The sequence below is a fragment of the Candidatus Nanopelagicales bacterium genome, from assembly GCA_041393815.1.
Lineage (GTDB): Bacteria > Actinomycetota > Actinomycetes > S36-B12 > JAWKJK01 > JAWKJK01.
In genome coordinates, this window is the sequence record JAWKJK010000008.1 from 57,672 (window position 1) to 114,782 (window position 57,111).

Here is a 57,111-nt window from a genome sequence, read left to right on the forward strand (position 1 = left end):
TGGCCCAGGCGATGGGCCTGTCCCGCCTGGACAACGTCCCGCGACTCGTCGAGGGCGTGACCGGTCCGGACGGTCGCGGGTCCCTGCACGCGATGATGCTGGACATGAAGCGCACCTTCGACGAGATCGTCGAGGCGCACGCGGATCCCGTTCGGGCTCAACAGATCCTGGCCAACCCCTTCTACCAGGCGCTGTCGACGTCGTTCGCCGGTACCCAGGAGTACATGGCGATGGAGAAGTTGGGGCAGCTGCGGGCGCAGGCCGACGCGGAGGGCACCTGGGACCTCATCGTCGTCGACACCCCTCCCTCACGGTCCGCCCTGGACTTCCTCGACGCGCCGGAGCGGATGGGGTCGTTCCTGGACGGCCGGTTCATCCGGATCCTCACCACGCCGGCGCGCGGGGCGGGCCGGGGGATCGGGCGCATCGTGGGCGTGGGCTTCGGCTTCTTCTCCGGCATCATGACGAAGATCCTCGGCGCCCAGGTGTTGGCGGACGTGGGCACGTTCGTGGCCGCCATCGACACCACGTTCGGCGGCTTCCGCGAGCGCGCGGAGGTGACGTACGCGCTGCTGCAGGACCAGGGGACGTCGTTCGTCGTGGTGGCCGCGCCCGAGCCGGACGCGCTGCGCGAGGCGTCGTACTTCGTGGAGCGGCTGGAGGAGGACTCGATGCCGCTGGCCGGCCTGGTGCTCAACCGGGTCCAGGAGGTGCGCGCCCCGGAGCTGTCCGCGGAGCAGGCGGTGGCGGGGGCGGAGCGGCTGGAGGAGGACGGGGAGCACCCGACGACGGCGGCGCTGCTGCGGCTGCACGCGGAGCGGATGCGCCGGGCGGAGCGGCAGCGGCACCTGGCGGAGCGGTTCACGTTCGCTCACCCGGGGGTGCCGGTGACGTCGGTGCCCGCGCTGGCGGAGGACGTGCACGACCTGGAGGGGCTGAGGGAGATCGGCGAACTCCTGGTCGCCCGGTAGGCACGGCGACCAGGACGAGCCCCATCGGCGCCGGCGAACTCCTGGTCGCCCGGTAGGCACGGCGACCAGGACGAGCCCCATCGGCGCCGGCGAACTCCTGGTCGCCCGGTAGGCACGGCGACCAGGACGAACCGCCCGGGGGGCGGGTCCCGCGGGGCGGGCTACGCGGTGCGGGCTACGCGGTGCGGGTCGCCCGGGTGCCGGTGGCCTGGCGCTCGTACTCCTCGCGCGCGGTCTCCAGCAGGCCTCGCCAGGAGGTGACCTGCGGGCGACGGCGCAGCAGCGCCCGGCGCTCGCGCTCGGTCATGCCGCCCCAGACCCCGAACTCGACCCGGTTGTCCAACGCGTCGGCCAGGCACTCCGTCCGGACCGGGCACCCCATGCAGATCGCCTTGGCGCGGTTCTGGGCCGCTCCCTGCACGAAGAGGGCGTCCGGGTCGCTGCCGCGACAGGCCCCGCGGGCCGTCCAGTCGGTGGTCCAGGCCATCGGTCGGCTCCTTCCCCACGTCAGGCGCGGGCGGGTCGGGGGTGACCTGCGCCACGCTGCGCTGCGGGTCCGGACGCTATTGCGCCCCCGACGCTCGGTACAGGTCAGATAGTACTAGAAAGACTAGTCATTTTGAACTATTCTCACCGCGTCGGGGGGAAACCACGCCGGGCCGATCGGACGCCGAGGGGACGCCGGTCGGAACCTCTCCCCGTACCCTGGACGTCCTATGGCCGTGCTGCCACCCCCCCAGGGACGACGACGCAACCCGGTGGGGGTCTTCGCACGCCTGCTGCTCTTCGTCCTCGTGGCGGGGCTCGCAGGCGTCCTCGTCGCGGCCGCATTCCTCCCGCTCGTCGGCGGTCTCGGCGTCACGGTCCGCTCGGCCGTCACCGGCTTCGAGGAGCTGCCCGACCAGCTGTCCACCCCGCCGCTGCCGCAGCGCTCGGTCATCCTGGCGGCGGACGGCTCGCTGCTGGCGACGCTGTACTACCAGAACCGGGTCGAGGTCCCCCTCACCTCGGTCGCCCCGATCATGCGCCAGGCCCTGGTGGCCATCGAGGACTCGCGCTTCCTGGAGCACCGCGGGATCGACCTGCGCGGGACCATGCGCGCGCTGGCCACCAACACGACGGCCGGCGGCGTCCAGCAGGGCGGCTCGACCCTGACCATGCAGTACGTCAAGAACGTGCTGGTCAACAACGCGGACAACGCCGAGGAGGTCGCGGCCGCCCGGGCCAGGACCCCCATCCGCAAGCTCCGCGAGATCCGCTACGCGCTCGCGCTCGAGCGGCGCTTCACCAAGGACCAGATCCTCGAGCGCTACATCAACATCGTGTACTTCGGCGCCGGGGCGTACGGCGTCGAGGCCGCGTCCCGTCGCTACTTCAGCAAGCCCGCGAGCAAGCTGACCCTGCCCGAGGCCGCGACGTTGGCCGGGATCGTGCAGCAGCCCACCGCGTACGACCCCACCCGCAACCCGCGGCTGTCCACGGTGCGACGCGACGTGGTCCTGCGCCGGATGGCCGAGGTCGGCTTCATCACCCAGGCGCAGGCCGCCCGCGCGGCCGCGGTCCCGATGAAGAAGATCCTCAAGCCCAAGCGGGTCCGCAACGGCTGCACCTCGTCGTACGCGCCGTTCTTCTGCGACTACGTCGTCCGGATCCTGCAGTCCGACCCGGCGTTCGGCGAGACCACGGCGGCCCGCGAGGCCCTGCTCAAGCGCGGCGGCCTGACGATCCGTACGACGCTGCAGCCGCAGACCCAGGACGCCGCCTACCAGGCCGCGATCACCCAGATCCCCATCAAGGACGACAGCCGCCGCGCGGCGGCGATCGCGATGGTCCAGCCCGGGACCGGCCAGATCCTGGCCATGGCGCAGAACCGGAAGTGGGGGACGTCCGGCCGCGGCCGCACGACGTACAACTACGTCGTCGACCAGGCCTACGGCGGCACGATCGGGATGCAGGCCGGGTCGACCTTCAAGGTGTTCACGCTCGCCGCGGCGCTCGAGGCCGGCGTGTCCCCGTTCGAACCGATCAGCTCGCCGAGCCCGAAGACCTTCGAGGACTTCGTCAACTGCGAGACCGGCGCCCCCTTCGGCCCCATCACGTTCCGCAACTCCACCGGCCAGGGCACCTTCGACATGCGCAAGGCGACGGCCTACTCCATCAACACCTACTTCGTGGCCCTGGAGGAACGCACCGGGCTGTGCCGGCCGGCCGAGATCGCGGAGAAGATGGGGGTCCGCCTGGCCACCGGCGGCGACCTGTACCGCGTCCCGTCGTTCACCCTCGGCACCATGGAGATCTCGCCGCTGTCCCTCGCCGGCGCCTACGCCGCGTTCGCGAACCACGGCGAGTACTGCCGCCCGATCGCGATCCTGCAGGTCTCCGACCGCACCGGGAAGCGGCTGCCGATCCCGTCGGCCAAGTGCAAGCAGGTCGTCGAGCCCGAGATCGCCGACACCGTCACCAGCCTGCTCACCGGCGTCATCGACGGGAACATCTCCGGCCGCACCGGCCAGGCGATGTCGCTCGGTCGGCCGGCCGCGGGCAAGACGGGGACGACGAACGACTCCGCCGCCGTCTGGTTCGCCGGGTACACCCCCGAGCTGGCCGCGGCCGTGTGGGTCGGCGACCCGCGCGGCGGCTACGCGTACCCGATGAAGAACGTCGTGATCAACGGCGTCTACTACGGCCAGGTCTTCGGCTCGACCATGCCCGGACCGATCTGGAAGAACGCCATGCTCGGGGCGCTGGCCGGGACGCCGGAGCAGGACTTCCAGCTGACCTCGACGTGGGGCCTGGGCGCCGCCACCGACGCGGAGAAGTACGGCAACCCGCTGGAGGCCTCCCCCGGGCCGTCGGAGTCCGGCGACCCCAGCGAGAGCGCGTCGGCCTCCCCCACGACGGCGGAGCCGACCCGCGACCCGACTCCGACCGCGGCACCACAGCCCAAGCCGACCTCGAGCTCCCCCAGGCCCACGACGAGCGCGCCGGCCCCGAAGCCGACGTCCAGCGCGCCGGCCCCGAAGCCGACGTCCAGCGCCCCCGCACCCAAGCCGACGTCCAGCGCGCCGGCCCCGCAGCCGACCTCGGCCGCCCCGGCGCCCAAGCCGACCTCGGCCGCGCCGCAGTCGCAGGCACCGCCCCCGCCCGCCAGCCCCGCCGGCTGAGCCCAGGCTTGGCGGGAGTCAGCCGAGGCCGAGCTGCTGCTTGACCAGCGCGGCCACCCGGCCGCCGTCGGCCCGGCCCGCCACCTGCGGCTGCACGATCTTCATCACCACGCCCATCGCCCGGGGTCCCTCGGCGCCGTCCGCGCGGGCCTGCACCACCGCGGCCGAGACGATCTCGGCCAGGGCATCGTCGTCGAGCTGCTCGGGCAGGTAGCGCTCGAGCACGCCCAACTCGGCCCGCTCCCGGTCGGCGAGGTCGGCGCGCCCGGCGTCGTCGTACGCGGCCGCGGACTCCTTGCGCTTCTTGGCCTCCTTGCCCAGGACCGCGACGACGTCGTCGTCGGACAGCTCCCGGGCCACCTTGCCCGAGACCTCCTCGTTGGTGATCGCAGCCAGGGCCATGCGTACGGTGGCGGCGGTCAGCTCGTCGCGGGACTTGATGGCGGCGGTGAGGTCGTCGTGCAGGCGGTCCTTCAGGGTGCTCATGGCCACATCCTCCCAGCAGCCCCTGGGGTCCGCCGACGTGACAGGATCGCCGGGTGCGCCCGACCACCCGTGCGTTCCTCGGCCTGGCCGCGGCCGGCGCCGCGGGGCTGGCCTACGCGCACTGGGAGACCACCTCGTTCCGGCTGCGCCACGCCACCGCACCGGTCCTGGACCCCGGTCAGGCTCCGCTGCGGGTGCTGCACGTCTCCGACCTGCACATGACCCCCAACCGGCACGAGGAGCGCTCCTGGGTGCGCGGGCTGCGCGCCCTGCACCCGGACCTCGTGGTGGTCACCGGCGACTTCCTGGCGCATCCGGACGCGGTCCCGGTGGTGCTCGACACCCTCGAGCCGCTGATGGACGTGCCCGGCGTGTTCGTCCTGGGCAGCAACGACTACTACGCCCCGCGGCCGCTGAACCCCGCGCGCTACCTGTTCGGCCCGTCGGACATCCGCGACGACCTGCCCACGCTGCCCTGGCCGGACCTGGTCGCCGGGCTCACCTCCGCCGGCTGGCACGACCTGTCCAACGCGCGCGCCGTCGTGGCGGCGGGCGGACTGCGCCTGGACGTCCGCGGCGTCGACGACCCGCACATCAGGCGCGACCGCTACGCCGAGGTCGCCGGGCCCTTCGACGACCGCGCCGACCTGGCGCTGGGGGTCGCGCACGCACCGTATCTGCGGGTCCTGGACGCCATGGCCGCCGACGGCGCGGACCTGGTCCTGGCCGGGCACACCCACGGCGGCCAGCTGTGCCTGCCCGGCTTCGGCGCACTGGTGACCAACTGCGACCTGGACCGGTCCCGGGCCAGCGGGCTGTCCACCCACACCAGCGCGCAGGACCCGGCGCGCACGTCCTGGCTGCACGTGTCCGCGGGCCTGGGAACCTCCCCGTACGCGCCGTTCCGCTTCGCCTGCCCCCCGGAGGCCACGCTGCTCACGCTCACCGCCCGGTCCGTTTTGGGGCCGGTCGAGGCGCTGGGCTAGACTCCGCTTCGCTTTCGCGGGGTGTGGCGCAGCTTGGCAGCGCGCTTCGTTCGGGACGAAGAGGCCGTGGGTTCAAATCCCGCCACCCCGACCATGCGGTGACTCGCTCGATGCGGGTCACCGCATCGTCATGTTCGGGCCGGCCTCGGGCACCGCAGCCGGCCCTGCGAAGTGGATCTTCCGCGGAAGATCCACTCCAGCACTGCGGAGGCGGGCGGCGCCCCGTTTGTGAGCCGAGTGGCTGCTACCCGGCACCGAACCGGCCCGGTGACGACCACTGGGCTCACTTCTGCGCCGGTGGACGCGCCCGGCCGCCGGCCGGACCGATGGGAGTGGATCTTCCGCGGAAGATCCACTGCGCGGTCAGGAGGCCGCGCTCCGCGGCGCAGGTTCGCCTCGGCTCCCCAGGCGTCGGCCGACCGGTGGTCGCGGCGGGAGTCTGCGCGTCTCTGGCGGGACGTCGTGCGTGCGCACGAGGACGACACCGGGGTGCGCGTTCGTGAGCCGACCGGTTGCTACCCGGCACCGATCCGGCCCGGTGACGACCACTGGGCTCACTTCTGCGCAGGTCGACGCGACCGGCCAGCGAGTTGATCTTCCGCGGAAGATCAACTCGGCGGTCCACCATGCTTGCGCTACGGGAGCACCGGCTGGGGCGGCGGGCCCGCGGCGGCTATCGTTTCCGCCGTCGGACGTCGGGGTATCGGGAGCGTGATGAAGAAGTACGTGCGCAGTGCCGCCGTCGCGATCCCGCCGGTCGGCCGACTGGTCGAGCAGCGCGACCGTCTGGCGCAGAAGCTGGAGGCGGAGCGGGAGACCAACCGTCGGCTGAAGTCGCAGGTCGAGGCGCTGTCCGCCGCGGCGGGCCGGGTCGGCGACGCGCCGGACCCGGCGTCGTACCGCTACCTGTTCGTCGTCACCTACGGCCGATCCGGCTCGACCCTGCTGCAGGGCATCCTCAACTCGATCCCGGGCTACACCATCCGCGGCGAGAACGGCGCGGCCATCTACCACCTGTACAAGTTCCACCAGACGATGGCGCAGAAGGCCAAGGAGTTCGCGGCGAGCAACAAGCAGCCGGTGGACCCCACGCACCCCTGGTACGGGATGCACGAGTACGAGGAGTACCTGTCCATCCACGAGCAGCGCAACCTGATCCTCGACACGGTCCTGCGACCCGAGGAGGACACCCGGGTCGTGGGGTTCAAGGAGGTGCGCTGGTACTGGAAGGACACCCCCAAGTACGTCGAGTACCTGCGCAAGGTGTTCCCCTACAGCAAGTTCCTGTTCAACACGCGCTCGCACGACAAGGTCGCCAACAGCAAGTGGTGGGCCGAGCGCCCGGAGGCCCGGGCCGAGCTCGAGCGGATCGAGAACCTGCAGCTCGGCATCCTCGCCGACCTGCGGCACCACGGCTACCACGTGCACTACGACGACTGGGTCGCCGATCCCTCGGTGCTGCAGGGCATGTACGACTGGCTCGGCGAGCCGTTCGACCTGGAGACCGTCAAGGCCGTGATGGCCCAGCGCCACTCGTACTGATCAACTCACACCGCTCAGACCGCACCGATCGGTTCCGGCGGGGCGGAGCGGCGAACGCGTCAGCCGCGGGCGGCGACCAGCTCGGCGATCTGGACGGCGTTGAGGGCCGCGCCCTTGCGCAGGTTGTCGTTGCTGACGAACAGCACCAGCCCGCGGTCGTCGGCGACGCCGGCGTCCTGGCGCAGCCGGCCGACGTACGACGGGTCGCGCCCGGCCGCGTGCAGCGGGGTGGGCACGTCGGCCAGCTCGACGCCGGGAGCATGTGCCAGCAGCTCAGCGGCCCGCGCCACCGGCAGCGGCCGGTCGAACTCGGCGTTGATGGACAGCGAGTGGCCGGTGAACACCGGGACCCGCACGCAGGTCCCGGACACGAGCAGGTCGGGGATGCCCAGGATCTTGCGGCTCTCGTTGCGGAGCTTCTGCTCCTCGTCGGTCTCCTGCGACCCGTCGTCCACGATGCTGCCCGCGAGTGCGACCACGTTGAACGCGATGGGGGCGACGTACTTCTTCGGCGCCGGCATCACCACGGCGTCGCCGTCGTGGACCAGTGCGGCGGTGTCCTGACCTACCGCGGAGCGGACCTGGGAGTCCAGCTCCTCGACACCGGCCAGGCCGCTGCCGGAGACCGCCTGGTAGGTGCTGACGACCAGCCGGCGAAGCCCGGCGGCCTCGTGCAGCGGGCGCAGCACCGGCATCGCCGCCATGGTCGTGCAGTTGGGGTTGGCGATGATGCTCTTGCGCATCTCCTCGATCGCCGCGGGGTTGACCTCGCTGACGATCAGCGGCACATCGGGGTCCATCCGCCAGGCGGAGGAGTTGTCGATCACGACCGCGCCCGCCTCGGCGAAACGCGGTGCGAGCGCCTTGGACGTGGCCCCGCCGGCGGAGAACAGCGCGATGTCGATCCCGCTCGGGTCCGCGGTCGCCGCGTCCTCCACCACGACGTCGCGCCCGCGCCACGGCAGCGTGGTGCCGGCGGACCGGGCCGAGGCGAAGAAGCGGATGTCGCCGACGGGGAAGTCGCGCTCGTCGAGCAGGCGGCGCATGACAGCGCCGACCTGGCCGGTGGCGCCGACGACGGCGACGGTGGGCGTGCGGTTCATGGGGCGGTGCCTCCTAGCGGCCGGTTCCTGCGTACACGACCGCCTCGCCGTCGGCATCGAGGCCGAACGCGGAGTGGATCGCGCGCACCGCAGTCTGGGCGTCGACGGTCCGGGTGACCACCGAGATACGGATCTCCGAGGTGGAGATCATCTCGACGTTGACGCCGGCGTCCGCCAGCGCGGCGAAGAACGTCGCCGAGACGCCGGGGTGCGAGCGCATCCCCGCGCCCACCAGCGACACCTTCGCGATCTGGTCGTCGAAGAGCAGGCTGTCGAAGCCGATGGTGTCGCGGGACCGGTCCAGCGCGGACAGCGCGGCCGACGCGGAGCCCTTGGGGCAGGTGAACGTCACGTCGGTGCGGCCGGTCGCGGCGGCGGACACGTTCTGCACGATCATGTCGACGTTGATCCCGGCGTCGGCCAGCGCGCGGAAGATCTTGGCGGCCTCACCGGGCTTGTCCGGCACCGCGGACACCGTGATCTTGGCGTCGTTGAGGTCGGCGGCGACGCCGCTGATGATGGGCTGCTCCATGTCGTCACCTTCGGTCTGGGCCAGGGCGGCGGCGATGCCGTCCTCGGACAGGACCCACGTGCCCTCTCGGTCGGAGAACGACGAGCGGACGTGGATGGGCAGGTCGTAGCGGCGGGCGTACTCCACGCAGCGCAGGTGCAGCACCTTGGCGCCGACAGCGGCCAGCTCGAGCATCTCCTCGTACGTGACATAGGAGAGCCGGCGGGCAGCGGGGACGCTGCGCGGGTCGGCGCTGAAGACGCCGTCGACGTCGGTGTAGATCTCGCAGCACTCGGCCCCGAGGGCCGCGGCCAGCGCGACGGCGGTGGTGTCCGACCCGCCCCGGCCGAGCGTGGTGACGTCCTTGGTGTCCTGCGCGACGCCCTGGAACCCCGCCACGATCGGGATCGCGCCCTCACCGATCGCCGTGGTGATCCGACCCGGCGTCACGTCGATGATGCGGGCCGCGCCGTGGGCGGAGTCGGTGATCAGGCCGGCCTGCGACCCCGTGTAGGAGCGGGCCTCGGCGCCGAGGTCGGAGATCGCCATCGCCAGCAGCGCCATCGAGATGCGCTCGCCCGCGGTCAGCAGCATGTCCAGCTCGCGGGCGGGGGGCAGCGGCGACACCTGCTCGGCGAGGTCCATCAGCTCGTCGGTGGAGTCGCCCATGGCGGACACCACGACGACGACGTCGTGACCGGACTTCTTGGTGTCGACGATGCGCCGCGCGACCCGCTTGATGCTGGCGGCGTCGGCGACGGAAGAGCCGCCGTACTTCTGCACCACCAGTCCCACGGTCGTCTCACGTCCTCACAGCGCCGGGTCCCGGCCGCGGTCACGGTCGGGCCGCACGCGAGCGCGGCCCCCCGAGGGGGACCGGCGTCGTCGGCGGAGCCGTCAGTCTATCCGCGGAGGGTGTGCGGAACGCTCCCGTCCGGATGGTGGGATCTGCGGCCGCGAGGGGGCGGTGCGGTCATTCCTCCCGCACGGACTGGAGCAGCAGGCGCTCCAGCGACTCCTCCTCCAGCTCCGCGAGATCCTCCACGTCGTGGTGCTCCACGATCGGGCTGCCCAGGCGTACGTGCGCGACCAGCGACTGCAGTGCCCGCAGCGTGGCGCTGGCGGCCGGCCCCCAGCTCGACACGTACGAGTACTGCCACCACCACAGCGCCTCGACCGGGCGGCCGGCGGTGTGGTGGGCGATCCCGTGCAGCAGGTCGGCGACCGTGGTCACCAGGTCGTCGGAGATCTGGGCGTGCACGACCTCGTGGCCGGCGTACGGGTCGAACACCTCGGCGTAGGTGTCCACCGGCTCCAGCAGCTGGTGCAGCGCGTCGCGCAGGGCGTCGACGTCGGGCTCGATGCCGGCGTCGGGCTCCCAGCTGCCGTCGGGCACGACGTCGGTGATCGCGCCCAGCCGCGCACCGGCGCCCAGAACGGCCGACACCTCCAGCAGCAGCAGGGACACCGCCTCGTCGGGGCGCTGCGCCGAGGCCAGCGCCTCGACCGCGGCCACGAACTCCCCGAACGCCAGCACCAGCTCGTCGGCCAGCACCACCAGGTCCGCGTCGGGCGCGGTCGGCACCGGCTCGTGCACCAGCGGGTCGGTCTCGGTCTCCCGCAGCGCGGCCGCCAGGTCGGCCGCGACCACCGCGGCCAGCGGGTCCGGTGCCGCGTCGTCGTGCGGGCGGTCAGACGTGGCGCGCTCAGACATCGAGGCGTCGCCTCCCTTCGAATGCCCGGCCGAGGGTCACCTCGTCGGCGTACTCCAAGTCTCCGCCCACCGGCAGTCCGGACGCCAGGCGCGTCACCGTCAGGCCGAGCGGACCGAGCATGCGGGCCAGGTAGGTGGCGGTGGCCTCCCCCTCGAGGTTGGGGTCGGTCGCCAGGATGATCTCGGTCACGGTCCCGTCGGCGAGCCGGGTCATCAGCTCGCGGATGCGCAGGTCGTCCGGGCCGATGCCCTCGATCGGGCTGATCGCCCCGCCGAGCACGTGGTAGCGGCCGCGGAACTCCCGGGTGCGCTCGATCGCGACGACGTCCTTGGGCTCCTCCACCACGCACAGCACGGCCGGGTCGCGTCGCGGGTCACGGCAGATCCGGCACTCGACGTCCTCGGCCACGTTGCCGCAGGTCGCGCAGAACCGGACCTTGTCCTTGACCTCCAGCAAGGCCTGGGCCAGCCGACGCACGTCCGCCGGGTCGGCCTGCAGCAGGTGGAACGCGATCCGCTGCGCGCCCTTCGGCCCGATGCCCGGCAGCCGGCCGAGCTCGTCGATGAGGTCCTGGACCACGCCCTCGTACATGGCCCGGTCAGCCGTTCTCGATCTCGCCGATGCGCGTCGCGCCGAGCTCGCGCATGACCAGGTCCTCGCCGGTCAGCCCCTCGGCGTCGAGGTCGTCGTCGTCCAGCCGGGGTACGTCGGGCTCGGCGTCGGGGTCCGGGTCGGCCGCGGCGGCGCGGGCGGCCGCACGGACCTCCGCCGCGCGGCTGCGGGTCGGGGCGTCACCGTCGCCCCCCTCGGAGCCGCGGGCGGGGCCGCCGGCCGCGCCCGGCGACGGGGCGGCCGCCGCGGACTCCGCATCCGGGTCGAGGACCACGTCGACGGCAGCATCGAGGCCGAGCACGTCCTGCAGGGCGAGTCGCAGCAGCTCGTCGTGGCCGCTGCGGCGGGCCCCGGCCACCGTGCCGGCCGCGGGCACGCCCACGGCGAGGACGCCCTCGGACAGCGACAGCGGCCGGGACTGCCCGAACACCATCCAGGCGACCCGCTTGCGCGACTTCAGCGCCTCCAGCACCTGCGGCCAGGCCACCCGGACGGCTCCCAGGTCGGGGCCGGCGGCGGATGCCTCGGCCGGGGCGCCCGGGGCCCCCGGGGCGCCGTGGGCGCCAAGGGCGCCCTGGCCCGCCGAGGCGCTCGGCCGGGCCGCGGTCTCCTGCTCGGCCGGGACCGAGGGTGCGGCGGACCCCGCGGAGTCGTCCGCGTGCCCCGCCGCGGCCGGGGGCGCCGGTGTCGACGCGGGTGCCGTGGACGGCGCCACCCGGGACAGCGGGGGCGGCGGCGGAGGGGCCGAGGCGGAGGGTCGGGCCGGCGGGGGCGAACCGGGGCCGGTCGGTGACGCCGCCCGGTCCGCGGCGGGGGCGGCCGACGGGCGCGCGGGCGGCGCCTGGTCGGTCGCCTGGTCGGGCGACTGGTCGGGCGACTGGCCGGTCGACTGGCCGGTCGACGGGGACGGGCCCGACGCACCGGACCCGCGGGGCGAGGCGCTGCGCACGGAGGCCGGAGACGGCTCGGCGGGGCTCCCCCCGCCCTCGGCCCGCTCCTCGACGCCGTGGGCCCCGAAGCGGCGCTCGAGCCGGTCCAGCCGGGCGGCCAGCCCGCGCGACGCGTCGTCGGCGGCCGGCAGCAGCAGCCGGGCGCAGAGCAGCTCCAGCTGCAACCGCGGCGCGGTGGCGCCACGCAGCTCCGACAGCCCCTGGCTGACCAGGTCCGCCGCCCGGGACAGCTCGGCCAGCCCGAAGCGCGTCGCCTGGTCGGCCATGGTGGCCAGCTGGTCGTCGGGGACGTCGAGCAGGCCGGACTCGGCCGCCCCGGGCACCGCGGTCAGTACGACCAGGTCGCGCAGCCGCTCCAGCAGGTCGGTGACGAACCGGCGCGGGTCGTGCCCGGAGGCCACGACCCGGTCGACCACGGCGAACAGCCCGGCGCCGTCGCCCGCGGCGAGGGCGTCGACCACGTCGTCGAGCAGCGCCGCGTCGGTGACGCCGAGCTGGCCGACGGCCTCGGCGTACGTGATGCCCTCGGGGCCGGCGCCCGCGGCGAGCTGTCCCAGGATCGACAGCGCGTCCCGGACGCTGCCGCCGCCCGCGCGAGCGATCAGCGCCAGCGCGGTCGGGTCGGCGGGGACGCCCTCGGCCTCGCACACCGACGCCAGGTGCTGCTGCAGCACCCGGCCGGGCACCAGCCGGAAGGCGTAGTGGTGCGTACGGGACCGGATCGTCCCGATGATCTTCTCGGGCTCGGTGGTCGCGAACACGAACCGCAGGTGCGGCGGCGGCTCCTCCACCAGCTTCAGCAGCGCGTTGGCGGCCTCGTTGGTGAGCTGGTGCGCCTCGTCGATGATGTAGACCTTGTAGCGGGACGCGGCCGGGGCGTACACCGCCTTCTCACGCAGCTCGCGGGCGTCGTCGATGCCGCGGTGGGTCGCGGCGTCCAGTTCGATGACGTCGATGGACCCGGGGCCGTTGGGCGCGAGGTCGAGGCAGGAGCGGCACTCCCCGCACGGCTCCGGCGTGGGCCCCTGCTCGCAGTTCAGCGACCGGGCCAGGATGCGCGCCGTCGAGGTCTTGCCGCAGCCGCGCGGACCGGAGAACAGGTAGGCGTGGTGCACCCGGTCGTGCGCCAGCGCCCGGCGCAGCGGCTCCACGACGTGCTCCTGGCCGACCACGTCGTCCAGCCGACCGGGGCGGTAGACGCGGTACAGGGCCAGGGACACGGCGCCACCCTAGCCGCGGGGCCCGACCCCCGGCCCCGGCGTTCGCGGGCCGGGGGACGCGGTGGAGGGCGGGTGCGGCCGAGCCGCCGGCCGCGGGGCGCGAAGGGACCCCCCGCGCACCCGACAGAGCCTGCCTACCCTTGCTGCCTTCCGGCCCTGGGGGGGTTCAGCGGGATGCCGCCGCACGGGGGGTCGGCCGCCGAGTCTACCGGCCCGCGGGGGCTGCGCCGATTTCCGGGCGAACGGCCACCGCTTGTACCCTCCTCCGCGGAGGATTCGCCTAGTGGCCTAGGGCGCACGCTTGGAAAGCGTGTTGGGGGAAACCCCTCAGGGGTTCGAATCCCCTATCCTCCGCCACGATCAGCCCCCGGCCGCCGCGTCGGCGGTGTTGGGCACACGATCCGCAAAGCGGATCGTGTGCCCAACACCGGGGGGTCTGGGTAACGATCCGTTCGCATCCGCCGCCCGCTCCGCTGTGGGGCGGTACGCGCGACCTAGACTCGCGCCGTGATCTTCAAGGGCGTGGGCGACCGGCGGCCGTACCCGCCGCACGGCCTCACGCTGTCGGAGTGGGCCGCGGTGCCGCCGCGGCAGGTCAAGCTGACCGACCTGATCACCACCAAGCGGACGCTGGACCTCGACGCGCTGCTGGCCGACGACTCCACGTTCTACGGCGACCTGTTCGCCCACGTCGTGCTGTGGGAGGGCAACCTCTACCTCGAAGACGGCCTGCACCGCGCGGTCCGCGCCGCCCTGCAGCAGCGCCCGCTGCTGCACGCGCGCATCCTCGACCTCGACGCCCGGCTGGCCCAGGGGGCGACGGCATGAGCTCGTACGGGGGACCCGGCTACAGCGGTACCGGGCGGAAGCGCTCGAAGGTCGGCCCGATCATCCTGGTGATCCTCGCCATGCTGGTGCTGTTCACCGCGGGGTTCGGGCTGTCCTTCATCCTGTTCCGCGACTCGTCCTCCACCGACGAGGCGACCGACGCGTCCTCGGGGCCGTCCGCGCTGCCGTGCACCACCGTGACGGTGATCCCCGGCACGGGGCTGCCCAAGCCCGGTCAGGTCACGACCAACGTCTACAACTCCACCGACATCAGCGGCCTGGCCGGCCGCACGTCGGAGGAGCTGAAGGCCCGCGGCTTCGTGATCGGCAAGGTCGCCAACGACCCGCTGTCGAAGACCATCACCGGCACCGCGGAGATCCGCTACGGGGCGAAGGGCCAGGACGGCGCCACGCTGATGCGCTACTACATCCCCAAGGCCGTCCTGGTGCAGGACGACCGGACCGACGCCACCATCGACACGGTGCTCGGCGAGGCGTTCCAGAAGGTCCGGACCAGCGAGCAGGTGCAGAAGGCGCTGACCAAGCCGGTCCCGTCCCCGTCCGGACCGGGCTGCCCGTCCCCCGGGGGTGCGCCCGCCTCGACCGCGCCGGCGGCCTCGACGGGGACCACGCCGGCCCCGTCGCCCTCCCCGTCGGCCTCCTGACCCGTCCGGGCGGATGCCCGGCGACACTGCGGGCATACCCCCATGGGTATGCTGCCCGCATCCCGGTGCCACCCTGGTGGTCCCAGCGCGCGCGGAGGTGACCATGGCCGCCACATCCCGGTGGTGCCGCGTCCCTGCGTGGCGCGCCGGCCGCGGACTGGTCGTGGGGACCGCCGCGGTCGGGCTGGCGTCCGCCGGCCACTCCCTCGGCGGCGGCCACGTCGACCCGGCGGCCCTCGCCCTGTGGCTCGGCGTGGGTGTGGTCGCGGCGACGCTGCTGTCGGACCGGGTGTGGAGCCTCCCCCGCCTGATCGGGCTCCTGGCCGTGACCCAGGTGGTCCTGCACGTGGGGCTTGGCCAGCACGCCGGGGCCGGTCACGGCGGCACCCCCACCGCGACCATGCTCGCCGGTCACGCGGTCGCCGTGGTGCTGACCGCCCTCGTGCTGCGCCGAGGAGAGGCGCTGGTCGAGTGGCTCGTCGCCACCCTGACCCGACCGCTGCGCGCCGCCTCGCTCGCCACCTCGCCCGTGCCCGCGTACGCGGCCACGCCGGTGGCCCGCGGCCCGGTCGCGACCGGTGCGCCGCTACGGCACGCGGTGGTCCGGCGTGGGCCGCCAGGCCCGCGCCCGGCCCACGTCATCTGACCGGCACGACGCCGAGATCCCCTGCGGGGCAGGGGGTGCGCGCCGTGCTACCCGCCGTGCTCGCACGCGCACCCCACCCGTCCGCGTCCCTCATCGGCGCGCGTCCCGAAAGGGCTCCGTATGTCCGTGTCCCCCCGTTCCCTCGTCCCGCTCGCCGCGGCCCTCGTGCTGGTCGCCGGCGGTGCCGCCGGCTGCGCCAGCAACGACTCCGGCAGCGCCTCCTCGTCCTCCGCCGCCGCGAGCGCCACGACCGCAGAGCCGGCGTCCAGCACCTCCCTCACCGTCACCGACCCCTGGGCCAAGGCCGCGGAGTCGGGCATGACCGCAGCGTTCGGCACCCTCGTCAACGCGACCGACGCGGACGTCACCGTGGTCTCGGCCACGACCAGCGCCTCCGATCGCACCGAGCTGCACGAGACCGTGATGAAGGACGGCCAGATGGTGATGCAGCCCAAGGAGGGCGGCTTCGTGGTTCCGGCAGGCGGAGAGCTCGTGCTCGAGCCGGGCGGCAGCCACATCATGATCATGGACCTGACGTCGCCGGTGGCCCCGGGTGACGACGTCACGGTCACCCTCACCCTCGACGACGGGTCGACGGTGGAGTTCGTCGCGCTCGCCAAGGACTACGCGGGCGGCAACGAGACGTACCAGCCCATGGACGGGATGTCCGAGGGGGCCAGCATGTCGGAGGGGATGTGACCGACAGCCCCGCACCGTCGGACCGCCGGGTCTCCCGCCGCATGCTGCTCACCGGCATCGCGGCGGGGCTCGGCGGCGCCGCGGTCGGCGTCGCCGGCGCGACCGCGGTTGCTGCGGCGGGCGGCTCCGAGCCGACCCCCCAGCCGACCGCACCCGACCCGCTCGGTGCGGGCGCGGTCGGCTCGGCCGTGGAGCCGTTCCACGGGCCGCACCAGGCCGGCGTCGCCACCCCGGCGCAGGCGCACGCGGTGTTCCTCGCCCTCGACCTGCGTCCCGGCACCGACAAGGACGGGCTGCGCCGGCTGATGCGCCTGCTGTCCGACGATGCCGAGCGGCTCACCCAGGGGCATGGCGCACTCGGCGACAACGAGCCGGAGCTCGCGCTCGACCCGGCCCGGCTCACGATCACGTTCGGTCTGGGGCCGGCGGTGTTCGATCTGGCCGGGCTGCAGGACCAGCGGCCGCCGGGGTTCGCCCCCCTGCCGTCCTTCGGGATCGACCGGCTGCAGCCGCGCTGGTCCGGCGGTGACGTCCTCGTGCAGGTGGGGTCCGACGACCCCACCACGCTCGCGCACGCGGTGCGGATGCTCGGCAAGGACGCGCGCGCCTTCACCGTGCCGAGGTGGCGGCAGCACGGGTTCCTCCGCGCTGCGGGAGCGACCGCGGCCGGCACCACGCCACGCAACCTCATGGGCCAGGTCGACGGGACCGTCAACCCGAGGCCCGGGACCGAGGAGTTCGACCAGCTGGTGTGGGCGCACAGCGGTCCGGAGTGGTTCCTGGGCGGGAGCACCGTGGTGGTCCGCCGGATCCGGATGGACCTCGAGACCTGGGACGCGTTCGACCGGTCCGGCCGCGAGCAGGCCATCGGCCGACGCCTCGACAACGGCGCCCCGCTGACGGGCACGAAGGAGGCAGACGTCGCGGACCTCGACGCGGTCGACGAGCGGGGACTGTCGGTGATCCTGCCGTCCGCCCACATCCGCCGTGCCCGTGGCGAGGCGAGCGGTCCGCCGTTCCTCCGGCGTGGCTACAACTACGACGAAGGGACCGACGCCGAGGGTGCCAGCGACGCCGGGTTGATCTTCGCGTCGTACCAGGCCGACATCGAGCGGCAGTTCCTCCCGGTGCAGCGCCGGCTGGCCGAGCTGGACCTGCTGAACACCTGGACCACCCCGATCGGGTCGGCGGTGTTCGCGCTGCCGCCCGGGGCCTCGCCCGGCGGGTACGTGGGCGACGGACTACTGGGCTGACCCGTGGGGGCGCCGCCGCACCCACGGGTCAGCACGGACCTGCGGTCAGCGCTCCGCTGGACTCGACGTGCATCGGGTCGCTGCCGTCGACGGTGCCCTCGAGGCAGAAGCCGTCGGCGGTCGCCCGGGCGACGGTGACCTGCACGCCGCCGGAGGGGACGAACCCGGGGATCTGGGCGGTGACGGTCGGGTAGGAACCGGTCTCGGCGAAGGCCGTCTCCATGCCGAGCGCGGCCGCCCGCAGGTCGGACTCCAGCGCGGCCAGGTTCGCCCGGTCCGTCTGCTCCACCAACGGCGACACGGGATCACCGCCGCCGCAGCCGGACACGGCCACCGCGGCCAGCAGCGCGGCGGCCATCGCGCGCCTCAACCGGCCACCCCCTGTCCGCCCCTCACCGGTCGGCTGTCCGTCAGCCCACCTCGACGCTCTCGATGGTGGCGGTCCCGTTGGTCACGGTGAACGTGACGACGCGGTTGTTGGAGCTTCCCCCGGGCCCGCACTGCTGCGGCCCGCTCCCCACCACGGTGACGCTGCTCGGGCCGGGCTCGTTGGTCTCCGCGGAGTACGGGACCCCGGTGAACGAGCAGTCGTTGTTGACGTGCAGCCAGACGTTGGGGTCCATCACGTAGCGGCCGTCCGCCAGGCCGGTCCGGGTGTTGTTCGCCGGGTCCAGGCTCTCCGAGGCCGCCTTGAAGATCCAGGCACCGGACACGATGAGGACGACCAGGGCGATGAGGCTGAGGATCAGGCCGGCGATGCCGAGCCACATGCCGGCCTTGGCCGTGCCGCCGTTGGTCGCGGTGCCGTCCTTGGCCTTTCGGATCCCGATGACCCCGAAGATGATCGCCAGCACCGAGCCGATCGGGCCCAGGCAGAAGAACTGCAGGATGCCCATGACCAGCGCCGCGGTACCCATGCCGTTCTGCGGGGCGGCGCCGCCCGGCGGGGGGTACGACCCGGAGGGTGGGTAGCCGCCCGGTGGGTAGCCGCCGGCCGGGGGATACCCGCCCGGAGGAGGCGGGGGCGGGCTGCCCGGAGGAGGAGGCGCGCCGCCGGGAGGCGGCGGAGGCGTACCGCCCGAGGGCGGCGGAGGGGTCGCGTCGCTCATCGCGGGTCCTTCCGCGGTCGCTTGCGTGGTCGTACCTCAGCATGGCCCGTCGGGGCGGTCCGGCGGTGGGGGTTGACGCTTCTGAACGTTGTTCAGTACCTTGAACGTCGTTCAGACAATCCCGGGGAGGGACCATGACCACCGTGACCGCCACCGCCGACATCGCGCCGCTCGGCCACGACGAGGCGATCGCCCTGGCCGGCGAGGAGTACCGCCGGTTCGCCGCGCTCGCCGCCTCGGTGCGCGACGACCAGTGGGCGCTGCCCACCGACTGCACCGGATGGACCGTGCGCGACCTGGTCGGCCACCTCGTCGGCGCCGAGCGCAGCGCGGCCTCCGTACGCGAGATGGCCTCGCAGCAGCTCGAGGTCGCCCGGCGGGTGCGACGACTCGGCGGCCAGGCGGTCGACCACATGACCGCGATCCAGATCGAACGCACCGCCGACCTGTCGGAGCAGGCACTGGTCGCCGAGTGCGCCGCGCTCGCCCCAAGGGCGGCCCGCGGTCGTGGCCGGACGCCCGCGCCGGTGCGGCGGTTCGTGTCCATCCCGGTGGAGGCGGGCCCGATCCGCGAGCGGTGGACGATGGGCTACTTCGTCGACGTCATCCTGACCCGCGACACCTGGATGCACCGGGTCGACCTGTCCCGGGCACTCGGCGTGGAGATGGCCACCGACGCCGACCACGACGGCCGGATCGTCGCCGACATCGTCGCGGAGTGGGGGCGCCGGCACGGGCAGCCGTTCCGGCTCCACCTCGACGGTCCCGCCGGGGGCGACTTCGCGTCCGGCGACGACGGTGAGTCCCTCACCCTGGACGCCGTGGAGTTCTGCCGCATCGTGTCCGGCCGGGCGACCGGGACCGGACTGCTCGGGCAGGCGGTGCCGTTCTGACCGCGCCGTCGACCGGCCCCTCCCACGCTGCGACCTCCGCCCGGGAGCGCCGGCACGAGGCCACCCGCCGCGAGATCGTCGCGGCGGCGTGGGACCTGTGCCGCGAGCGCGGTCTGTCCGGGCTGGCCCTGCGCGACCTGGCGCGCGCGGTCGGCATGACCGCGCCGGCGCTGTACGCGTACTTCGCCAGCAAGGACGAGATCTTCGACGCGATGTTCGCCGACGGGCAGCGGGCGATGCTGGAGCTGGACTACACGCCGGGCGAGGGCGAGCCGGTGACGCGGGCCGAGCTGCGGCACGGGGCGCGGATGTTCTTCGACTTCTGCACCGCCGATCCGGTGCGCTACCAGCTGATGTTCCAGCGGGTCGTACCGGGCTTCGTCCCGTCGGAGGAGTCGTACGCGCTCGCGGTGCGCAACTACGAGCGATTCTCCGCCGCGGTGGCGCGGGCGGGGGTGAGGGACCCGCGCCACCTGGACCTCTGGACCGCGCTGGTCACCGGCCTGACCGACCAGCAGATCTCCAACGACCCCGGCGGCGACCGGTGGGGACGGCTGCTGGACGAGGCCGTGGACCTCCTCTGCGACCACGCCGGCCTCCCCTGACCACGGTCCCTGACATCCCGCAGCCCCTCACCCGGTCGACGGAATGAGTCTGGGCGTTGTTTGCGGGCCGAATTAGGCCTCGCAAACAACGCCCAGACTCATTCGGCCGCGGAGAGGGCGGGCAGCGGCGGCGCGGGTCGGCGGCGGCGCGGGTCGGCGGCGCCGGGGCAGCCGCGGGTTCGGGTCAGCGGGGGCGGACGGCTCCGCCGCGGGAGCGGGCCAGCCGGGCCACGGCTGCCGGGTACCGGGTCGGGAGCAGCCGCGCGACGGCGTCGGGCACCGTGGCCGTCGCGCCGATCAGCACCCGCGGCCGACGGCGCTCGATCCCGTCCAGGATCCGCCGGGCCGCATCCGCCGGCTCGATCGTGAGCACCCGCTCGAACTCGGCCATCCCCTCCTCGTACTCCTCCGGGGTGACGCCGGACCCGACGCGAGCCGCGCGAGCGACGCCGGTGCGGATCCCGCCGGGGTGCACGGTGGTCACGCCGACGTCGTCCTCGACCAGCTCCTGGCGCAGCACCTCGCCGAACCCGCGCAGGCCGAACTTGCTGGTGCAGTACGCCGACTGGCCGTACGCCCCCACCAGCCCGAGCACGCTGGACAGCAGCGCGACGTGCGACCCCGGGTTCGCCTTCAACGTGGGGAGCAGCGCGTGCGTGAGCCGGATGGGCGCCTGCAGGTTGACGTCGAGGACCCACTCCACGTCCTCGACGTCGACCTGGTCGAACCGCCCGGCCAGCCCGACCCCGGCGTTGTTGACCAGCAGCCGCACCCCCGGGTGCTCCGTCGCGATGCGCTTCCCGAGCGCGGTGGTGCCGGGGCCGTCGGCGAGGTCCTCGACGTACGTCGCCACCGGCCAGCCGGGCCGCGCGGCCCGGACCTCGGCACGTACGGCGCCCAGCCCCTCCGCGTCCCGGTCGACGAGCACCAGGCCGCTCCCCCGGGCCGCTAACCCGTGCGCCAGCGCCGCGCCGATGCCGTTCGCCGCACCCGTCACCACGGCCGTGCCGCCCGCGAAGAGGTACCTCCTCATACTGCGCTCCCCACTGCGTGATCCGAACCCCGCCTCGTACGCGCACGACCGAACCGCACGCCCTCGTCGTCGACCCGTCCCAGCCCGAGCAGGACCAGGTCACGCGGGTAGCTCTGGTGCAGCCGCCACGGCCAGCGCACCCCCTGCGTCGGCATCGCCGCGAGACCGCGGCGCACGTACCCCGCGGCCAGGTCGATCAGCGGCAGCCGCCGGGCGTCGGGTGGTGGAAGCGGTGTGACCGTGTCGAACCCGTTGCGGCGCATGTGGTCCAGCAGGCGCGCGACGTACCGGCTCACCAGGTCGCACTTGAGCGTCCAGGACGCGTTGGTGTAGCCGAGCGCGAGCGCGAGGTTGGGCACCCCGGACAGCATCATGCCCTTGTACGCCACCGACTCCGCCAGGTCGACTCCGCGGCCGTCGACCACCAGCGAGATGCCGCCCAGGGCCAGCAGGTTCAGCCCGGTTGCGGTCACCACCACGTCTGCGGGGATCTCCTCCCCCGACCTGACCCGGATGCCGCCGGCGGTGAACGAGTCGATCTCGTCGGTCACCACGGACGCCCGGCCGGAGCCGATGGCCCGGTAGAGGTCGCCGTCCGGCGCCAGGCACAACCGCTGGTCCCACGGGTCGTACCTCGGCGCGAAGTGCCGGTCGACGTCGTAGCCGTCGGGCAGTTGGGCGGCCGCGCCACGGCGGAGCAGGGACCGCATCAGCGCGGGGGCCCGACGACTGAGCCGGAAGCTGGCCTGGGTCAGCAGGATGCTGCGCCAGCGCAGCAGCGGGTACGCGCGCCGCGGGCCCAGCCACGCCCGCAGCCGATTCCCCCACGGGTCCCGCGACGGCATCGACAGCACGTACGTCGGCGATCGCTGCAGCATCGTCACGTGCGCGGCAGTCTCGGCCAGCGCCGGTAGGAGCGTCACGGCGGTCGCGCCGCTGCCGATGACGACGACACGGCGGCCCGCCCAGTCCAGGTCGGACGGCCACTGCTGCGGGTGCACCACCGGACCGGTGAAGCGCTCGATGCCGGGAAGTGCCGGCGTGTAGCCCTCGTCGTAGCGGTAGTAGCCGGTGGCACAGAACAGGAACGAGCAGGTCAGGACGACCGGGTCACCGGTGTCGGCGCGACGCGCGTGCACCGTCCAGCGTGCGTCGTCCCCGCACCACTCCGCCCGTTCCACCCGGTGCCCGAAGCGGATCAGCCGATCGACGCCGTACTCGCGCGCGGTCTCCTCGACGTAGCGCAGGATGGACGGACCGTCGGCGAGCCCAGCACCGTTCCACGGCCGGAACGGGTAGCCGAGGGTCAGCATGTCGGAGTCCGATCGGACCCCCGGGTAGCGGAAGAGGTCCCAGGTCCCGCCGATCGCGTCGCGAGCCTCGAGCACCGCGATCGTCAGGTCCGGGAGCCGCTCCCGCAGCCGTACGACCGCATCGATCCCGGACAGTCCGGCGCCGATGACGAGGACGTCGACGTGCTCGTGGGCCATGCCCCTGAGTCTGCCGTCAGCCCCACATGCAGTCCTGCTCCCGCGCATGGAAACCGGCCTCGATCGCCTCCCAGGTGGGCCGGTCCTTGAGCTCGTCGACGCGATAGGTCCCGCCGGGGATCCAGGAGGCTCCGCCGCCACGCCCCTGGATGGAGGCGGTGGTGAACCGCGACGGGTCGAAGAACGTCCAGACCCCCCACTGGCCGTTGAGGTCCTCCTGGGTGAACTCGAACATCGCCGCGCCGAGGAAGTAGCCACCGGGCGAGGCGCTGTCGCGCGACATCGGGTACGTGCAGCGCAGCTGGTCGCGGACCCGCTGCCCCTCCTGGGAGTCGGGGTACGCGAACCCCATCTCCCCGAAGAACATCGGCGGCAGGTCGTTCCAGCGGTCCCCACCCGGGAACGCCGCGGGCCAGGTCTGGTTGATCAGCGTGTTGAGCGCGATCGCGTTCTGGAACGGGTTGGTGCTGGCGACGTAGCGGCTCTGCCAGAACCCGTCCGGGATCGGGCCGAGGACCACCTGCTTGCCGTCCTTGCCGACCCAGGTGCGCGGCTGGTCGCTCTTCGCCGACTCCTCCAGCACCCGGGACACGGCCAACGTGGGGCCGACGCCCTGCGCCCCGCCCGCGTACGGCCCGGTCGACGTCGACACGAAGATCGGCAGTCGGAACTGAGGCGGGACGTCGTACTTGCGCTCGAGGTCCACGATCGCGGCGATCACGAACAGGACCGACTCCGGCGAGATCCCGACGTAGTCGAACTCGTTGTAGACGCCCCAGATCGCGGCAGCGGGGTGCGGCTTGTGGTCGGCCCCGGGCAGGTAGATCTCCTCGAAGATCCGCTCGATGTTGGCGTAGGCGGCCGCGTAGCTCCCCGTGGCGACCCCGTCGCACCCGTTCCCGATGATGAGGCAGTTGGTGTAGTTGCTGATCGGGATGGTGACGCCGATGCCCAGCCGTTCGGCGTAGTCGAGGAAGCCGCCGTGGTCGCGGTACGGGTTCCAGTTGTAGATGTGCAGGAAGTTCGAGTCGATCGAGGCCATCTTCCGCAGGTCGTCGCGGCCGCCGGGGCCCCACAGCTGCCGGAAGTCCTCGTTGTAGTAGTCGGAGTCGAAGTAGACCTGGTTGCCCCCGGGACCGCGGGTGGGGTTCTTCCGCGCGTTGTCCGACGGAGCCGGCTCGTAGGAGAAGCCGCGGATCGGCCGGTACCGGTTGACGAACCGCGCCACTGCGGACCCGGCCGGCGGTGGGACGACTTCGACGCGTGCGACGGAGGGCACCGCGGCCCGCGACGACCCGACCGGGACGGCGGTGACTGGGCCGGACACCGCGCCGGGCCCTGAGACCGCCTGTATCACCGCTGGCGACACCAGGAGCATCCCAGCGAGCATCGCCCCCGACACCGCGGCACGGATCACTGCACGACTCATCAAAGCCCCCTGCCCCTCCCGTCGACGCAGCGCCGACGGCCCGTTCGGCGAGCATGTCATGACGGATGCGGCGTCCGCCGCGGAACGCCCGGGCGGTCCTCAGTCCAGGCAGAACTCGTTGCCCTCGGGGTCGGCCATCACGAGGTGACCGGCACTCATCGGCGGGGCCGGCTCGTGCCGGGCGAGCCGGGTGGCTCCGAGTGCGACGAGACGGTCGCACTCGGCCTCCAGCGCGGCCATCCGCGCGTCGCCGTGGAGTCCCGGTGCCGCCCGGACGTCGAGGTGCACCCGGTTCTTGGCGGTCTTGCCCTCCGGCACCTGCTGGAAGAACAGGCGCGGTCCCACCCCGTCGGGGTCCTCGAGCGCAGATCGGGAGTTGCGCTGCTCGGGCGGGACTCCGACGGCCGCCAGGAAGTCGTCCCATGCCGCCAGCGGATCCGCGCCCTCGGCCAGCGGCACGCCGGGCGGCCCGGGATGGACGTAGCCCAGCACGTCCCGCCAGAACGTCGACAGGGCACGCGGGTCGTGGGCGTCGAACGTGACCTGGACGTGTCGGCTCATGCCGTCGCATCATGCCGGGCCCGGCGCCCGCGTCGCTGCCGGTCCCGCCGCGTCGCCGCTGCTAGTCCCACGGGCCACTCCCGCCACCAGGCCCGGATCGTGGGCACCCTTCGGGCCCCGACACGCCGCCGGAGTTGGGCACACGATCCGCTAAGCGGATCGTGTGCCCGACAAGGGGGCGGACGGGGTCAGTCGACGATCGGGGGCGCGGCGCCGGGGGTCGGGGGCTCCCGGTGGCCGAGGCGCTCGGCGCCGATGCCGGCCGTCACCACCAGGACGATCCCGACGATCTGCAGCACGGTCGGGATCTGCCGCAGCACCACGGCGCCGATGGTCAGTCCGATCGCCGGCTCGAGCGCCATCAGCGTGCCGAAGGCCGCCAGCGACAGCCGGCGCAGCGCGAGCAGCTCCAGCGAGAACGGCAGCACCGGCAGGAGCAGCGCCAGCCCGACCGACGCGGCCACGACTCCCCAGGTGATGCTGCCGGCCGCCTGCGGAACGCCCACGACGGCCGCGGTCAGCGCCGCGATCGGGATGGTGATGGACAGCCCCTGCAGCCCGCTGAACCGGTCCCCGACGTACTGGGTCAGCACGATGTACGTCCCCCACCCGACGGCGGCCAGCGCCGCGTACGCGACGCCGACCGGGTCGATCGACCCCTTCCATGGGGACGTCACCAGGAGCACGCCGACCAGGGCGAGCACCGGCCAGACGTACTGGCGCAACTCGCGGCTGCGCAGGACCGCCACCCCGAGCGGGCCGAGGAACTCGATCGCCACCGCGGTGCCCAGCGGGATGCGGTCGATGGCCTGCAGGAACGACACGGTGATGACCCCGGTGGCGATACCGAGCACCAGCGCCCCCACCAGGTCGCGGCGGGCCATGCCGCGCAGCCGCGGTCGGCTGATGGCCAGGAAGATCAGCGCGCCCGCGGTGAGACGGAGCCACGCGGTGCCCGCCGCGCCGACGACCGGCACCAGCTGCAGGGACAGCGCGGCCCCGAGCTGCACCGACAGCATGGCCACGACCGCGAGCGACCACGCGGGAACCCGGTCGGTCATCGCCGGGCGACCGCGCCCGCCGGCAGGCGGCGCTCCCCTACAGTGCCCGCGTGACCGACGCGCCGGTGCGAGTGCCCCGCTCGGTGGATCCGCGGCTGGCGGCGACCGTCGTCGACCTGTCCGTGTACGTCGTCGTCCTGAACCTGTACGTGGAGTACCTGCCTCAGGTCATCAGCGAGACCTTCACCCTGTCGCTGCTCACCGCGGTGCTGCTGAAGGTGGTCCTCGAACTGGTGCTGGTGGTCAAGAAGAAGGTGGCCGCGCGGTTCCGGGCCGCCAGCACGACCCGCGGCCGCGTGGTCGCGGCCCTGCTGCTGTGGCTGCTGCTGGTGGCGAGCAAGTTCCTGGTGCTCGAGGCGGTGGCTCTGGTCTTCGGCGACCGCGTGAGCCTGGGCGGGTTCTGGTCGGTGACGACCCTGGTCATCACCCTCATGCTGGCCAGGGCGGGGGTCCGCGTGCTGCTGCGCGCTCCCGCCGGGTCCGGTCGACCGGCGGGGTGAGGCGACGGCGTTCACGCCCCACCGCCCGCGGGGGTGTCCGGGACGACCAGCCGTCGGTGCACCACGACGTCGGGGCCCAGCGCGACGAGATGTGACACGAGGTCGTCCCCCGCCGCATCGAGCGCCTCGTCGGTCACAGGCTCGAGGGCGTCGAGGATGAACAGCGCCGCGGTGGTGTCGTCGCGCAGCTGCGTACGGCGGGCCTGGCGCCAGTTCCACCGCCGGCAGGTGACGCCGGCGTCGTCGCACCACGCGACCTCGCCGGGGTCGGGGTGCTCGACGACGTGCTCGCCACCGGCCACGGTGTCGAAGGGCTCGGACCCGGTGGCGCGCAGCAGGCGGGGCGGGCCGGAGTACCGGGTCGCGTCCTCCCCGCCCACCGGGATGCGGTGCAGCACGCAGATCGCGTTGTAGATGTCGGTGAGCCGGTTGACCCGGGGCAATCCGTCACCGGCGCGGCGCAGCAGCGCCTCCAGGCTGTTGCGGGTCCGCTGCGGCTTGGCGCCGAACGCGCGGTAGGCCTCGCGCCAGGCCGCGACCTCCGGCAGCTCCTCCGCGGCGGTGTTCGCCACGGCCGCGCGCGCGCTGGCCTCCGCTGCCCGGAGGAGGGTCTCACTCGCGGCGTCTCCGGGGCCCGGCTCGATCCCCGCGACGACCAGCAGCAGCGCGCGGTAGTCCGGGCGCAGCGCGCCCACCGCCCCGTCGACGGAGGCACCGTCGAGGAGGCCTTGCCAGTCCCTCGACTCAGCCATCGGTCGGCTCCGGCCTCGGTCCCGGACGCGCGCCCGGCTCGTACACGGCCAGTGAGAAGCTCGCCGCTCGCGCCTTCGCCGCCGCATACGCGTGGGGCACGTCCCCGCGGAACGCCAGCGCGTCGCCGGGGCCCAGCGTCACCGACTGCCCGTCGACCTCCACCGTGACCGAGCCCTTGTGCACGTGCACCAGCTCCTGGGTGCCCTCGCGGTGCGGTTCGCTCTCGTGCCGGTCGCCGGGGCCCAGGGACCAGTCCCACAGCTCCACCGCGTCCGGCGTCTGGACGCCCGCGACCAGTACCCCTCGTCCCCCGGCGTCCCCGGTCCACAGCGTCGCGCCCTCGCCGCGCCGGACGACCCTCAACAACTGGGGCGCGGGCGGTTCGACCAGCGCCGGCAGGCCCACGCCGAGGGCGTCACTGATCCGCAACAGCGTGCCCACGCTGGGGTTCACCGCGCCCTGCTCGACGTTGATCACCATGCGTCGGCTGACGTCCGCGGCCTCGGCAAGCCGGTCCAGGGTCCAGCCGCGCCCCTGCCGCTCCTGCCGGACCCGCAGCCCGATGGCCGACGCGAGGGCGGCGGTCTCCTGGTCCACGGGTGCACGATAGTGCACCTGTAGTGCAGTCCAGCCGGGAGCCCCGGCGACGTTACCCGGCCCGCGTGGCGCCCACCGCCTCCCGCTGACGCCCCGCGGGGACCGGGACGGCCTCGGGACCCAGGAACCCCGGGTCCAGTTCGCGCTGCCCCGGCCGGGTCTGGGCGAGCACGACACGGTCCGGACGCACGACCACGGCGGTGGCCCGGGCCGATGCCAGCCAGGACAGCAGCACCCCGTCCTCGTCGCACGCGGACAGGTCGATGCCCGCCACCGCTGCCGCGGCGACCGGTACCGCCGTCACGAGGACGACGGGTGCACCCAGACGCGCGGCCGCAGCCCGGACCGACGGCTCGGGGGACCGGGTGGTGAGCACGGCGTACCCGTCGCCCAGCACGGCGTCGAGCCGGACCCGCCGCCCGTCCACGAGGACCCAGGGCTGCGGCACGAGGGTGCCGGGCAGCGAGGTTCCGCGCGGACGCACGACGAGCGGCCCTGCCGGGAGCGGGGGAGGCGGGGCGTCGAGCACCTTCACCCCGATCCCGGGGATCCGGCTGACCAGCGAGAGGGCTCGCTTCCGCACCGGCGCGGTCGCGCCGTTGCCGCCGCTCATCACGGTGCCGACCATCTTCGCCTTGGCGATGAGTGCCTTCGCCGGTCGCTGGCGCTCCGCCTGATAGGTCGCGAGCAGCGACTCCGGCGCCACGCCCTGGAGCACCGACGCCAGCTTCCAGGTCAGGTTGGCGGCATCGCGCATCGCCGCGCAGAGGCCCTGCCCGATGAACGGCGGGGTGAGGTGTGCCGCGTCCCCGAGCAGGAACACCCGGCGGTCCTGCCAGCGGTCCGCGATCCGAGCCTTGAACGTGTACTCCGCGGAACGCACCACCTCCAGCGAGTCAAAGGGCACGTCCTGGGTCCACGGCCGGACGAGCCCGGCCAGGCGTTCGGGCGCGAGCAGGTCCTCCGGTCGCTCGTCCCCCACCAGCTGGAACTCCCACCGGTAGCGGCCCGGGAGCACCCGCATGAACGTGCCCGCCCGATGGCTGTCCGCCACCTGGTACGCGCCGTCCCACACGTCCAGCTCCTGCGGGGAGCGCACGTCGACGACCACCCACCGCTCCTCGAACCCGAGGTCCAGCAGCGTGGCGCCGATCAGCGCGCGGACCGTGCTGTTGGCCCCGTCGCACCCGAGCACGGCGTGGGCCCAGACCGTGCTGCGCTCGTCGGTGTCGAGGTCCCGGAGGACCGCGCGCACCGGTGCCGGGCCGTCGGCCACGCCCTGCTCGAGCTCGACCAGCTCGCACCGGCCGCGCAGCCGTGCGTCGGGGTAGCGGGCGAGGTTCGCCCGCAGCACCCGCTCCAGCTCCGGCTGGTCGAAGAAGTTCGCCTGCGGCCAGCCGTGGTCCCCGACCCTCCGGGTCCGGTCGAACTGCGCGATGACCCGCATTCCCCAGTCCACGATGCGCAGCCCGAGCCGCGGTTCCGTGATGGCCGAGAACTCCTCCGCGACGCCGATCGACTGCAGCACCCGGTAGATCTCGTCGTCGAGGTGGACCGCCCGCGGCAGGGGGTAGACGTCGGCGTACCGGTCGACCACGAGCGAGCCGATCCCCCGCCGGGCCAGCATGGTGGCCGAGACGACACCGGTCGGACCGGCGCCGGCGATCAGGACGGGGACGACGAGGTCGTCGGCATGGCGGCTCATGACGCGGCCGCCACGACGTTGGCCAGCGTGCCGAGGTCGAGACTGCCGTCGCCCGTGGCGATCCGGGCCGTCACCAGGTCGCCGTCGCGCAGGTACTCCGGCACGTTCGCCTGCCGGTCGAAGAACAGCCGCCACTTCGTGGCCGTGGGCAGGAAGGCGGCGATCAGCTCGACGACGTGAGGGGGTGCCTGGAGCGCGGTCCCCCCGGGAGTCCCGGTCAGCAGCAGGTCACCGGGTTCGAGCGGCTGGAACCGCGCGAGCGCGGTAAGGGCGTACGCCGGCTCGTGGATCATGTCGGCGACCGTGCGGTCCTGCCGGAGTATGCCGTTCACCCACAGCTGCAGCCGCAGGTCGACCAGCCGGCGCAGCTCGTCAGCGTCGACGAGCACCAGCCGGGGTCCGACGGGGGTGAACGTCGGGTAGCTCTTGCCCTCGTAGAACTGGGTCTTCGGCAGCTGCACGTCGCGCGCGGAGACGTCGTTGGTGACGACCAGGCCGGCGACGTAGTCGCCCAGCCGGTCGGCCTCCACCGTGGTTCCCAGCGGGACCGGCGCACCCATGACGAGCCCGAGCTCGATCTCGTAGTCGAGCAGGCGGACGTGCGGCGGCGTGACGATACGGCCGGTGGGACCGGTGACCGAGCTCGACGACTTGCGGAAGAACACCGGGGGGACCGCTCCCGGATCGAAACCCGACTCCTTCGCGTGCGACCGGTAGTTGACCGCCTGCGCGACCACCCGGCACGGCGTGGTCACCGGGGACTCCAGCAGGAGGTCGGCGACCCGCGGTGCGTCCGCGGGGATGCCGGCGGCCACGGCCGTCGCCACTGCGTCCCGGTCGGCGAGCAGCTCGGCGGTGGTCGCCGCCGACGTCGGGATCGGGACGGCCGCCCCGTCGCGGTCCACGAACCAGGCTCCGTCGGACCGGACCACGTTGACGCTCATCGGCTCATCGCCTTCATCAGGCCCTTCAGCCGGGACAAGTCGAACTCGTTGTCCTCCCGCAGTGCCTCCAGCGCGGCCCGGGCCAGCGCGGGGCGCGGCTTGTTCCCCAGGAAATCCGGCGTGGCGGGCGGACCCCACTGGGCCAGGCCGCTCGCCCGCAGGGGTGACCACCCCGGTTCGAGGCTGCTGTCGAAGACGTCCCCGTCGGTGTAGTGCTCCACCAGGAAGCGGTCGTTGTCGCGCCAGTAGTCGAAGATCTGGGACCCCTGGATGTGCCGCCCGATGCCCCACGAACGGGTCCAGCCCTGCTCGCGCAGGTACTCGCCGCCGGCCGCGAGCGCGTCGAGGTCGGCCACCTCGTACGCCGAGTGTGCGTAGCCCGCCTCGGGTGCCAGCAGCATCGCGAGGGTGTGGTGGTCGGTCGGCTCCGAGCCACGGTCGCAGCGGATGAACGCGAACACCGGCCCCCGGTCCCGCTGGCCGTCGAGGAACTGGAAGTCACTCACGATGAGCCCGAAGTTGTCCAGGTACCAGTCGAGCTGGCGGGCGAAGACCCGCGACGCCATGGCCAGGTGGCCCAGCCGTTCGACCCGTGCAGGCTCGCGGGCGGGCCGCTGCGTCCGGTTGCTGCGCGGGGCGACCCCGCCGACGTTCAGCGTCTGGGTGGCCTGGCCCGGGAACTCGGGGAGCTCGTCGGCGCCGTGCACCACGCGAACCGTGACGCCGCTGGGGTCGGTGAGCGTGACGGCGGACCCGCCGAGCGGCTCCGGCGCCACCTCGACGGCACGGTCGTGCGCGGCTGCGACCCGGTGGAGGTCCACGGCGTCGGCCGCCTGCAGCGCGAACCCGGTGAAGCGGCTGCGCGGGGCCTTGCGCACGACGACGCAGGCCGAGCCGGCCCGAGTACCGCGCAGGTACAGCGAGTCGTCGTCTCGGTGGTGCACCGCGAAGCCGAAGTCGCGGGCGAACTGCTGCGCCCGGTCGAGGTCCGGCTTCTCGAACTCCAGCCAGGTCAGCCCGGTCACCTTGATCAACGGGTTCCGCGACCGGCCGGGGTGCTCGCCCGGCCGCGCCCCCGCATCGACGTGCAGTCCGGTGTGCGGGGTCACTGAGCCTTCCGCGACCTCAGCCATCCACATGAGCGCTCCCTTGTCCTCGTCCGCCCGAATGTGATGGAAGTATCAGGAATGATGAGGCAGTCGTCAAGGCCTTCATCGTTTCTGATGCAGATATCAGAACCGGGCGGCCACGCGCCGGCGCGCGGGCATGGCTGATGACATCTCAGTCATGATGATGCGATCAGGATCGGGTAGCCTGCGGCCATGCCCCCGGCCTCCACCGACACGTCCCCCACCCGGCTGGACCGCCGGAAGGCGCGGACCAGGCGGGCGCTCATCGACGCGGCCGCGCGGCTGCTCGCGCGCCGACGCACGGACGACATCAGCATCCAGGAGATCACCGACGAGGCGGACGTCGGTTTCGGCTCGTTCTACAACCACTTCGAGACCAAGGCCGAGCTGCTCCAGACCGCCGTCGGCGAGGTCCTCGACCGGTACGGCGAGCAGCTCGACGCCGCCTGCGAGGGAGTCGCGGACTGGGCCGAGCGCTACGCGATCGGCGTTCGCATGACGGCCCGGCTGGCCACCAGCGAACCCGCTGTCGCGCAGATCCTCACGGTCTCGGGGAACGCGTACCTGACCTCGGAGCAAGGCCTGGCGCCCCGCGCACTGCGCGACATCGAGGGCGGCATCGCGGCCGGTCGCTTCCACGTGGAGAACCCGGTGCTCGCGATGCTGAGCACCGCGGGCAGTGTGCTCACCTTCATCTCGGTCCGCCTCACGTCGCCGGAGACCCTGGACGACGACGATGCCGACGAGCTCGCCGAGCAGCTGCTGCGGATGCTCGGCATGACCGCGAAGGGGGCCCGGTCCGTCGCGCGCCGACCGCTGCCCGAGCTCGCCACGACCGCACGGGTCGGCGGCTGACCTCCTCGAGGACCGGCGTCGACGCACGCGCGGCGCGGCTGGGGCTGTCGCGGGTGGAGTACATCCGCCGCAGGCTGGCCGCGGACGCGGCGGTCACGGGGGACGCGGTGTCCGAGGCCGACCTGCGCGCGTTCGCCGACCGGGCCGGCGACCTGTCCGACCCGCAGGTGATGGACAGCGCGTGGCAGTGACCGAGTGGCTCGTCGACAAGTCGGCGCTGGTCCGTCTCGGGGCGAGCCCGGACGCGTCACAGTGGGCGGAGCGGATCCAGCGGGGGCTCGTTCAGATCACCTCAGTCACGCGGCTCGAGGTCGGCTACTCCGCGCGGACCGCCGCGGACGCCCGCGCCCTCGTGCACGGACCGCCCGTGTCGTCGATGCCGGTGCAGCACCTGACCCCCGCCATCGAGGATCGAGCGGTGGAGGTTCAGCTGCTCCTCGCCGCGCAGGGGCGGCACCGGGCCCCGTCGATCCCCGACGTCCTCGTCGCGGCCGCCGCCGAGCTGGCGGGACTGACCGTCCTGCACCTGGACAAGGACTTCGACCTGATCGCCGGCGTCACCGGCCAACCGACCGAACACCTTCGGGCCTGAGCCCGGGGCGAACGCACCGGGCCCGACCCTGTCGAGGGGTCGGGCCCGGTGTCAGTGACTGGCTGGCTGACTGGCTGGCTGGCTGGCGGTGGCGGTGGGATTCGAACCCACGGTGGAGTTGCCCCCACACACGCTTTCGAGGCGTGCTCCTTTGGCCGCTCGGACACGCCACCGCCGGAGAGGGTACAAGAGGCCCGCGGCGGTCCCGAAATCGTGCTCGAGGCCAGCTACGGCGCCCCGGCGGCGACGTACGACGTCTTCACCGTGGTGAAGAACTCCCGTGCGTACTCGCCCTGCTCGCGCGGTCCGTACGACGATCCGTGCCGGCCGCCGAACGGCACGTGGAAGTCCACGCCCGCGGTCGGCAGGTTCACCATGACCATCCCGGCGGTGGAGCGGCGGCGGAAGTCGGTCGCCCGCGCCAGCGACGTGGTGACGATGCCGGACGTGAGCCCGTACACCGTGTCGTTGGCGGTGGCGAGCGCCTCCTCGTAGTCCGCGACCCGGATGATCGCGGCCACCGGGCCGAACACCTCCTCGCGGTTGACGGTGTGGTCGTTGGCCGTCCCGACCAGCAGCGCCGGCGACAGGTAGTGGCCGTCGGTGCCGCGGGCCAGCCGCTCGCCGCCGATGAGCTCAGCGCCCTCGGTCCGTGCCACGTCCAGGTAGTGCTCGTCCTGCCCGAGCTGCGACGGGTCCACCACCGGTCCCATCTGCGTGCCGGCCTTGCGGGCGTCGTCGACCACCCACTGCCGCATCCGCTCCGACATGGCGGCCACGAACCGGTCGTGGATGCCGTCGGTGACGATCAGCCGCGACGACGCGGTGCAGCGCTGGCCGGTCGAGCCGAACGACCCCTGCATCGCGCACTCGACGGCCACGTCGAGGTCCGCGTCGTCGACGACGACGAGCGGGTTCTTGCCGCCCATCTCCAGCTGCACCCTCGCGCGGTGCTCCTGGGCCGTGCGCAGCACCCGCTCGCCGGTGACGACCGACCCGGTGAACGTGATGCCGGAGACCTCCGGGCTGCCGGTGAGCACGTCGCCGATCTCCCGGCCGCGGCCCATCACCAGGTTGAGCACCCCGTGGGGCAGGCCGGCGCGGTGCAGGATGTCGACCAGCTCCCACGCGCTGGCCGGCACCAGTTCCGCCGGCTTGAAGACCACCGTGTTGCCGTACGCCAGGGCAGGCGCGATCTTCCAGGCGGGGATCGCGATCGGGAAGTTCCACGGCGTGATGACGGTGACCACGCCCAGCGGCTCGCGGGTGACCATCACCTCGATGCCCGGCCGCACCGAGTCGACCAGCTCCCCGCCGCCGCGCAGCGCCTGGCCGGCCTGGAACTTCAGGATGTGCCCGGCCCGCACCACCTCGCCGACCGCCTCGGGCAGGGTCTTGCCCTCCTCGCGGGCGAGCAGGTCGCCGAGCTCGTCGCGCCGCCGCAGCACCTCGTCCGCGGCCCGGTCGAGGATCTCGAAGCGCTGCAACCCGGTCGTGGCGGCCCAGCCGGGCGCCGCCTCGGCGGCGGCGGCCACTGCCGTCCGGGCCTGCTCGGCGTCGGCGAGGGCGTACACGCCCACCACGTCGGAGGTGTCCGACGGGTTCACGTCGACGTTCTCGCCGGCGCCCCCGACCCACGCCCCGCCGATGAGGTTCCTGCGCTGCTCGACCACTGACGCCACCTCGTTCCCTCGCACCGTCGCCCGCGTGCCAATCCAAGCGCCTCGCCGCGCCGGGGCCGTCGGGAATGGATCACAGAGGTGAGCCGAACGGTCGCTACCCGGGGTCCGGGAGGCCGGGTAGCAGCCAGTCGGCTCACATCTGTGGCTCGGAGGCGCCGGGAGCGCGCGGAGATGTCGGGGGTTGGGCGCGCCGAACGACGGCGCCGGCGGCTCACACCCGCCTCTCACCTCGGGCACACCGGACGCATGCACGCGGCGCGCACCGTGGTCTCAGCACAGGGAACCGACCCCCCACGGAAGGAGCGCACCATGAGCAAGATCGTCACCGGAGTCGCCATCGGCGTCGCCGCCGCCGCGCTGGCGGTGGGCGGCCTCGGCATCGCCAACGCGGACGACACGGTCACCCCGAATGCCAGCAGCAGCGGGTCCGCCGGCGAGTCGGGCACCCCCGGCTGGGCCGCCGACGGACAGGACGGTACCGGCCGGCCCGGCGGGCCCGGCATGGGCGAGGAGGCCCTCACCGGCGAGACGGCCGACAAGGTCACCGCCGCCGCCCAGGCCGAGCTGCCCAACGCCACCATCGAGCGCGTCGAGACCGACTCCGACGGCGTGTACGAGGCGCACGCCATCAAGGCCGACGGCACCCACGTGATCGTCCAGATCGACGAGAACTTCCAGGTCACCGCCGTCGTCGAGATGCCCGCACCCGGCGAGGGTCGCGGCCCCGGCATGGGTCCGGGCGGGCCCGGACCGGGCGAGACCCTGCTCGAGGGTGACACGGCCGACAAGGTCACCGCCGCCGCGCAGGCCGAACTGCCCAACGCCACCATCGAGCGCGTCGAGACCGACTCCGACGGCGTGTACGAGGCGCACGCCATCAAGGCCGACGGCACCCACGTCGTCGTCAAGGTCGACGCCGACTTCCAGGTGACCGGAGTCGAGGAGATGCCGGCGCCCGGTGACGGCAGGGGCCCCGGCGGCCACCACGGCCCGGGCGGAACGCTGCCCGACGGGACGCTGCCCGACGGCACCACCCCCGACGCCACCACCGGCGGGACCACGAGCGACACGAGCACGACCGCGAGCCTGACCGCCTGATCCGCCGATCCGCCTGATCCGTCTGATCCACCCCTCCCCGGACGTCCGCGGGGCACCCTCCCCCCAGGTGCCCCGCGGGCGGACACCCGACCGAGGTGCCCATGAGCAGTCCGTCCGTCGGCGATACTGCCGCCGTGGCCCGCGTCCTCGTCGCTGACGACGACCGGGCCATCCGCGACTCGCTGGCCACGGCGCTGCGGCTGCACGGCTACGACGTCGTCACCTGCGTCGACGGCGTGGAGGCGCTGGCCACCGTGCACGGCGCCCCTGTCGATGTGCTGGTGCTCGACGTGATGATGCCCGGCATCGACGGCCTCGCCGTCTGCCGCGTCCTGCGCACCGAGGGCGACCTCACCCCGATCCTCATGCTCACCGCGCGGGTCGAGACCGCCGACCGGGTCGCCGGCCTCGACGCCGGCGCCGACGACTACCTGGCCAAGCCGTTCGAGCTGGACGAACTGCTGGCCCGGCTGCGCGCGCTACTACGCCGTGCCGGCACCAACGACGGCGGCGCCGCCCCCACCGCGGTGCTGCAGGTGGGGGACGTACGCCTGGACCCGGCCGCACGACGGGTGTGGAACGGGCCCGACGAGATCACCCTGAGCAAGACCGAGTTCGACCTGCTCGAGCTGCTGATGGAGAACGCCGGCATCGTGCTGGAGCACGGCACGATCTACGACCGCATCTGGGGCTACGACTTCGGGCCGGACTCCAAGAACTTGGCCGTCTACATCTCCTACCTGCGCCGCAAGCTGGACCGCCCGGCCGACTCGTTCATCCGGACCGTCCGCGGCGTCGGCTACACCATCCGACCGGAACGCGCGTGAGCCTGCGGACCAAGCTGGCCGTCGCCTTCGCCCTGGTGGCGCTGGGCGTCGCGATCGCCGTCGGCACGCTGGCCTACCTGGCCACCGCGAACCGGCTCAACGCCGAGATCGACCGAAGCCTGCAGCAGCAGGCGGACCTGGTGGCCGGCGCGCTGATCCGGCAGCCCCCGCCGGGGGAACCGGACCGGTTCGACCCGGGCCGGGACCCGCTGCGCCTGCCCGGTGACGACGACCTGCCGACGCAGGTGCTGACCGGTGACGGCCGAGCCGTCGCCGCACCCAACGCGACGGTCGACCTGCCCGTGGACGAGTCCGACCTCGCCCTCGCCCGGTCCGGGACCCGGAGCATCCAGACGCGTGACGTCGTCATCGACGGGACCGCGTACCGGATGGTCACCCAGTCCCTGGGCGACGGGCGCGGCGCCGTCCAGGTGGCCAGCGACCGCAGCGAGACCGACCGGCTGCTCACCACCATGGCCACGGCACTGGCCGCCGTCGGACTGCTGGTCGTGCTGGCCGCGGCCGCCGTCGGCTGGTACGTCGCCCGGCGCATCACCGGCCGCCTGGTGCGTCTGACCGCCGCCGTGGAGGAGGTCGGCAGCACCGGCCGGCTCGACGTCGACGTCCCCCGGGAAGGCGCGGACGAGGTGGCCCGCCTCGGGGGTGAGTTCGACGCCATGCTGGCCCGGCTGGCGGCGAGCCGCGAGGACCAGCAGCGGCTGGTGCAGGACGCCGCGCACGAGCTGCGCACCCCGCTGACGTCGCTGCGCACCAACATCAGCCTGCTGGGCAGCTTCGAGGACCTCGACCCAGCCACCCGGTCGCACGTGCTCGCCGACCTGCAGGGGGAGACCCGCGAACTGACCCACCTGGTCGACGAGATCGTCGACCTGGCCATCGAGGCCCCGGCCCAGGCCGACGCCGAACCGGTCGACCTGGCCGCGGTCGCGCATCGGGTGGCCGAGCGGGCGCGTCGCCGGAGCGGTCGCGAGGTGACCGTCACCGCGGATGCCAGCACCGTGGTCGGCAGCGCCGCCGCGCTGGAGCGCGCGCTGTGGAACCTGGTGGACAACGCCGCAAAGTTCGATGGCTCGGGCGCCCCGATCGAGATCGGGGTGCACGAGGGCACCGTGTGGGTCGCCGACCGCGGCCCGGGTGTCGCGCCGCAGGACCGCGACCGCGTCTTCGACCGCTTCTACCGCGCGGACGACGTACGCGGGAAGCCCGGCTCCGGCCTCGGCCTGGCCATCGTCCGCGAGATCGCGGTCGCGCACGGCGGGACCGTGTTCGTCGACGACCGCGACGGCGGCGGCGCCGTCCTCGGAATGCGGCTGCCCGCAACGCCTTCCACGGCTCAGGCCTGAGCGGGCGCCCCCCGCACGGCCAGGGCGTCAGCAACACGCACCACCACGGGGTCGATCGGTCCGGGCGCCGACGCCACCAGGGAGACCAGCCGGGCACGCATCCGCGGGTCCCAGAACATCGTCACGTGGTTCAGCACGGAAGCGACGGCGTCGTCGTCGGGCAGGTGCCGGAACTGCGAAGCGATGTCCTCGGCCATCCGGACCTCCGGCGGGCGCGGGTCGGTCATGATCCACCCACCCCAACGGGGACGGAGTGCTTCAGCCGGACCTGGACGGCGGTCACCTTGTACTCCGGGCAGTTGGTGGCCCAGTCGGAGTACTCGGTCGTCACCACGTTGGCGCCGGACTCGGGGTGGTGGAAGGTCGTGTAGACCACGCCGGCAGGGACCCGCTCGGTGATGTCCGCCCGCAGTGTCGTCTCACCCATCCGGCTGGCCAGCACGACCTCGTCTCCGTCCGCGATGCCCCGGTCCTCCGCGTCGTGCGGGTGGATCTCCAGCACGTCCTCGTCGTGCCAGCGCACGTTCTCCGTACGGCGCGTCTGGGCGCCCACGTTGTACTGGGTGAGGATCCGGCCGGTGGTCAGCAGCAGCGGGAACCGGCGGGTCGACCGCTCGTTGGTGGGGACGTACGGCGTGGGGATCAGCCGGCCGAGCCCGCGGACGAAGGCGTCGACATGCATGACCGGCGTCCCGAGCTCGGCCGTGCCCGTGCACGGCCACTGCACGCTGCCGACCCGGTCCAGCAGGTCGAATGAGACGCCCGCGAAAGTCGGTGTGGTGGCTGCGATCTCGGCCATGATCTCCGACGGGTGCCCGTAGTCCATCGGGAAGCCCATCGCGGTGGCGACCTCGCAGGCGATCTGCCACTCGTGCTTGCCGGTGCGGGGCGGCATCACCGGGCGCACCCGGTTGATGCGCCGCTCGGCGTTGGTGAACGTGCCCTCCTTCTCCAGGAACGACGTCCCCGGCAGGAACACGTGCGCGAACGCCGACGTCTCGTTGAGGAACAGGTCTTCCACGACGACGAGCTCCATCGCGGCGAGGGCGGCGGCGACGTGCGCGGTGTTGGGGTCGGACTGCATGAAGTCCTCGCCCTGGATGAACATCGCCTTGAACGTCCCGTCGATGGCGGCGTCGAACATGTTCGGGATCCGCAGCCCCGGCTCGGGCTGGATCTGCACGCCCCACAGCCGCTCGTAGATCCCGCGCACCTCTGGGTCGGAGACATGCCGGTAGCCGGGCAGCTCGTGCGGGAACGAGCCCATGTCGCAGGAGCCCTGCACGTTGTTCTGCCCGCGCAGCGGGTTCACTCCGACGCCCTGGCGGCCGATGTTGCCCGTGGCCATCGCCAGGTTCGCGATCGCCATCACCGTGGTGGAGCCCTGGCTGTGCTCGGTGACGCCGAGGCCGTAGTAGATGGCGGCGTTCGGCGCGGACGCGTAGAGCCGCGCTGCCGCGCGCACCTCGTCGGCCGGGACGCCGCTGACGTCGGCGAGCGCCTCGGGGCTGTTCTCCGGGCGCGCGATGAACGCTGCCCACTCCGCGCCGCCCTCGCAGCGCGAGGCGACGAACTCCTCGTCTACCAGGCCCTCGGTGACGATGGTGTGCGCCAGCGCGTTGAGCACCGCCACGTTGGTGCCCGGCGCCAGCGCCAGGTGGTGGGCGGCCTGCACGTGCGGCGAACGGACCAAGTCGATCCGGCGGGGGTCGATGACGATCAGCTGCGCACCCTCTCGCAGCCGCTTCTTCAGCCGGGACGCGAAGACCGGGTGCGCCTCGGTCGGATTGGCACCGATGACGACGATGACGTCGGCCTTCTCGACGGAACGGAAGTCCTGGGTGCCGGCCGACGTCCCGAAGGTCTGCTTGAGCCCGTACCCGGTCGGCGAGTGGCAGACCCGGGCGCAGGTGTCGACGTTGTTGTTGCCGAACGCCGCCCGCACCATCTTCTGGACGACGTACACCTCCTCGTTGGTGCAGCGCGAGGACGTGACGCCCCCGACGGAGCCGACGCCGTGCCGGGACTGGATGTCGCGCAGGCGGTTCGCGACGTACGTGATCGCCTCGTCCCACGTCACCTCGCGCCACGGGTCGGCGATCGACTCGCGGACCATGGGGCTCAGCACCCGGTCGCGGTGGGTGGCGTAGCCCCACGCGAAGCGGCCCTTGACACAGGAGTGACCCTCGTTCGCACCGCCGTCCCTGGCCGGCACCATCCGGACCACGGTGTCGCCGCGCAGCTCGGCGTCGAAGGAGCAGCCGACGCCGCAGTAGGCGCAGGTCGTGCGCACCGTGCGCGTGGGCAGGCCGAGGTCCACCACGCTGCGCTCCTCCAGCGTCGCGGTGGGACAGGCCTGCACGCATGCGCCGCAGGACACGCATTCGGAGTCGAAGAACGACTCCCCCGCACCCGCAGCGACCTTCGACCCGAAGCCGCGGCCCTCGATGGTCAGCGCGAACGTCCCCTGCACCTCGCTGCAGGCCCGCACGCAGCGCGAGCAGACGATGCACTTGCTGGCGTCGAAGTCGAAGTAGGGGTTGGACGAGTCGGTCGGCAGGTCGAGGTGGTTCTCCCCGTCGTAGCCGTAGCGCACCTCGCGCAGCCCGACGACGCCGGCCATGTCCTGCAGCTCGCAGTCGCCGTTGGCCGGGCAGGTGAGGCAGTCCAGCGGGTGGTCGGAGATGTAGAGCTCCATCACGTTGCGGCGCAACCGTTCCAGCCGCTCCGTCTCCGTGCGCACGACCATGCCGTCGGAGCACGGCGTCGTGCAGGACGCCGGCGTCCCCTTCACCCCGTCGATCTCCACCAGGCACAGCCGGCACGACCCGAAGGCGTCCAGCCGGTCGGTGGCGCACAGCTTCGGCACGTCGTGGCCGGCCAGCGACGCCGCCCGCATCACCGACGTGCCCGCAGGGACCGTGACAGAAGCGCCGTCGACGGTCACGGTGACGTCGACGTCCGACTGCACCGCGGGAGTGCCGCGGTCGGGCTCGTGGAGCACGGTCACGGGCGCACCTCCGGGGTGAAGTCCTCCGGCCACCAGGTGAGGGCGCTGCGCACGGGCAGCGGGGTGAGCCCGCCCATGGCGCACAGCGACCCGTCGGTCATCGTCACCAGCAGGTCGTCCAGCAGCGCGAGGTTCGCGTCCCGGTCCGTGCCCGCTACGATCCGGTCGATGACCTCGACGCCGCGCACGGAGCCGACCCGGCAGGGCGTGCACTTCCCGCAGGACTCCTCCGCGCAGAACTCCATCGCGAAGCGCGCCTGGCGGGCCATGTCCACGGTGTCGTCGAACACGACGACACCGCCGTGCCCGAGCAGGCCGCCGGCCTCGGCCAGCGCCTCGTAGTCGGCGGGAACCTCGAGCCGGTCGGCGGGCAGGTAGGAGCCGAGCGGGCCACCCACCTGGACCGCGCGGACCGGGCGCCCGCTTCTGGTGCCGCCGGCCCACCGGTCCACCAGGTCGGCGAGCGGGACGCCGAACGGGACCTCGACCAGGCCGCCGCGGGCGACGTTGCCGCCGAGCTGGGCCACCAGGGTCCCGCGCGACCGGCCGAGGCCGAGCGAGGCATACGCCCCCGCACCCGATGCCAGGACGGCGGGCACGGTGGCGAGCGTGGTGAGGTTGTTGACCACGGTCGGGCAGCCGAACAGGCCGGCCAGCGCGGGCAGTGGCGGCTTGGCCCGCACCACCGGGCGCCTGCCCTCGAGGCTCTCCAGCATCGAGGTCTCCTCGCCGCACACGTATGACCCGGCGCCCACCCGGACCTCGAGGTCGAAGCGCAGCCCGGAGCCCAGCACGTCCGCGCCGAGCCAGCCCGCGTCATACGCGGCGGCCACGGCCCGGCGCAGCGCGGCGACCGCGTCGGGGTACTCCGAGCGCACGTACACGTACCCGCGCGCGGCGCCGACCGCGTAGGCCGCGATCGTCATGCCCTCGATCGTGGAGAACGGGTCGCCCTCCATCAGCATCCGGTCCGCGAACGTGCCGCTGTCGCCCTCGTCGGCGTTGCACACCACGTACTTCCGCGCGCCGTCGGCCTGCGCCACGGTCGCCCACTTCACGCCGGTGGGGAAGCCCGCACCACCGCGCCCGCGCAGCCCCGACGCGGTCACCTCCGCGACGACGTCGGCCGGCGACATCGCCAGCGCCTGGCGCAGCCCGGCCAGACCGCCGTGCGCCTCGTAGTCCTCGGTCGACAGGGGGTCCACCACCCCGAGGCGGGCGCAGGTCACCCGGGCCTGGTCCCGCAGCCACGCCAGATCCTCGACCGGCCCGAGCGCGAGCGGGTGCGCCACGTCCGCGGGGTCCCGGTCCAGCAGGCCCGCGGCCAGCAGCGACGGGACGTCCGCCGCCGTGACCGGGCCGAAGCCGTGCCGCGGGCCACCGTGGGCGGAGACCTCCACCAGCGGCTCGAGCCACAGCGCTCCGCGGCTGCCGGTGCGCACCAGCCGGGTGTCCGGGCCGCTGCCCAGCGCCTCGCCGACCGCCGCCGCCACCGCGTCGGCGCCCACTGACCGCGCCGCCGAGTCCGCGGGCACGTGGACGGTCCGGGCCGCCGTCACGACCCACCGCCGGAGTCCGTCAGCAGCTCGGCCATCCGCTCCGGGTCGACCCGGCCGTGCAGTACGCCATCGACCTCGACGGACGGTCCGAGCGCGCAGTTGCCCAGGCAGAAGACGTCGTCGAGCGTCACGCTGCCGTCCGCCGCGGTCTCACCCAGCGACAGTCCGGTGCGCAGCTCGGCAGCGGCCACCACGGCGTCGGCGCCGACGGCCTGGCACGCCTCGGCCCGGCAGACCCGCACCACGGTCCGGCCGGGCGGCGTGGTGCGCAGGTCGCGGTAGAACGACGCCACCCCGTGCACGTCGGCCCGCGAGACGTTCAGCTCCCGTGCCACCAGCGGTACGCACTCCGCCGGGAGGTAGCCGTACGCGGCCACCAGGTCGAGCAGCACGGGCAGCAGCGGGCCCTCGGCGTCCCGGTGCCGGTCGACGCAGGAGCGCACCGCGGCCTCGACCTCCGCGGGAGCGGCGGCGGGCGGCTGCGTGGTCACGACGGTCCTCCGGTCACGTCGCGCCTCCGGCGGGCGACGTCCCTCCGGCGGGCGACCGGTCCTCCCGGCCAGGGTAGTCCGCGAACCGCTCCTCGCCGGCGTACACCGTGAACGACCCGTCGCGCACGAACCCGACCAGGGTCAGCCCCGCCGAGCGGGCCAGCTCCACCGCCAGCGACGAGGGGGCGGACACCGCAGCCAGCACCGGGATCCCGGCCATCACGGCCTTCTGCACCAGCTCGAACGACGCGCGCCCGCTCACCTGCAGCGCGCAGTCGGCGGCCGGCAGCAGGCCCTCCCTCAGCGCCACGCCGACGACCTTGTCCACCGCGTTGTGCCGGCCGACGTCCTCGCGCACGACGACGGTGTCCCCGCCGTCGAGCCGGAACAGCCCGGCGGCGTGCAGGCCGCCCGTGCGCGCGAAGGTCGCCTGGTCGCGCGCCAGCCGCTCCGGCAGCGTCGCGAGCACCTCCGGGTCCACCTGGGGCGCCACGCCGGCCACCGGCCAGCCGCTGCGGGCCAGCACCGCGTCCGCCGCGTCCGACCCACACACGCCGCACGCGCTCGTCACCGGGTAGGCGCGCGCCAGCGGCGCGGGGACTCCGGGCGCGAGGGTGACCTCGACCGACGCGGCCCGCTCGTCGTCCTCGCCCATCGCCCGCTCGCGCACGGACAGCACGTCGGCCGCAGCCCGGACGCAGCCCTCGGACACCAGCCAGCCCAGCGCGAGGTCGATGTCGTCGCCCGGCGTGCGCATCGTGACCGTCGTCGGCGCACCGGCGACCCGCAGCTCCACCGGCTGCTCGATGGCGACGTCGTCGACCGGGGGGCGGGCCTCGGCGTCGGGCCCGTACCGCCGCACCCGGTAGCGCCGGACCGAGATCACCGCCGGCTCCCGCAGCGGGACGGACACGGGCTCGGCACCGCAGCAACATACGCCGCGGTGCGCCGGCCGGACCGCGATACGGGAGCGGGGATGGTGGAGCATGGCCCGGTGACCCCCGAGGACGCCGTGCTCGCCGCCGCCGGAGCCGCGCTCGCGGACGGCGACGTGGTCACCGACCCCGACGTCATGGCGTCCTACCGGCAGGACCGCTCGACCGGCTCGGCGGTCGGGGAGCCGTTCGCGGTCGTCTTCCCCCGCACCGTCGACCAGGTGTCGGCCGTCCTGAGTGCCGCGTACGCGCACCGCGTCCCCGTGGTCCCCCGTGGCGCCGGCTCCGGACTGTCGGGCGGATCCAACGCCGTCGACGGCTCCCTGGTCGTCTGTCTGGAGCGGATGCGCAACGTCCGGTCGGTCGAGGTCGGCGACGGCTACGTCGAGACCGAGCCGGGAGTGCTCAACCAGGACCTGCGCGACCACGTCGCCGGCCACGGGCTCTGGTACGCCCCGGACCCGGCCAGCAAGGACTTCTGCTCGATCGGCGGCAACGTCAACACCAACGCGGGCGGCCTGTGCTGCGTGAAGTACGGCGTCACCCGCGACGCCGTGCTGGGCCTGGAGGTCGTGCTCGCCGACGGCCGGGTGACCCGGGTCGGGCGCCGCTCGGTGAAGGGGGTCGCGGGGTACGACCTCGCCGGGCTGTTCGTCGGCAGCGAGGGCACGCTCGGCGTCGTGACGATGGCGCGGCTGCGGCTGCGCCCGCTGCCACCGCCGGCCACGACGGCGGTCGCGGTGTTCGCCGACGTCGAGGCCGCCGGGCGCGCGGTCGAGGCGGTGATGCGTACGACGTCCCCCAGCATGCTGGAGCTGATGGACCGCACCACGCTCGTCGCGGTGGAGGCGCTGCGGCCGATGGGCCTGGACACCACGGCGGAGGCGCTATTGGTCGCCCAGTCCGACCTGCCCGGTGACGCGGGCACCGCGGAGGCCGACCTGCTCCTGGCCGCCTGCGAGCGGGCCGGAGCGGTGGAGACGTACCGCTCGGAGGACCCCGAGCAGGCCGAGCTGCTGCTGGGGGCGCGCCGGCTGGCGATCCCGGCGCTGGAGGCGATGGGCGACTGGCTGCTCGACGACGTCGCGGTCCCCCGGTCCCGGCTGGCCGAGGCGGTGCGGCGGATCGCCGACGTCGCGCAGCGGCACGACACCGTCGTGGGCACCTTCGGCCACGCGGGCGACGGAAACCTGCACCCCACCCTGGTGGTCCCCCGCGGGGACGAGGACGCCGCCGCGCGCGCCCTGCGCGCGTTCGACGAGATCCTCGATGTCGCCCTGGCGCTCGGCGGGACGGTGACCGGGGAGCACGGCGTGGGCCTGCTCAAGCGGCGCGCGCTCGCCGAGGAACTGGACCCGGTCGCGGTCGACCTCCACGCTCGGGTGAAGGCCGCGTTCGACCCGCGTGGCATCCTCAATCCCGGCAAGGCCCTGCCCCGCTGGTAGGACCCCACTTCCATCCGGCCCCGGCCGGCGGAGAGGACGGCACGGATGGGCGCGCTGCTGGGCCGGTTCCTCCGGCCCTACCGCGGGGCTCTCGTCATCGTGGTGGCGCTGCTGTTCGTGCAGGCCACCGCCAACCTGTTCCTGCCGAGCCTGAACGCGAACCTGATCAACGACGGCGTCGTCACCGGCGACATCGGCTACATCGTGCGCACCGGCGCGGTGATGCTCGCCGTCACCCTCGCCCTCGGCGTGACGTCGGTGATCGCGGTCTACTACAGCGCCCGCACCGCGATGGCGTTCGGCCGCGACGTGCGCCGCGAGCTGTTCCGCACCGTCGAGACGTTCTCGCTGCGCGAGGTCAACGACTTCGGCGCCCCGTCGCTGATCACGCGCAACACCAACGACGTCCAGCAGGTCCAGATGCTCGTCTTCATGGGCCTGACGATGATGATCCTCGCGCCGCTCACCGCGATCGGCGGCGTCATCATGGCGCTGCGCGAGGACGTCCAGCTGTCCGCGCTGCTGCTCGTGGTCATCCCACTGATGGCCGTGGTCATCGGGCTCATGCTGTTCAAGGCCGTGCCGCTGTTCCGCTCGATGCAGGTGAAGATCGACCGGATCAACGCGGTGCTGCGGGAGAACCTCGCCGGGATCCGGGTCATCCGCGCCTTCGTACGGACCCGGCACGAGGAGGAGCGGTTCGAGGAGGCCAACCTCGACCTCACCGCCACGGCGCTCTCGGTGACCCGGCTCTTCGCCCTCGCGCTGCCGGCGCTGATGCTGATCATGAACCTGTCGACGGTCGCGGTGATGTGGTTCGGCGGCGGGCTGGTCGACAGCGGGCAGATGCAGATCGGCGACCTGACCGCGTTCCTGGCCTACATCATGCAGATCCTGTTCTCGGTGATGATGGCCGTGATGATGCTCGTGATGGTCCCGCGGGCCGCGGCCTCCGCCGAGCGCATCCAGGCGGTGCTCACGACCGTCCCCGACATCCACGACCCCGAGCACCCGGTCACGCCCGACGGCCCCGACCTCGGCGTGGTTGAGCTGCGCGACGTCGAGTTCCGCTACCCGGGGGCGCAGGAGCCGGTCCTGCGCGACGTCTCGTTCACCATGCGGCCGGGCCAGGTGACCGCGATCGTCGGCAGCACCGGCTCGGGCAAGACCACGCTGGTCAACCTGGTCCCCCGGCTGTACGACGTCACCGGCGGAGCCGTGCTGATCGACGGCGTCGACGTGCGCGAGATGCCGCTGCAGCGGCTGTGGGCCCACCTCGGACTGGTCCCGCAGCGCGCGTTCCTGTTCTCCGGCACGGTGGCGAGCAACGTCCGGTTCGGCAAGTCCGACGCGACCGACGAGGACGTGTGGGCGGCGCTGGAGACCGCTCAGGCCGCCGGCTTCGTACGCGAGATGTCGAAGGGGATCGAGACCCCGATCGACCAGGGCGGGGCGAACGTGTCCGGCGGCCAGCGGCAGCGGCTGGCGATCGCGCGCGCCCTGGTCCGCCGCCCGCGGATCTACGTGTTCGACGACAGCTTCTCCGCACTGGACTACGCCACGGACGCCCGGCTGCGCGCCGCGCTGCGGCGCCAGACGCAGGACGCCACCGTCGTCATCGTCGCGCAACGGGTCAGCACGATCATGAACGCCGACCAGATCGTGGTGCTCGACGAGGGGCGCGTCGTCGGGGTCGGGCGGCACGAGGCGCTGCTGGAGGACTGCCCGACGTACCGCGAGATCGTGCTGTCCCAGCTGACCGCGGACGAGGTCGCATGAGCACCCGGACGGCGGCCCCGCCCCCCGGTCCCGGCTTCGGCAGGCGGCCAGGCGGCCCGATGGGCGGCGGGCCCGGCAGCCTGGGCATGACGCTCCCCGCCGAGAAGGCGCGGGACTTCAGCGGGACGCTGAAGCGGATGACCGGCCGGCTGCGGCCGGAGCGACTGGTGATCTCCGTCGTGCTCGTCCTCGGCACCGCCAGCGTCTTCTTCGCCGTGGTCGGCCCGAAGATCCTGGGCAACGCGACCAACCTCATCTTCGCCGGCGTGATCGGGCAGTCGCTCCCGCCGGGCACCACCCAGCAGCAGGTCGTCGACTCGCTCAACGCCGCCGGACGCACCGACCAGGCCCAGATGATCGCGGCGATGGACCTGACGCCCGGGGTGGGCGTGGACTACACCGCGCTGGCCCGGGTGCTCGCGCTGGCGACCGTCGTCTACGCGCTGAGCTCGCTGCTCGGCTGGGCGCAGAACTACCTGATGGCCGGCGTCACCCAGCGCACGATCTACCGGCTCCGCGAGGAGGTCGACCTCAAGCTCGGCCGGCTGCCGCTGCGCTACTTCGACGCGCACGCCCGCGGCGACCTGCTCAGCCGGGTCACCAACGACATCGACAACATCTCGATGACCCTGCAGCAGACGCTCACCCAGATGATCACGTCGGTGCTGACGGTCATCGGCGTGCTCGCGATGATGGTGTGGATCAGCCCGCTGCTCGCGGTCATCTCGCTGCTCACCGTGCCGCTGTCCTTCATCGTGACGCTGCTCATCGCCAAGCGGTCGCAGCGGCACTTCGTCGGGCAGTGGGAGTGGACCGGACGCCTCAACGGCCACGTCGAGGAGATGTACTCCGGCCACGACCTGGTGAAGGTCTACGGCCACCAGGCGCGGGCGATCGAGGAGTTCGACGAGGCCAACGAGCGGATGTACGCCGCGTCGTTCAAGGCCCAGTTCATCTCCGGCATCATCCAGCCCGCGATGAACTTCATCGCCAACCTCAACTACGTCGCGATCGCCGTCATCGGCGGCCTGCGGGTGGCCAGCGGCTCCATGTCGCTCGGGGACGTGCAGGCGTTCATTCAGTACTCCCGGCAGTTCACGATGCCTATCACCCAGATCGCGAGCATCACCAACGTGCTGCAGTCCGGGGTCGCGTCCGCGGAGCGGGTGCTGGAACTGCTGGACGAGCCGGAGGAGGAGCCGGACCCGGCCGACCCGGCGCGGCTGCCGCGGGTGGCGGGCGAGGTCCGCTTCGAGAACGTGTCGTTCCGCTACCGCGCCGACACCCCGCTGATCCGGGACCTGACGCTGCGCGTCAACCCCGGCGACACGGTGGCGATCGTCGGTCCGACCGGCGCCGGCAAGACCACGCTGGTGAACCTGCTGATGCGCTTCTACGACGTGGACGAGGGCCGGATCACCGTCGACGGGGTGGACGTGCGCGAACTCACCCGCGACGACCTGCGGCGCTGCTTCGCGATGGTGCTGCAGGACACCTGGCTGTTCCGCGGCACCATCCGGGACAACATCGCCTACGGCGAGGAGGACCCCTCGGAGGAGCAGATCCTCGCGGCTGCGAAGGCTGCGTACGTCGACCACTTCGTTCGCACGCTTCCGGACGCTTACGACACGGTCCTCGACGACGAGGCGGCCAACATCTCCGCCGGCGAGAAGCAGCTGCTCACGATCGCGCGCGCGTTCCTGGCCGACCGGCCGATCCTCATCCTGGACGAGGCGACCAGCTCGGTGGACACCCGCACCGAGGTACTCATCCAGCGGGCGATGGCCCAGCTGCGGACCGGCCGCACCAGCTTCGTCATCGCGCACCGGCTGTCCACGATCCGCGACGCCGACACCATCCTGGTGATGGATGCGGGCCGGATCGTCGAGCAGGGCTCGCACGAGGAGCTGCTGGCCAGGCGCGGCTTCTACTACGACCTCTACACCAGCCAGTTCCGGCAGAGCCCGGACGAGGTGGCCGACACCACCACGTCCTGACCCCAGGCCCGGCAGGATGGCGGCATGGCCGGGTGGTCGCGGTGCTGAGCGAGCTCGGCGGCGCACTGGCCAAGGACCTGCGCGAGAGCGTCCGCGACCTGCTGCCGATCGTGCTGGTCATCGCGTTCTTCCAGATCGTCGTGCTGCGCCAGCCGCTGCCCGGGCTGGGCGGCATCCTCGTCGGCGGCGTCATGGTCGTCCTCGGCCTGGCCCTGTTCATCCGCGGACTGCAGCTGGGCCTGTTCCCCATCGGCGAGACGATGGCGGTCGGGTTCGCCCGAAGGGGCAGCGTCGTCTGGCTCACCGTGTTCGCGTTCGCGCTGGGGTTCGCGACAACCGTCGCCGAGCCGGCGCTCCTCGCCATCGCCGGGGAGGCCGCCGACGTGGCCGCGCTGGACGGCGCCATCCCCGACACCGACGCCGCGCGCGACTCGTACGCCCTGGGCCTGCGGCTCACCGTCGCGGTCGCGGTCGGGGCCGCCATCGTGGTCGGCGTCATCCGCATCATCCGCGGCTGGCCGATCCAGTGGCTCATCATCGGCGGCTACGTGGGCGTCCTGATCATGACGCTGTTCGCGCCCGCGGACATCGTGGGCATCGCGTACGACTCCGGCGGGGTCACGACCTCGACCGTCACCGTCCCGCTGGTGGCCGCGCTGGGGGTCGGGCTGGCCTCGTCGATCCGCGGGCGGAACCCGATGATCGACGGGTTCGGACTGATCGCCTTCGCCTCGCTCACCCCGATGGTGTTCGTGATGCTCTACGGGATCGTCGTATGAGCGAGCTGCTGACGCTGCTGGGCGAGACGGCGCGGGACACCGTGCTGGCGGTCCTGCCGATCGGCGTGCTGCTGGTCCTGTTCCAGGTCTACGTCCTGCGGCGCCCGGTGCCGCAGGTGCGTCGGGTCCTGCTCGGCTTCGGGCTCGTCGTGGTCGGCATGATCCTGTTCCTGGCCGGGCTGGAGGAGGCGCTGTTCCCCCTCGGCGACGTGATGGCCCAGCAGCTCACCGACCCCGAGGTTGTGGGGTCGGCCGCGCAGGGGGCCGCGCCGGGGTGGGCCGACTACTGGCTGGTGTACGTGTTCGGCGCCGCCATCGGCTTCGCCACGACCATCGCCGAGCCGGCGCTGATCGCGGTGTCGCTGAAGGCCCAGGAGGTGTCCGGCGGCACGGTCAGCGCGTGGGGCCTGCGCATCGTCGTCGCGATCGGCGTCTCGATCGGGATCGCGCTGGGCTGCTTCCGGATCGTCACCGGCACCTCGCTGCCGATGTACATCGTCATCGGCTACCTCATCGTGGCGTTCCAGGCCTTCCGGGCGCCGCGCAGCATCATCGCCCTCGCCTTCGACAGCGGCGGCGTGACCACCTCCACCGTCACCGTCCCCCTGGTGGCCGCGCTCGGCCTCGGCCTGGCGTCCACCGTCCCCGGCCGCAGCCCGCTCATCGACGGCTTCGGCCTGATCGCCTTCGCCAGCCTGTTCCCGATGATGACCGTGATGGGCTACGCCCAGATCGGCCACTGGCGCGCCCGCCGCCGCGGTCTCGCCCCCCAGCCCCGTACCGCCGACTAGGAGACCCAGGTGCACTTCAAGCTGATCATCGTCGTCGCGGACGACGTGGACTCCGACGAGATCGTCGACGCCGCGCGCGAGGCCGGGGCGACCGGCGCGACCGTGCTCAACCAGGCGCGCGGCGAAGGCATCACGCCGGCCAAGACGTTCTTCGGCCTGGAGCTGGAGAGCCAGCGGGACGTGGTGCTCCTGCTCGTCGAGGAGCACCTGAGCCGCCACATCCTGGAACGCGTCGCCGAGGTCGGGAAGTTCGATCGGAAGCCCGGCGCCGGGATCGCGTTCCAGATCGACGTCGAGGACGCCGTCGGAGTCGGCGTCCAGGTCCGGACCCTGCAGCAACGGGTGGAGGATGAACTGTGACCGAACAGCACCGTGCCGTCGTACGCGTCCGCGACGTGATGAAGCTGCACGTGGACATGGTCGACGGGCTGACGTCCGTCGCCGACGCGCTGCGGCAGATGAAGCACGTCGAGACCAAGACGCTCATCGTCGACAAGCGGCACGAGGACGACGAGTACGGCATCGTCCTGATCTCGGACATCGCCCGGGAGGTGCTCGCCAAGAACCGCTCCCCGGAGCGGGTGAGCGTCTACGAGATCATGACCAAGCCGGTCATCAGCGTGCACCCGGACATGGACATCCGCTACTGCGCCCGGCTGTTCGAACGGTTCGCACTCTCGCGCACGCCGGTCATCGACGAGGGGCAGATCGTCGGCATCGTGTCCCACACCGACATGGTGCTGCGGGGGCTGTACCGGGATCTGTGACGGCGTCGCCCCATCCCCGGCGCCCGCCGGGCAGGATGGCGGGATGGATGTCACGGAGGTGCTGCTGCCCGGCGTGGGCGTGCAGTACGAGTTCGTCACGGCGTCGGGCACCCGGGTCGCGATCGTGGCCCGGCGGGACGGCCGGTTCGAGTTCGTCCGCTACGACGCGGCCGACCCCGACGCCGCCGAGCAGGTCGCGCTCCTTACCCGCGAGGAGGCGGACACGGTCGCCGAGATCCTCGGCGCCCCCCGGATCACCGAGCGGTTCGCCGACCTGACCCGCGAGATCCCGGGCCTGGCGTCGGCGACGGTGGACGTGCGCACCGGCTCCCCGTACGCGGACCGTCCACTGGGCGACACCCGCGCCCGCACGCTGACCGGAGCCTCGGTGGTGGCCATCGTCCGCGGCGATGACGTGATCGCGTCGCCGACGCCGGACGAGGTGCTGCGCTCCGGGGACGCCCTGGTGGTGGTGGGCACCGACACCGGAATCACCGGGGTCCGCGCGATCCTCGAGGGCTGATCGATGGAGGGGCTCGGTGCACTGCTCGTCGAGCTGGGGGCGCTGCTGCTCCTGCTCGCGGTGCTCACCGCGCTCGCCCGCCGGGTTGACCTGTCCCCGGTCCCGCTCTTCCTGCTGGCCGGCCTGCTGCTCGGCCACGGCGGCCTGCTCGAGCTGGAGGTGGCGACCCCGTTCGTCGAGGTGACCGGCGAGATCGGGGTGCTGCTGCTCCTGCTCCTGCTGGGCCTGGAGTTCTCCGCCGCGGAGTTCACCCAGTCGATGAAGCGGCACGCCCCCAGCGGGCTGGTCGACCTCGCGCTGAACGCCACTCCCGGCTTCCTCGCCGGGCTGCTGCTGGGGTACGAGTGGCCCGCGTGCCTCGCCCTCGCCGGGGTCACCTGGATCTCCTCGTCCGGCATCGTGGCCCGCCTGCTCTCCGACCTGCGCCGTACGGCCAACCGCGAGACGCCGTCGGTGCTCTCCGTGCTGGTGCTGGAGGACGTGGCGATGGCGGTGTACCTGCCGCTGCTAGCCGTGGTGGTGTCCGGGGGAACGGCGCTGCAGGCCGGGATCGGCGTGGGGTCCGCCGTCGGGGTGGTCCTGCTCATCCTGTGGGGCGCGCGACGCTTCGGCCACCGACTGGAGCGCTGGCTCGGCCCGGAGGACGACGAGCAGGTGATGCTGCGGGTGCTCGGCCTGACCCTGCTGGTCGCGGGGCTCACGTTCTTCGTCGACGCGTCGTCCGCCGTCGGTGCGTTCCTGGTGGGGCTGGCGATCCCCGGGGAGACCGCGCGGCGGGCCCGCAAGGTGCTCGAGCCGCTGCGCAACCTCTTCGCGGCGTTGTTCTTCCTCTCGTTCGGCCTCGAGGTCGCGCCGGCGGACGTGCTCCCCGCGCTGCCCGTCGCCCTCGCCCTCGGCGTGGTCACGACGCTGACCAAGGTGGGGACCGGGTGGTTCGCGGCCGGGCGCGACGGCGTGGGACCGCGCGGTCGGATGCGGGCGGGCACCGCGCTGGTCGCGCGCGGGGAGTTCTCGGTGGTGATCGCCGGCATCGCGGTGGCCGCCGGATTCACCGAGGTCGGGCCGGTGGCGACGGCGTACGTCCTGGCGCTGGCGGTCGCCGGTCCGATACTGACCCGGTACGCCGACCCCCTGGCCCGGCCCTGGGAGCGACGGACGGCGCCCGCACCCTCATGACCCCCGGGTCCGCCCGCCGGGGCACGGGACCACCTGCTCCGATGCGGAGCATTCCTTGCGTTCTTGGAGCGGCGTTCCCCGGGCTTGGTTCAGGGTTCTCCCCTGGCCAAGGCTGGTCACGGAGAGTAGCGTGCGCGGATCGGCGCCGAGGGGCCGCCGCGACCCTTAGGGGCGATCATGGTCGGCGCTCGGTCCAGGGCTGTGCAGTCGGGCGTCTTCCGCGCTGCCCTCGTGGTCGCAGTCACCCTCGCGGCCCTTCTGCTCGCCCTGCTGAAGGCGCCGCCCGCACATGCCTGCCAGCCCGGTCAGGTCGAGGTGTCGCCCGGGCTCTGCATCGGCACCATCTCCGGTGACCCCATCGTCGTCAGCGGGTTGGAGAACTCGGTCATCGGGGACCCGGTGAAGAACGGCGCCTGGCTGCCCTTGGAGGACGAGGCTCGGAAGGCCGTGGCAGCGCTGCACGGCGTCCCGAACGACTTCCGGATCAACTGGTGGGCCCGGGACGAGATCCGTTCCCAGATGTTCAACCGGCTGCTCGCCATCGCCGGGAAAACCGGTGCGAACCGGACGCCGGCCGAGCAGGCGGCGCTGGTCAGGTTCCAGACCCTGGTCAAGGACCTGCGGGTGAAGGTGGCCCAGCAGGCGAAGGCCGAGTACGACCGCTGGAACGCGAACCCCTGCACCTACCAGCCGCCCGCGGGCTTCGACCGGTACGACCCGGGGGCCTTCTGCATCGGGACGAGTCCGGCCAATCTCGTGGGAACCGCGCCCACGCCGAGCGCGGACCAGTTCACCGCCTACGCGGCGATGAAGGTCTATGGAGAGCTGCTCCCCGGGGCGGACGGCGCCGCAGTCGCCCGCGCGACCGCACTGGGCATCGGATTCCTGTCGGCCGTGGCCGCGGCCGGGCTCATCGCCGGGGCGGCCGCAGCCGCAGCCGTGGCCATCCCTGCCGTGACGGCCGCCGTGGTGTCCGCGGTGGGGTCGTTCGCCCTGGTCCCCGTCTTCACCGCCGCTGCCGCGGGATCCGCAGCGGGCACGCTCGGCACCACCGCGTTGATCCCCGGCGCTGCCGGCATCGTGACCGCCGGGGTCGTGTTCGCCACCGTAGCCATCGCCATCATCTGCATCGTCGGGATCATCCTCCAGTCGATCAACGTGTTCGGCGCACTCGAGGTCCCCAACAAGCTCGACAAGTCGATCGAAGAGGCAGCCGCCGCGACGCCCGACATCGCCGCGATGGTGGGAGACCCCAAGGACCTGGCGACGCTGTACTTCGTGTTCCTCGCGCAGACCCTGCCGGACCGTAAGGACTCCATCATCGGCAAGAAGCCGGTGGGAGCACACGACCCGGCCGTCGATCCCACCTGGCAACTGACGCCCCAGGGAGGAGGAAGCCCGGGTCGCGGCAGCACGATGGCGGTCAAGGTCTGGGACGACGCCGAGAACCCGTTGGCGTGGCACTGGGAGACCGTCTACGTCCACGACGGATGGTTCGTCCGCCAGCCGTACGGGGAACCCCAGCGCTACGCGCTCAGCCTGCCCTACATCGACCCGACCGGCGCCTCGAAGGTCGCCTGGATCCGCAACGACAGCGGCCACACCACGTTCGTCATCACCGGCGTGGCGCCGGAGACCGGCGCTGTCCTGCCGGACACCGGGTGCTCCGGGCAGCCGGACTGCAACCAGTCCGACACGCTCGACGTGGTCGAGCAGACCTACGGCGCTGCGGCCGCGACCCTCGTCCCGAATGACCCGCCGACCGTCGTGCTCAAGGCGTCCTCGCCGGCACAGCCGCTCGAAGGGACGCCGTTCAGCCTGCTTGCCGAGGGGTCGGATCCGAACGGCGACCCGCTGACGTATCAGTGGACGATCACTCTCCCCGATACCGGCAGCTCGAACATCATCTGTTTCCCCGGCCCGTGCGCGCCACCGACGGTCACCCGCACGGGCCCGAACCCCACGGTGACGCTGGCCCAGGGCACCTACCCGGTGACCGTCACGGTGGCCGACTCCAGCGGCGCCACGGGATCGGCTTCCGGCTCGATCACGGTCGCCAACGTCGCGCCGACCCTGCACCTCAACTACGCCGCCATCGACACCTGCAGCGGCGGCATCTGCCTGCCCTCCATCCAGATTCCCGCCGGCGACCGGCGCAGCGTCACCGAGGGCGGCCAGCAGGTCGAGGTGCGGGCCCAGGTCACCGACCCGGGGAACGACACCGGCGTACTCCGCGTGGACTGGGGTGACGGCACCGTCCAAGACGTCGGCTACCCGTGTGCCCCGGGCGACGCACGGTGCGAGCCGACCAACTTCGTGAACTGCCCCGAGTACACCGGGCCGGACACCTGCCCGGGGACCCTGGTCCTGCTCAAGCACCGTTACGCCGACGACCCCGCCGGCACCCCGGACACCTACCCGATCACCGTGCGCGCCACCGACAAGGACGGCGGCCAGTCCACGGTCGAGTCCGCGACGGCGAGCGTCGCGAACGCCGCCCCGACGGTCACGGTCGGCGGCCCCGCCGATGAACTCGACATCAGCGAGACGGGCACCGCCAGGGTCCAGGTCCGCGTCGACGACCCCGGCCCCGACGCGGGAACCCTGCGCGTCACCTGGGGCGACGGGAGCAAGCAGGACGTCGACTACCAGACCGCCGACCTGGGCAGCGACCTCGTCCTCGAGCACACCTACGCCGACGACCCGGCTGGCACCCCGGACACCTACCCGATCACCGTCCGGGCCATCGAGAAGGACGGTGGCGAGTCCGCGACCGAGACGACGACCGCGACCGTGGCCAACGTCGCCCCGACGGTGACCGAGGTCGCCGGCAGCTCGCAGGTCCCCGCTCGCGTCGCAGCCGTGCTGTCGTTCAACGCGACCGACCCCTCCCTGCCCGACGTCGAGGCCGGCCTCACCTTCGTGGTCGACTGGGGTGACGGAACCGTCGACCGCACCGACAACCCCACTGCCAGGCATATCTACGGGAGGTCCGGTGCCGGGCGGACGTTCACGGTGACCGTCCGCGCGCAGGACAAGGACGGCGGCACCAGCGCCGCCGTCACCCACACGATCGAGGTGGCGCCGCTTCCACCACTCGCCCCCGTCACGCCGAGCGATGACAGCGGGAGCACCCCGCCCTCGCAGGAGTCCCCGGCCGACACGCCCGCCCCACCGGGCGACGGAGGCACCCCCGCGGGGGGACCTGTCACCGGGCCCACCGACGACCCGGCCAAGCCCGTGGTGCTGTCGGTGTGGGGACGCACCGTCGTGGCGGCGACGTGGACCGCGAAGGGGCTGCGCATCACCTGGGAGCGCACCGATGGCACCCTCTCCATCACCGGCTTCGCCGTCCAGGTCCGCACCGCAGGGACGGGTTGGAAGACGCTCAAGAAGTCGGGTGCCCTCGCCCGGGTCTTCCTCTGGCGCAAGGGGAACCCTGCCCACCCATACGTGGTCCGGGTCGCCCCGCTCAACGGTGAGGCCTACGGCCCCTGGGTCAAGGTCAAGGCGCCTCGCGCCCAGACGACCTGACCGGGTCGACCCGCAGCATGACTGAGGCCGCCACCCCGCGGGGTGGCGGCCTCAGTCATCGATCTCCGTATCCGAGAACGTCAGGGCCACGGGGCGTCCGGGGTCAACCGGCGATGTGGATCTTCCGCGGAAGATCCACATCCGACCGCCCGGCCGCCGGGCAGCCGCGTCCCGCGTACGTCAGGGCTTGACGGACTTGGCGGGCTTCGCCCGTCTCGGCGACGTGGCCTCCTGGCGCAGCACGTCCTCGGCGTAGTCCGGGACGTAGGTCTGCAGGTCGCGCGGCGGCCGCTCGTACCCGTGGCTCGGCGGCCGGGGCGGCAGCTTCAGCGGCGGGCGGGCGACGGAGTAGTAGGGCACGGTCGTGAGCAGGTGGTGGATCATGTTGAGCCGTGCCCGGCGCTTGTCGTCGGCCTCGATGACGTACCACGGGGCCTCGGGGATGTCGGTGTGGACCAGCATCTCGTCCTTGGCCCGGGAGTAGTCCTCCCACCGGGTGATGGACTCCAGGTCCATCGGCGAGAGCTTCCACTGGCGCATCGGGTCCTGCAGCCGGGAGCGGAAGCGCGCCTCCTGCTCGGCGTCGCTGACGCTGAACCAGTACTTGCGCAGCAGCACGCCGTCCTCGACCAGCAGGCGCTCGAAGATGGGCGCCTGGTGCAGGAAGCGGCGGTACTCGTCGGGCGTGCAGAAGCCCATGACCTTCTCGACGCCGGCCCGGTTGTACCAGGACCGGTCGAACAGCC

At 73.0% G+C, this 57,111-nt stretch carries 54 protein-coding genes, 3 tRNA genes and 1 other RNA gene (2 of these 58 running past the window's edge); 30 read left to right on the forward strand and 28 right to left on the reverse strand.

Translation table 11 applies throughout. The annotated features are described in order from the left end of the window. On the forward strand, positions 1–971 hold the 3' portion of the coding sequence (locus R2737_17415) for an ArsA family ATPase (GenBank protein MEZ5118045.1). Its footprint begins 187 nt before the window's first position; 971 of the gene's 1,158 nt are visible here — the last part of the coding sequence; its start codon lies beyond the left edge, outside the window; its stop codon occupies positions 969–971. Positions 972–1,146: 175 nt separating this feature from the next. On the opposite strand, the gene R2737_17420 is transcribed toward R2737_17415, so the two are convergent. Beyond that, a complete protein-coding gene (locus R2737_17420) occupies positions 1,147–1,458 on the reverse strand; it encodes a WhiB family transcriptional regulator (GenBank protein ID MEZ5118046.1) in 312 nt (103 codons plus the stop codon). Between the two features lie 235 nt (positions 1,459–1,693). On the opposite strand from R2737_17420, the gene R2737_17425 reads away from it, so the two are divergent. Then, entirely contained in the window at positions 1,694–4,135 is a 2,442-nt protein-coding gene (locus R2737_17425; protein ID MEZ5118047.1) for a transglycosylase domain-containing protein, read from the forward strand. 18 nt (positions 4,136–4,153) lie between these two features. Here R2737_17425 and R2737_17430 read toward each other — a convergent pair whose 3' ends face one another. Further along, positions 4,154–4,621 carry a GatB/YqeY domain-containing protein gene (locus R2737_17430; protein ID MEZ5118048.1) on the reverse strand — a complete coding sequence of 156 codons (468 nt, stop codon included), beginning with the start codon at positions 4,619–4,621 and terminating at the stop codon, positions 4,154–4,156. 53 nt (positions 4,622–4,674) lie between these two features. On the opposite strand from R2737_17430, the gene R2737_17435 reads away from it, so the two are divergent. The 3 genes from R2737_17435 to R2737_17445 all read left to right on the forward strand — a co-directional run bounded on the left by R2737_17435 (position 4,675) and on the right by R2737_17445 (position 7,149). After that, positions 4,675–5,607: a metallophosphoesterase gene (locus R2737_17435; protein ID MEZ5118049.1), complete on the forward strand. Its 933-nt coding sequence runs from the start codon at positions 4,675–4,677 to the stop codon at positions 5,605–5,607. Positions 5,608–5,624: 17 nt separating this feature from the next. Continuing rightward, a tRNA-Pro gene (locus tag R2737_17440) sits at positions 5,625–5,701 on the forward strand. 620 nt (positions 5,702–6,321) lie between these two features. After that, positions 6,322–7,149 carry a sulfotransferase gene (locus R2737_17445; GenBank protein MEZ5118050.1) on the forward strand — a complete coding sequence of 276 codons (828 nt, stop codon included), beginning with the start codon at positions 6,322–6,324 and terminating at the stop codon, positions 7,147–7,149. 59 nt (positions 7,150–7,208) lie between these two features. On the opposite strand, the gene R2737_17450 is transcribed toward R2737_17445, so the two are convergent. The 6 genes from R2737_17450 to ffs all read right to left on the reverse strand — a co-directional run bounded on the left by R2737_17450 (position 7,209) and on the right by ffs (position 13,457). Beyond that, on the reverse strand, positions 7,209–8,252 hold the full coding sequence (locus tag R2737_17450) for an aspartate-semialdehyde dehydrogenase (GenBank protein MEZ5118051.1): 1,044 nt from the start codon (positions 8,250–8,252) through the stop codon (positions 7,209–7,211). A 13-nt stretch (positions 8,253–8,265) separates the two neighbouring features. Continuing rightward, positions 8,266–9,558: an aspartate kinase gene (locus tag R2737_17455; protein ID MEZ5118052.1), complete on the reverse strand. Its 1,293-nt coding sequence runs from the start codon at positions 9,556–9,558 to the stop codon at positions 8,266–8,268. A 178-nt stretch (positions 9,559–9,736) separates the two neighbouring features. Beyond that, the gene (locus R2737_17460) at positions 9,737–10,477 is read right to left on the reverse strand and encodes a DUF5063 domain-containing protein (GenBank protein MEZ5118053.1); all 741 of its coding nucleotides are present in this window, start codon (positions 10,475–10,477) and stop codon (positions 9,737–9,739) included. After that, positions 10,470–11,069: a recombination mediator RecR gene (gene recR / locus R2737_17465; GenBank protein MEZ5118054.1), complete on the reverse strand. Its 600-nt coding sequence runs from the start codon at positions 11,067–11,069 to the stop codon at positions 10,470–10,472. Before recR ends, R2737_17460 begins: the two co-directional genes overlap by 8 nt. 7 nt (positions 11,070–11,076) lie before the next feature. After that, the gene (locus R2737_17470; protein MEZ5118055.1) at positions 11,077–13,260 is read right to left on the reverse strand and encodes a DNA polymerase III subunit gamma and tau; all 2,184 of its coding nucleotides are present in this window, start codon (positions 13,258–13,260) and stop codon (positions 11,077–11,079) included. A gap of 100 nt (positions 13,261–13,360) precedes the next feature. Continuing rightward, positions 13,361–13,457: signal recognition particle sRNA small type (ffs, locus tag R2737_17475), an RNA gene on the reverse strand. Positions 13,458–13,529: 72 nt separating this feature from the next. On the opposite strand from ffs, the gene R2737_17480 reads away from it, so the two are divergent. The 6 genes from R2737_17480 (at position 13,530) to R2737_17505 (ending at position 17,351) form a co-directional block, all read left to right on the forward strand. Beyond that, positions 13,530–13,617 (forward strand) — tRNA-Ser (locus tag R2737_17480). Positions 13,618–13,767: 150 nt separating this feature from the next. Beyond that, on the forward strand, positions 13,768–14,088 hold the full coding sequence (locus tag R2737_17485) for a type II toxin-antitoxin system VapB family antitoxin (GenBank protein ID MEZ5118056.1): 321 nt from the start codon (positions 13,768–13,770) through the stop codon (positions 14,086–14,088). After that, positions 14,085–14,753 carry a LytR C-terminal domain-containing protein gene (locus R2737_17490; protein MEZ5118057.1) on the forward strand — a complete coding sequence of 223 codons (669 nt, stop codon included), beginning with the start codon at positions 14,085–14,087 and terminating at the stop codon, positions 14,751–14,753. Before R2737_17485 ends, R2737_17490 begins: the two co-directional genes overlap by 4 nt. 103 nt (positions 14,754–14,856) lie before the next feature. Further along, positions 14,857–15,399: a hypothetical protein gene (locus tag R2737_17495; protein MEZ5118058.1), complete on the forward strand. Its 543-nt coding sequence runs from the start codon at positions 14,857–14,859 to the stop codon at positions 15,397–15,399. 126 nt (positions 15,400–15,525) lie between these two features. Continuing rightward, positions 15,526–16,098, forward strand: a complete 573-nt coding sequence (locus tag R2737_17500; protein ID MEZ5118059.1) for a copper chaperone PCu(A)C — start codon at positions 15,526–15,528, stop codon at positions 16,096–16,098. Beyond that, positions 16,095–17,351, forward strand: a complete 1,257-nt coding sequence (locus R2737_17505) for a Dyp-type peroxidase (protein MEZ5118060.1) — start codon at positions 16,095–16,097, stop codon at positions 17,349–17,351. The genes R2737_17500 and R2737_17505 overlap by 4 nt, the downstream gene beginning before the upstream one ends. A 28-nt stretch (positions 17,352–17,379) precedes the next feature. Here the strand turns inward: R2737_17505 and R2737_17510 are convergent, their stop codons facing one another. Both R2737_17510 and R2737_17515 read right to left on the reverse strand, forming a co-directional pair. Continuing rightward, positions 17,380–17,709, reverse strand: coding sequence for a hypothetical protein (locus tag R2737_17510; protein MEZ5118061.1), 330 nt, complete (start codon positions 17,707–17,709; stop codon positions 17,380–17,382). A gap of 52 nt (positions 17,710–17,761) precedes the next feature. Continuing rightward, positions 17,762–18,268 carry a DUF4190 domain-containing protein gene (locus R2737_17515; GenBank protein ID MEZ5118062.1) on the reverse strand — a complete coding sequence of 169 codons (507 nt, stop codon included), beginning with the start codon at positions 18,266–18,268 and terminating at the stop codon, positions 17,762–17,764. A gap of 326 nt (positions 18,269–18,594) precedes the next feature. On the opposite strand from R2737_17515, the gene R2737_17520 reads away from it, so the two are divergent. Together R2737_17520 and R2737_17525 are read left to right on the forward strand one after the other, a co-directional pair. Continuing rightward, complete coding sequence (locus R2737_17520; protein ID MEZ5118063.1) at positions 18,595–19,353, forward strand: maleylpyruvate isomerase family mycothiol-dependent enzyme; 759 nt, start codon at positions 18,595–18,597, stop codon at positions 19,351–19,353. A gap of 74 nt (positions 19,354–19,427) precedes the next feature. After that, positions 19,428–19,958, forward strand: coding sequence for a helix-turn-helix domain-containing protein (locus tag R2737_17525; GenBank protein MEZ5118064.1), 531 nt, complete (start codon positions 19,428–19,430; stop codon positions 19,956–19,958). Positions 19,959–20,142: 184 nt separating this feature from the next. Here the strand turns inward: R2737_17525 and R2737_17530 are convergent, their stop codons facing one another. The 5 genes from R2737_17530 to R2737_17550 form a co-directional block, all read right to left on the reverse strand. After that, complete coding sequence (locus tag R2737_17530; GenBank protein ID MEZ5118065.1) at positions 20,143–20,991, reverse strand: SDR family NAD(P)-dependent oxidoreductase; 849 nt, start codon at positions 20,989–20,991, stop codon at positions 20,143–20,145. Beyond that, complete coding sequence (locus R2737_17535) at positions 20,988–22,481, reverse strand: NAD(P)/FAD-dependent oxidoreductase (protein ID MEZ5118066.1); 1,494 nt, start codon at positions 22,479–22,481, stop codon at positions 20,988–20,990. Before R2737_17535 ends, R2737_17530 begins: the two co-directional genes overlap by 4 nt. A gap of 16 nt (positions 22,482–22,497) precedes the next feature. After that, positions 22,498–23,709, reverse strand: coding sequence for a hypothetical protein (locus R2737_17540; protein MEZ5118067.1), 1,212 nt, complete (start codon positions 23,707–23,709; stop codon positions 22,498–22,500). Positions 23,710–24,009: 300 nt separating this feature from the next. Continuing rightward, on the reverse strand, positions 24,010–24,471 hold the full coding sequence (locus R2737_17545) for a VOC family protein (protein MEZ5118068.1): 462 nt from the start codon (positions 24,469–24,471) through the stop codon (positions 24,010–24,012). 188 nt (positions 24,472–24,659) lie between these two features. After that, positions 24,660–25,532, reverse strand: coding sequence for an EamA family transporter (locus tag R2737_17550; protein ID MEZ5118069.1), 873 nt, complete (start codon positions 25,530–25,532; stop codon positions 24,660–24,662). Between the two features lie 50 nt (positions 25,533–25,582). Between R2737_17550 and R2737_17555 the strand changes: the two genes are divergently transcribed. Then, positions 25,583–26,032, forward strand: coding sequence for a hypothetical protein (locus R2737_17555; GenBank protein ID MEZ5118070.1), 450 nt, complete (start codon positions 25,583–25,585; stop codon positions 26,030–26,032). A gap of 11 nt (positions 26,033–26,043) precedes the next feature. On the opposite strand, the gene R2737_17560 is transcribed toward R2737_17555, so the two are convergent. From R2737_17560 to R2737_17580, 5 genes are read right to left on the reverse strand one after another with little or no spacing between them, the layout of a single operon-like run. Further along, positions 26,044–26,784, reverse strand: coding sequence for a phenylalanine--tRNA ligase beta subunit-related protein (locus tag R2737_17560; protein ID MEZ5118071.1), 741 nt, complete (start codon positions 26,782–26,784; stop codon positions 26,044–26,046). Next, positions 26,777–27,382 carry an XRE family transcriptional regulator gene (locus tag R2737_17565; GenBank protein ID MEZ5118072.1) on the reverse strand — a complete coding sequence of 202 codons (606 nt, stop codon included), beginning with the start codon at positions 27,380–27,382 and terminating at the stop codon, positions 26,777–26,779. Before R2737_17565 ends, R2737_17560 begins: the two co-directional genes overlap by 8 nt. Before the next feature lie 52 nt (positions 27,383–27,434). Next, entirely contained in the window at positions 27,435–29,087 is a 1,653-nt protein-coding gene (locus tag R2737_17570) for a bifunctional 3-(3-hydroxy-phenyl)propionate/3-hydroxycinnamic acid hydroxylase (protein MEZ5118073.1), read from the reverse strand. Then, on the reverse strand, positions 29,084–30,031 hold the full coding sequence (locus R2737_17575) for a fumarylacetoacetate hydrolase family protein (protein MEZ5118074.1): 948 nt from the start codon (positions 30,029–30,031) through the stop codon (positions 29,084–29,086). The genes R2737_17570 and R2737_17575 overlap by 4 nt, the downstream gene beginning before the upstream one ends. Next, on the reverse strand, positions 30,028–31,140 hold the full coding sequence (locus R2737_17580) for a VOC family protein (GenBank protein ID MEZ5118075.1): 1,113 nt from the start codon (positions 31,138–31,140) through the stop codon (positions 30,028–30,030). Before R2737_17580 ends, R2737_17575 begins: the two co-directional genes overlap by 4 nt. Before the next feature lie 213 nt (positions 31,141–31,353). On the opposite strand from R2737_17580, the gene R2737_17585 reads away from it, so the two are divergent. From R2737_17585 to R2737_17595, 3 genes are read left to right on the forward strand one after another with little or no spacing between them, the layout of a single operon-like run. Continuing rightward, positions 31,354–32,016, forward strand: coding sequence for a TetR/AcrR family transcriptional regulator (locus R2737_17585; GenBank protein MEZ5118076.1), 663 nt, complete (start codon positions 31,354–31,356; stop codon positions 32,014–32,016). 53 nt (positions 32,017–32,069) lie between these two features. Then, entirely contained in the window at positions 32,070–32,207 is a 138-nt protein-coding gene (locus R2737_17590) for a hypothetical protein (GenBank protein MEZ5118077.1), read from the forward strand. Next, positions 32,198–32,608, forward strand: a complete 411-nt coding sequence (locus R2737_17595; GenBank protein ID MEZ5118078.1) for a PIN domain-containing protein — start codon at positions 32,198–32,200, stop codon at positions 32,606–32,608. Before R2737_17590 ends, R2737_17595 begins: the two co-directional genes overlap by 10 nt. A gap of 83 nt (positions 32,609–32,691) precedes the next feature. On the opposite strand, the gene R2737_17600 is transcribed toward R2737_17595, so the two are convergent. Next, positions 32,692–32,781: transfer RNA gene (locus R2737_17600), tRNA-Ser, on the reverse strand. Positions 32,782–32,835: 54 nt separating this feature from the next. Continuing rightward, positions 32,836–34,290 carry an aldehyde dehydrogenase family protein gene (locus R2737_17605; protein MEZ5118079.1) on the reverse strand — a complete coding sequence of 485 codons (1,455 nt, stop codon included), beginning with the start codon at positions 34,288–34,290 and terminating at the stop codon, positions 32,836–32,838. Positions 34,291–34,599: 309 nt separating this feature from the next. Here R2737_17605 and R2737_17610 point away from each other — a divergent pair, with 309 nt between their 5' ends. The 3 genes from R2737_17610 to R2737_17620 all read left to right on the forward strand — a co-directional run bounded on the left by R2737_17610 (position 34,600) and on the right by R2737_17620 (position 37,579). Continuing rightward, positions 34,600–35,388, forward strand: coding sequence for a hypothetical protein (locus R2737_17610; GenBank protein MEZ5118080.1), 789 nt, complete (start codon positions 34,600–34,602; stop codon positions 35,386–35,388). 101 nt (positions 35,389–35,489) lie between these two features. After that, complete coding sequence (locus tag R2737_17615; protein ID MEZ5118081.1) at positions 35,490–36,215, forward strand: response regulator transcription factor; 726 nt, start codon at positions 35,490–35,492, stop codon at positions 36,213–36,215. Continuing rightward, positions 36,212–37,579: a HAMP domain-containing sensor histidine kinase gene (locus R2737_17620; protein ID MEZ5118082.1), complete on the forward strand. Its 1,368-nt coding sequence runs from the start codon at positions 36,212–36,214 to the stop codon at positions 37,577–37,579. The genes R2737_17615 and R2737_17620 overlap by 4 nt, the downstream gene beginning before the upstream one ends. Here the strand turns inward: R2737_17620 and R2737_17625 are convergent. From R2737_17625 to fdhD, 5 genes are read right to left on the reverse strand one after another with little or no spacing between them, the layout of a single operon-like run. Further along, on the reverse strand, positions 37,570–37,806 hold the full coding sequence (locus tag R2737_17625; GenBank protein ID MEZ5118083.1) for a formate dehydrogenase subunit delta: 237 nt from the start codon (positions 37,804–37,806) through the stop codon (positions 37,570–37,572). The genes R2737_17620 and R2737_17625 overlap by 10 nt on opposite strands. Beyond that, on the reverse strand, positions 37,803–40,589 hold the full coding sequence (fdhF, locus tag R2737_17630; GenBank protein MEZ5118084.1) for a formate dehydrogenase subunit alpha: 2,787 nt from the start codon (positions 40,587–40,589) through the stop codon (positions 37,803–37,805). The genes R2737_17625 and fdhF overlap by 4 nt, the downstream gene beginning before the upstream one ends. Beyond that, the gene (locus R2737_17635; GenBank protein MEZ5118085.1) at positions 40,586–42,148 is read right to left on the reverse strand and encodes an NADH-ubiquinone oxidoreductase-F iron-sulfur binding region domain-containing protein; all 1,563 of its coding nucleotides are present in this window, start codon (positions 42,146–42,148) and stop codon (positions 40,586–40,588) included. Before R2737_17635 ends, fdhF begins: the two co-directional genes overlap by 4 nt. Beyond that, positions 42,145–42,639, reverse strand: coding sequence for an NAD(P)H-dependent oxidoreductase subunit E (locus R2737_17640; GenBank protein ID MEZ5118086.1), 495 nt, complete (start codon positions 42,637–42,639; stop codon positions 42,145–42,147). The genes R2737_17635 and R2737_17640 overlap by 4 nt, the downstream gene beginning before the upstream one ends. A 13-nt stretch (positions 42,640–42,652) precedes the next feature. After that, the gene (gene fdhD, locus R2737_17645) at positions 42,653–43,552 is read right to left on the reverse strand and encodes a formate dehydrogenase accessory sulfurtransferase FdhD (protein MEZ5118087.1); all 900 of its coding nucleotides are present in this window, start codon (positions 43,550–43,552) and stop codon (positions 42,653–42,655) included. Between the two features lie 81 nt (positions 43,553–43,633). On the opposite strand from fdhD, the gene R2737_17650 reads away from it, so the two are divergent. The 10 genes from R2737_17650 (at position 43,634) to R2737_17695 (ending at position 56,365) form a co-directional block, all read left to right on the forward strand. Continuing rightward, complete coding sequence (locus R2737_17650; protein MEZ5118088.1) at positions 43,634–45,019, forward strand: FAD-linked oxidase C-terminal domain-containing protein; 1,386 nt, start codon at positions 43,634–43,636, stop codon at positions 45,017–45,019. A gap of 45 nt (positions 45,020–45,064) precedes the next feature. Then, complete coding sequence (locus R2737_17655; protein MEZ5118089.1) at positions 45,065–46,798, forward strand: ABC transporter ATP-binding protein; 1,734 nt, start codon at positions 45,065–45,067, stop codon at positions 46,796–46,798. Then, positions 46,795–48,795 (forward strand): ABC transporter ATP-binding protein, encoded by a 2,001-nt coding sequence (locus tag R2737_17660; GenBank protein ID MEZ5118090.1) that lies wholly within the window; start codon positions 46,795–46,797, stop codon positions 48,793–48,795. Before R2737_17655 ends, R2737_17660 begins: the two co-directional genes overlap by 4 nt. A gap of 32 nt (positions 48,796–48,827) precedes the next feature. Beyond that, positions 48,828–49,574, forward strand: coding sequence for a DUF1538 domain-containing protein (locus R2737_17665; GenBank protein ID MEZ5118091.1), 747 nt, complete (start codon positions 48,828–48,830; stop codon positions 49,572–49,574). Further along, a complete protein-coding gene (locus R2737_17670; protein ID MEZ5118092.1) occupies positions 49,571–50,365 on the forward strand; it encodes a DUF1538 domain-containing protein in 795 nt (264 codons plus the stop codon). Before R2737_17665 ends, R2737_17670 begins: the two co-directional genes overlap by 4 nt. Positions 50,366–50,374: 9 nt before the next feature. Then, positions 50,375–50,725 (forward strand): P-II family nitrogen regulator, encoded by a 351-nt coding sequence (locus tag R2737_17675; protein ID MEZ5118093.1) that lies wholly within the window; start codon positions 50,375–50,377, stop codon positions 50,723–50,725. Beyond that, the gene (locus R2737_17680; protein MEZ5118094.1) at positions 50,722–51,132 is read left to right on the forward strand and encodes a CBS domain-containing protein; all 411 of its coding nucleotides are present in this window, start codon (positions 50,722–50,724) and stop codon (positions 51,130–51,132) included. Before R2737_17675 ends, R2737_17680 begins: the two co-directional genes overlap by 4 nt. 43 nt (positions 51,133–51,175) lie before the next feature. After that, the gene (locus R2737_17685; GenBank protein MEZ5118095.1) at positions 51,176–51,655 is read left to right on the forward strand and encodes a cation:proton antiporter regulatory subunit; all 480 of its coding nucleotides are present in this window, start codon (positions 51,176–51,178) and stop codon (positions 51,653–51,655) included. Between the two features lie 3 nt (positions 51,656–51,658). Next, positions 51,659–52,831: a cation:proton antiporter gene (locus tag R2737_17690; GenBank protein ID MEZ5118096.1), complete on the forward strand. Its 1,173-nt coding sequence runs from the start codon at positions 51,659–51,661 to the stop codon at positions 52,829–52,831. A gap of 231 nt (positions 52,832–53,062) precedes the next feature. Continuing rightward, the gene (locus R2737_17695; GenBank protein MEZ5118097.1) at positions 53,063–56,365 is read left to right on the forward strand and encodes a hypothetical protein; all 3,303 of its coding nucleotides are present in this window, start codon (positions 53,063–53,065) and stop codon (positions 56,363–56,365) included. Positions 56,366–56,545: 180 nt separating this feature from the next. On the opposite strand, the gene ppk2 is transcribed toward R2737_17695, so the two are convergent. Then, positions 56,546–57,111 carry the 3' portion of a polyphosphate kinase 2 gene (ppk2, locus tag R2737_17700; protein ID MEZ5118098.1) on the reverse strand. The gene runs 343 nt beyond the window's last position, so 566 of the gene's 909 nt are visible here — the last part of the coding sequence; the start codon falls outside the window, past its right edge; its stop codon occupies positions 56,546–56,548.

Bases quoted from the DNA above. Each gene is read 5' to 3' on its own strand.
- R2737_17420 (MEZ5118046.1), bottom strand. From the start codon at position 1,458: ATGGCCTGGACCACCGACTGGACGGCCCGCGGGGCCTGTCGCGGCAGC.
- R2737_17430 (MEZ5118048.1), bottom strand. From the start codon at position 4,621: ATGAGCACCCTGAAGGACCGCCTGCACGACGACCTCACCGCCGCCATC.
- R2737_17445 (MEZ5118050.1), top strand. From the start codon at position 6,322: ATGAAGAAGTACGTGCGCAGTGCCGCCGTCGCGATCCCGCCGGTCGGC.
- R2737_17450 (MEZ5118051.1), bottom strand. From the start codon at position 8,252: ATGAACCGCACGCCCACCGTCGCCGTCGTCGGCGCCACCGGCCAGGTC.
- R2737_17460 (MEZ5118053.1), bottom strand. From the start codon at position 10,477: ATGTCTGAGCGCGCCACGTCTGACCGCCCGCACGACGACGCGGCACCG.
- recR (MEZ5118054.1), bottom strand. From the start codon at position 11,069: ATGTACGAGGGCGTGGTCCAGGACCTCATCGACGAGCTCGGCCGGCTG.
- R2737_17490 (MEZ5118057.1), top strand. From the start codon at position 14,085: ATGAGCTCGTACGGGGGACCCGGCTACAGCGGTACCGGGCGGAAGCGC.
- R2737_17495 (MEZ5118058.1), top strand. From the start codon at position 14,857: ATGGCCGCCACATCCCGGTGGTGCCGCGTCCCTGCGTGGCGCGCCGGC.
- R2737_17510 (MEZ5118061.1), bottom strand. From the start codon at position 17,709: ATGGCCGCCGCGCTGCTGGCCGCGGTGGCCGTGTCCGGCTGCGGCGGC.
- R2737_17515 (MEZ5118062.1), bottom strand. From the start codon at position 18,268: ATGGGTACCGCGGCGCTGGTCATGGGCATCCTGCAGTTCTTCTGCCTG.
- R2737_17520 (MEZ5118063.1), top strand. From the start codon at position 18,595: ATGACCACCGTGACCGCCACCGCCGACATCGCGCCGCTCGGCCACGAC.
- R2737_17530 (MEZ5118065.1), bottom strand. From the start codon at position 20,991: ATGAGGAGGTACCTCTTCGCGGGCGGCACGGCCGTGGTGACGGGTGCG.
- R2737_17535 (MEZ5118066.1), bottom strand. From the start codon at position 22,481: ATGGCCCACGAGCACGTCGACGTCCTCGTCATCGGCGCCGGACTGTCC.
- R2737_17545 (MEZ5118068.1), bottom strand. From the start codon at position 24,471: ATGAGCCGACACGTCCAGGTCACGTTCGACGCCCACGACCCGCGTGCC.
- R2737_17550 (MEZ5118069.1), bottom strand. From the start codon at position 25,532: ATGACCGACCGGGTTCCCGCGTGGTCGCTCGCGGTCGTGGCCATGCTG.
- R2737_17560 (MEZ5118071.1), bottom strand. From the start codon at position 26,784: ATGGCTGAGTCGAGGGACTGGCAAGGCCTCCTCGACGGTGCCTCCGTC.
- R2737_17570 (MEZ5118073.1), bottom strand. From the start codon at position 29,087: ATGAGCCGCCATGCCGACGACCTCGTCGTCCCCGTCCTGATCGCCGGC.
- R2737_17575 (MEZ5118074.1), bottom strand. From the start codon at position 30,031: ATGAGCGTCAACGTGGTCCGGTCCGACGGAGCCTGGTTCGTGGACCGC.
- R2737_17585 (MEZ5118076.1), top strand. From the start codon at position 31,354: ATGCCCCCGGCCTCCACCGACACGTCCCCCACCCGGCTGGACCGCCGG.
- R2737_17610 (MEZ5118080.1), top strand. From the start codon at position 34,600: ATGAGCAAGATCGTCACCGGAGTCGCCATCGGCGTCGCCGCCGCCGCG.
- R2737_17615 (MEZ5118081.1), top strand. From the start codon at position 35,490: ATGAGCAGTCCGTCCGTCGGCGATACTGCCGCCGTGGCCCGCGTCCTC.
- R2737_17625 (MEZ5118083.1), bottom strand. From the start codon at position 37,806: ATGACCGACCCGCGCCCGCCGGAGGTCCGGATGGCCGAGGACATCGCT.
- R2737_17655 (MEZ5118089.1), top strand. From the start codon at position 45,065: ATGGGCGCGCTGCTGGGCCGGTTCCTCCGGCCCTACCGCGGGGCTCTC.
- R2737_17660 (MEZ5118090.1), top strand. From the start codon at position 46,795: ATGAGCACCCGGACGGCGGCCCCGCCCCCCGGTCCCGGCTTCGGCAGG.
- R2737_17670 (MEZ5118092.1), top strand. From the start codon at position 49,571: ATGAGCGAGCTGCTGACGCTGCTGGGCGAGACGGCGCGGGACACCGTG.
- R2737_17685 (MEZ5118095.1), top strand. From the start codon at position 51,176: ATGGATGTCACGGAGGTGCTGCTGCCCGGCGTGGGCGTGCAGTACGAG.
- R2737_17690 (MEZ5118096.1), top strand. From the start codon at position 51,659: ATGGAGGGGCTCGGTGCACTGCTCGTCGAGCTGGGGGCGCTGCTGCTC.